This is a genomic window from Prevotella falsenii DSM 22864 = JCM 15124, from assembly GCF_000613945.1.
GTDB lineage: Bacteria > Bacteroidota > Bacteroidia > Bacteroidales > Bacteroidaceae > Prevotella > Prevotella falsenii.
The window spans coordinates 1-57,671 of sequence record NZ_BAJY01000004.1 but is presented as its reverse complement, the minus strand read 5'-3'; the positions used below and the strand labels follow the sequence as shown (position 1 = coordinate 57,671).

Annotated in this window: 53 protein-coding genes, 2 tRNA genes and 2 pseudogenes (1 of these 57 running past the window's edge); 23 read left to right on the top strand and 34 right to left on the bottom strand. The window is 44.8% G+C overall.

Annotated features, from left to right (window positions below):
• A pseudogene (locus JCM15124_RS12945) lies at positions 1-239 on the top strand (S46 family peptidase); it begins 1,884 nt to the left of the window's first position.
• A 720-nt stretch (positions 240-959) separates the two neighbouring features.
• Here JCM15124_RS12945 and JCM15124_RS02685 read toward each other — a convergent pair.
• The 5 genes from JCM15124_RS02685 to JCM15124_RS02665 all read right to left on the bottom strand — a co-directional run bounded on the left by JCM15124_RS02685 (position 960) and on the right by JCM15124_RS02665 (position 4,297).
• Positions 960-1,481, bottom strand: a complete 522-nt coding sequence (locus tag JCM15124_RS02685; RefSeq protein WP_024998189.1) for a hypothetical protein — start codon at positions 1,479-1,481, stop codon at positions 960-962.
• A 122-nt stretch (positions 1,482-1,603) separates the two neighbouring features.
• The gene (ruvC, locus tag JCM15124_RS02680; protein ID WP_024998188.1) at positions 1,604-2,185 is read right to left on the bottom strand and encodes a crossover junction endodeoxyribonuclease RuvC; all 582 of its coding nucleotides are present in this window, start codon (positions 2,183-2,185) and stop codon (positions 1,604-1,606) included.
• A 5-nt stretch (positions 2,186-2,190) separates the two neighbouring features.
• Entirely contained in the window at positions 2,191-2,835 is a 645-nt protein-coding gene (locus tag JCM15124_RS02675) for an MBL fold metallo-hydrolase (RefSeq protein WP_024998187.1), read from the bottom strand.
• Positions 2,836-2,889: 54 nt separating this feature from the next.
• Positions 2,890-3,516 (bottom strand): 16S rRNA (guanine(527)-N(7))-methyltransferase RsmG, encoded by a 627-nt coding sequence (gene rsmG / locus JCM15124_RS02670; protein ID WP_024998186.1) that lies wholly within the window; start codon positions 3,514-3,516, stop codon positions 2,890-2,892.
• Between the two features lie 13 nt (positions 3,517-3,529).
• On the bottom strand, positions 3,530-4,297 hold the full coding sequence (locus JCM15124_RS02665) for an RsiV family protein (RefSeq protein ID WP_024998185.1): 768 nt from the start codon (positions 4,295-4,297) through the stop codon (positions 3,530-3,532).
• 64 nt (positions 4,298-4,361) lie between these two features.
• On the opposite strand from JCM15124_RS02665, the gene JCM15124_RS02660 reads away from it, so the two are divergent.
• Positions 4,362-4,985 (top strand): HAD family hydrolase, encoded by a 624-nt coding sequence (locus JCM15124_RS02660; RefSeq protein ID WP_024998184.1) that lies wholly within the window; start codon positions 4,362-4,364, stop codon positions 4,983-4,985.
• An 18-nt stretch (positions 4,986-5,003) separates the two neighbouring features.
• A complete protein-coding gene (panB, locus tag JCM15124_RS02655) occupies positions 5,004-5,822 on the top strand; it encodes a 3-methyl-2-oxobutanoate hydroxymethyltransferase (RefSeq protein WP_024998183.1) in 819 nt (272 codons plus the stop codon).
• Positions 5,823-6,322: 500 nt separating this feature from the next.
• Here panB and JCM15124_RS02650 read toward each other — a convergent pair whose 3' ends face one another.
• Positions 6,323-7,396, bottom strand: a complete 1,074-nt coding sequence (locus JCM15124_RS02650) for an FMN-binding protein (protein WP_024998182.1) — start codon at positions 7,394-7,396, stop codon at positions 6,323-6,325.
• A gap of 36 nt (positions 7,397-7,432) precedes the next feature.
• Between JCM15124_RS02650 and JCM15124_RS15710 the strand changes: the two genes are divergently transcribed.
• Positions 7,433-7,678, top strand: a complete 246-nt coding sequence (locus JCM15124_RS15710) for a hypothetical protein (protein ID WP_156930617.1) — start codon at positions 7,433-7,435, stop codon at positions 7,676-7,678.
• Here JCM15124_RS15710 and JCM15124_RS02645 read toward each other — a convergent pair.
• The gene (locus JCM15124_RS02645; protein WP_024998181.1) at positions 7,631-9,391 is read right to left on the bottom strand and encodes a 1-deoxy-D-xylulose-5-phosphate synthase; all 1,761 of its coding nucleotides are present in this window, start codon (positions 9,389-9,391) and stop codon (positions 7,631-7,633) included. The two genes, JCM15124_RS15710 and JCM15124_RS02645, sit on opposite strands and share 48 nt — an antisense overlap.
• 335 nt (positions 9,392-9,726) lie before the next feature.
• On the opposite strand from JCM15124_RS02645, the pseudogene lplA reads away from it, so the two are divergent.
• Positions 9,727-11,549, top strand: a pseudogene (gene lplA / locus JCM15124_RS14840) (bifunctional lipoate--protein ligase/lipoyl synthase).
• Between the two features lie 499 nt (positions 11,550-12,048).
• Here the strand turns inward: lplA and JCM15124_RS02630 are convergent.
• From JCM15124_RS02630 to JCM15124_RS02595, 7 genes are all read right to left on the bottom strand, one after another.
• Positions 12,049-12,429 (bottom strand): hypothetical protein, encoded by a 381-nt coding sequence (locus JCM15124_RS02630; RefSeq protein WP_024998180.1) that lies wholly within the window; start codon positions 12,427-12,429, stop codon positions 12,049-12,051.
• Positions 12,430-12,451: 22 nt separating this feature from the next.
• The gene (gene ribH / locus JCM15124_RS02625) at positions 12,452-12,928 is read right to left on the bottom strand and encodes a 6,7-dimethyl-8-ribityllumazine synthase (protein WP_024998179.1); all 477 of its coding nucleotides are present in this window, start codon (positions 12,926-12,928) and stop codon (positions 12,452-12,454) included.
• A 13-nt stretch (positions 12,929-12,941) separates the two neighbouring features.
• Complete coding sequence (locus JCM15124_RS02620; protein WP_024998178.1) at positions 12,942-13,616, bottom strand: tetratricopeptide repeat protein; 675 nt, start codon at positions 13,614-13,616, stop codon at positions 12,942-12,944.
• Positions 13,617-14,149: 533 nt separating this feature from the next.
• Complete coding sequence (gene trxB / locus JCM15124_RS02610; RefSeq protein WP_024998177.1) at positions 14,150-15,091, bottom strand: thioredoxin-disulfide reductase; 942 nt, start codon at positions 15,089-15,091, stop codon at positions 14,150-14,152.
• A 91-nt stretch (positions 15,092-15,182) separates the two neighbouring features.
• Positions 15,183-15,803, bottom strand: a complete 621-nt coding sequence (locus JCM15124_RS02605; protein WP_024998176.1) for a deoxynucleoside kinase — start codon at positions 15,801-15,803, stop codon at positions 15,183-15,185.
• A 39-nt stretch (positions 15,804-15,842) separates the two neighbouring features.
• Positions 15,843-16,457, bottom strand: coding sequence for a deoxynucleoside kinase (locus tag JCM15124_RS02600; RefSeq protein ID WP_024998175.1), 615 nt, complete (start codon positions 16,455-16,457; stop codon positions 15,843-15,845).
• Between the two features lie 14 nt (positions 16,458-16,471).
• Entirely contained in the window at positions 16,472-17,938 is a 1,467-nt protein-coding gene (locus JCM15124_RS02595) for an alkaline phosphatase family protein (RefSeq protein WP_024998174.1), read from the bottom strand.
• 681 nt (positions 17,939-18,619) lie between these two features.
• On the opposite strand from JCM15124_RS02595, the gene JCM15124_RS02590 reads away from it, so the two are divergent.
• Together JCM15124_RS02590 and JCM15124_RS02585 are read left to right on the top strand one after the other, a co-directional pair.
• Positions 18,620-19,114: a pyridoxamine 5'-phosphate oxidase family protein gene (locus JCM15124_RS02590; protein WP_024998173.1), complete on the top strand. Its 495-nt coding sequence runs from the start codon at positions 18,620-18,622 to the stop codon at positions 19,112-19,114.
• A gap of 144 nt (positions 19,115-19,258) precedes the next feature.
• Entirely contained in the window at positions 19,259-21,406 is a 2,148-nt protein-coding gene (locus JCM15124_RS02585; RefSeq protein ID WP_024998172.1) for a M3 family metallopeptidase, read from the top strand.
• Positions 21,407-22,099: 693 nt separating this feature from the next.
• Here JCM15124_RS02585 and JCM15124_RS02580 read toward each other — a convergent pair.
• Both JCM15124_RS02580 and JCM15124_RS02575 read right to left on the bottom strand, forming a co-directional pair.
• A complete protein-coding gene (locus JCM15124_RS02580) occupies positions 22,100-22,684 on the bottom strand; it encodes a hypothetical protein (RefSeq protein ID WP_024998171.1) in 585 nt (194 codons plus the stop codon).
• 51 nt (positions 22,685-22,735) lie between these two features.
• Positions 22,736-23,473, bottom strand: a complete 738-nt coding sequence (locus tag JCM15124_RS02575) for an RNA methyltransferase (protein WP_024998170.1) — start codon at positions 23,471-23,473, stop codon at positions 22,736-22,738.
• A gap of 84 nt (positions 23,474-23,557) precedes the next feature.
• Here JCM15124_RS02575 and tamL point away from each other — a divergent pair, with 84 nt between their 5' ends.
• Positions 23,558-25,831: a translocation and assembly module lipoprotein TamL gene (gene tamL, locus JCM15124_RS02570; protein WP_024998169.1), complete on the top strand. Its 2,274-nt coding sequence runs from the start codon at positions 23,558-23,560 to the stop codon at positions 25,829-25,831.
• A gap of 122 nt (positions 25,832-25,953) precedes the next feature.
• Complete coding sequence (locus JCM15124_RS02565) at positions 25,954-26,757, top strand: MBL fold metallo-hydrolase (protein WP_024998168.1); 804 nt, start codon at positions 25,954-25,956, stop codon at positions 26,755-26,757.
• 267 nt (positions 26,758-27,024) lie between these two features.
• On the opposite strand, the gene JCM15124_RS02560 is transcribed toward JCM15124_RS02565, so the two are convergent.
• The 3 genes from JCM15124_RS02560 to JCM15124_RS16910 form a co-directional block, all read right to left on the bottom strand.
• Positions 27,025-27,753 carry a YebC/PmpR family DNA-binding transcriptional regulator gene (locus JCM15124_RS02560; RefSeq protein WP_024998167.1) on the bottom strand — a complete coding sequence of 243 codons (729 nt, stop codon included), beginning with the start codon at positions 27,751-27,753 and terminating at the stop codon, positions 27,025-27,027.
• Between the two features lie 12 nt (positions 27,754-27,765).
• Complete coding sequence (gene pheT, locus JCM15124_RS02555; RefSeq protein WP_024998166.1) at positions 27,766-30,234, bottom strand: phenylalanine--tRNA ligase subunit beta; 2,469 nt, start codon at positions 30,232-30,234, stop codon at positions 27,766-27,768.
• An 869-nt stretch (positions 30,235-31,103) separates the two neighbouring features.
• Positions 31,104-31,235, bottom strand: coding sequence for a hypothetical protein (locus JCM15124_RS16910; protein WP_262499262.1), 132 nt, complete (start codon positions 31,233-31,235; stop codon positions 31,104-31,106).
• An 86-nt stretch (positions 31,236-31,321) separates the two neighbouring features.
• Between JCM15124_RS16910 and JCM15124_RS02545 the strand changes: the two genes are divergently transcribed.
• From JCM15124_RS02545 to JCM15124_RS02530, 4 genes are all read left to right on the top strand, one after another.
• Positions 31,322-32,482 carry a replication initiation protein gene (locus tag JCM15124_RS02545; RefSeq protein ID WP_024998165.1) on the top strand — a complete coding sequence of 387 codons (1,161 nt, stop codon included), beginning with the start codon at positions 31,322-31,324 and terminating at the stop codon, positions 32,480-32,482.
• A gap of 40 nt (positions 32,483-32,522) precedes the next feature.
• Positions 32,523-33,032 carry a DMP19 family protein gene (locus JCM15124_RS02540; protein ID WP_024998164.1) on the top strand — a complete coding sequence of 170 codons (510 nt, stop codon included), beginning with the start codon at positions 32,523-32,525 and terminating at the stop codon, positions 33,030-33,032.
• Positions 33,025-33,504 carry an SsrA-binding protein SmpB gene (gene smpB, locus JCM15124_RS02535; RefSeq protein WP_024998163.1) on the top strand — a complete coding sequence of 160 codons (480 nt, stop codon included), beginning with the start codon at positions 33,025-33,027 and terminating at the stop codon, positions 33,502-33,504. Before JCM15124_RS02540 ends, smpB begins: the two co-directional genes overlap by 8 nt.
• A 599-nt stretch (positions 33,505-34,103) precedes the next feature.
• A complete protein-coding gene (locus tag JCM15124_RS02530; protein ID WP_024998162.1) occupies positions 34,104-36,890 on the top strand; it encodes an AAA domain-containing protein in 2,787 nt (928 codons plus the stop codon).
• A gap of 396 nt (positions 36,891-37,286) precedes the next feature.
• Here JCM15124_RS02530 and JCM15124_RS14825 read toward each other — a convergent pair whose 3' ends face one another.
• The 4 genes from JCM15124_RS14825 to ispE all read right to left on the bottom strand — a co-directional run bounded on the left by JCM15124_RS14825 (position 37,287) and on the right by ispE (position 39,765).
• Positions 37,287-37,445, bottom strand: a complete 159-nt coding sequence (locus tag JCM15124_RS14825; RefSeq protein ID WP_014708478.1) for a DUF4295 domain-containing protein — start codon at positions 37,443-37,445, stop codon at positions 37,287-37,289.
• A gap of 36 nt (positions 37,446-37,481) precedes the next feature.
• Positions 37,482-37,670, bottom strand: coding sequence for a 50S ribosomal protein L33 (gene rpmG, locus JCM15124_RS02515; protein ID WP_014708479.1), 189 nt, complete (start codon positions 37,668-37,670; stop codon positions 37,482-37,484).
• Positions 37,671-37,674: 4 nt separating this feature from the next.
• Entirely contained in the window at positions 37,675-37,938 is a 264-nt protein-coding gene (gene rpmB / locus JCM15124_RS02510) for a 50S ribosomal protein L28 (RefSeq protein WP_024998161.1), read from the bottom strand.
• A gap of 996 nt (positions 37,939-38,934) precedes the next feature.
• A complete protein-coding gene (gene ispE / locus JCM15124_RS02505; protein ID WP_024998160.1) occupies positions 38,935-39,765 on the bottom strand; it encodes a 4-(cytidine 5'-diphospho)-2-C-methyl-D-erythritol kinase in 831 nt (276 codons plus the stop codon).
• Positions 39,766-39,898: 133 nt separating this feature from the next.
• Between ispE and dnaB the strand changes: the two genes are divergently transcribed.
• From dnaB to JCM15124_RS02480, 6 genes are all read left to right on the top strand, one after another.
• Positions 39,899-41,419, top strand: coding sequence for a replicative DNA helicase (gene dnaB, locus JCM15124_RS02500; protein WP_024998159.1), 1,521 nt, complete (start codon positions 39,899-39,901; stop codon positions 41,417-41,419).
• A gap of 44 nt (positions 41,420-41,463) precedes the next feature.
• The gene (locus JCM15124_RS15705) at positions 41,464-41,703 is read left to right on the top strand and encodes a hypothetical protein (RefSeq protein WP_156930615.1); all 240 of its coding nucleotides are present in this window, start codon (positions 41,464-41,466) and stop codon (positions 41,701-41,703) included.
• A gap of 427 nt (positions 41,704-42,130) precedes the next feature.
• Positions 42,131-42,631 (top strand): low molecular weight protein-tyrosine-phosphatase, encoded by a 501-nt coding sequence (locus JCM15124_RS02495; RefSeq protein WP_024998158.1) that lies wholly within the window; start codon positions 42,131-42,133, stop codon positions 42,629-42,631.
• 12 nt (positions 42,632-42,643) lie between these two features.
• Complete coding sequence (locus JCM15124_RS02490; protein WP_024998157.1) at positions 42,644-43,429, top strand: YaaA family protein; 786 nt, start codon at positions 42,644-42,646, stop codon at positions 43,427-43,429.
• A gap of 109 nt (positions 43,430-43,538) precedes the next feature.
• A tRNA-Ser gene (locus JCM15124_RS02485) sits at positions 43,539-43,627 on the top strand.
• 28 nt (positions 43,628-43,655) lie between these two features.
• Positions 43,656-43,727: transfer RNA gene (locus tag JCM15124_RS02480), tRNA-Glu, on the top strand.
• Positions 43,728-43,842: 115 nt separating this feature from the next.
• Here JCM15124_RS02480 and JCM15124_RS02475 read toward each other — a convergent pair.
• Positions 43,843-44,508, bottom strand: coding sequence for a DUF2436 domain-containing protein (locus JCM15124_RS02475; RefSeq protein ID WP_024998156.1), 666 nt, complete (start codon positions 44,506-44,508; stop codon positions 43,843-43,845).
• A gap of 67 nt (positions 44,509-44,575) precedes the next feature.
• Between JCM15124_RS02475 and JCM15124_RS15700 the strand changes: the two genes are divergently transcribed.
• Positions 44,576-44,716 (top strand): hypothetical protein, encoded by a 141-nt coding sequence (locus tag JCM15124_RS15700; RefSeq protein WP_156930613.1) that lies wholly within the window; start codon positions 44,576-44,578, stop codon positions 44,714-44,716.
• A 70-nt stretch (positions 44,717-44,786) separates the two neighbouring features.
• Here JCM15124_RS15700 and JCM15124_RS02470 read toward each other — a convergent pair whose 3' ends face one another.
• The 9 genes from JCM15124_RS02470 to JCM15124_RS02430 all read right to left on the bottom strand — a co-directional run bounded on the left by JCM15124_RS02470 (position 44,787) and on the right by JCM15124_RS02430 (position 53,913).
• A complete protein-coding gene (locus JCM15124_RS02470) occupies positions 44,787-46,634 on the bottom strand; it encodes a DUF2436 domain-containing protein (RefSeq protein ID WP_036884918.1) in 1,848 nt (615 codons plus the stop codon).
• Between the two features lie 697 nt (positions 46,635-47,331).
• Positions 47,332-47,511 (bottom strand): hypothetical protein, encoded by a 180-nt coding sequence (locus tag JCM15124_RS16385; protein WP_232220058.1) that lies wholly within the window; start codon positions 47,509-47,511, stop codon positions 47,332-47,334.
• Positions 47,508-48,602 carry a S41 family peptidase gene (locus JCM15124_RS12930; protein ID WP_232220057.1) on the bottom strand — a complete coding sequence of 365 codons (1,095 nt, stop codon included), beginning with the start codon at positions 48,600-48,602 and terminating at the stop codon, positions 47,508-47,510. The genes JCM15124_RS16385 and JCM15124_RS12930 overlap by 4 nt, the downstream gene beginning before the upstream one ends.
• Before the next feature lie 64 nt (positions 48,603-48,666).
• Positions 48,667-48,969 carry a winged helix-turn-helix domain-containing protein gene (locus JCM15124_RS02455; RefSeq protein WP_024998154.1) on the bottom strand — a complete coding sequence of 101 codons (303 nt, stop codon included), beginning with the start codon at positions 48,967-48,969 and terminating at the stop codon, positions 48,667-48,669.
• The gene (locus tag JCM15124_RS02450; RefSeq protein WP_232220056.1) at positions 48,959-49,573 is read right to left on the bottom strand and encodes a tellurium resistance protein TerC; all 615 of its coding nucleotides are present in this window, start codon (positions 49,571-49,573) and stop codon (positions 48,959-48,961) included. Before JCM15124_RS02450 ends, JCM15124_RS02455 begins: the two co-directional genes overlap by 11 nt.
• A 2-nt stretch (positions 49,574-49,575) precedes the next feature.
• Positions 49,576-51,687 (bottom strand): outer membrane beta-barrel family protein, encoded by a 2,112-nt coding sequence (locus tag JCM15124_RS02445; RefSeq protein ID WP_024998152.1) that lies wholly within the window; start codon positions 51,685-51,687, stop codon positions 49,576-49,578.
• A gap of 42 nt (positions 51,688-51,729) precedes the next feature.
• Complete coding sequence (locus JCM15124_RS02440; RefSeq protein WP_024998151.1) at positions 51,730-52,107, bottom strand: DUF2141 domain-containing protein; 378 nt, start codon at positions 52,105-52,107, stop codon at positions 51,730-51,732.
• Between the two features lie 221 nt (positions 52,108-52,328).
• Positions 52,329-53,267, bottom strand: a complete 939-nt coding sequence (locus tag JCM15124_RS02435) for a ribose-phosphate pyrophosphokinase (RefSeq protein WP_024998150.1) — start codon at positions 53,265-53,267, stop codon at positions 52,329-52,331.
• A gap of 34 nt (positions 53,268-53,301) precedes the next feature.
• Positions 53,302-53,913 (bottom strand): thiamine phosphate synthase, encoded by a 612-nt coding sequence (locus JCM15124_RS02430; RefSeq protein WP_024998149.1) that lies wholly within the window; start codon positions 53,911-53,913, stop codon positions 53,302-53,304.
• Between the two features lie 68 nt (positions 53,914-53,981).
• Here JCM15124_RS02430 and nspC point away from each other — a divergent pair, with 68 nt between their 5' ends.
• Both nspC and JCM15124_RS02420 read left to right on the top strand, forming a co-directional pair.
• The gene (gene nspC / locus JCM15124_RS02425; protein ID WP_024998148.1) at positions 53,982-55,145 is read left to right on the top strand and encodes a carboxynorspermidine decarboxylase; all 1,164 of its coding nucleotides are present in this window, start codon (positions 53,982-53,984) and stop codon (positions 55,143-55,145) included.
• Positions 55,146-55,262: 117 nt separating this feature from the next.
• The gene (locus tag JCM15124_RS02420; RefSeq protein WP_024998147.1) at positions 55,263-55,916 is read left to right on the top strand and encodes a DnaJ domain-containing protein; all 654 of its coding nucleotides are present in this window, start codon (positions 55,263-55,265) and stop codon (positions 55,914-55,916) included.
• 571 nt (positions 55,917-56,487) lie between these two features.
• On the opposite strand, the gene JCM15124_RS02410 is transcribed toward JCM15124_RS02420, so the two are convergent.
• On the bottom strand, positions 56,488-57,390 hold the full coding sequence (locus JCM15124_RS02410) for an RluA family pseudouridine synthase (RefSeq protein ID WP_024998146.1): 903 nt from the start codon (positions 57,388-57,390) through the stop codon (positions 56,488-56,490).
• An 81-nt stretch (positions 57,391-57,471) separates the two neighbouring features.
• On the opposite strand from JCM15124_RS02410, the gene JCM15124_RS15695 reads away from it, so the two are divergent.
• Positions 57,472-57,671 (top strand): hypothetical protein (locus tag JCM15124_RS15695; protein ID WP_156930611.1); only part of this gene is annotated, 200 nt, incomplete at its 3' end.

Below are 57,671 nucleotides of genomic sequence, written 5' to 3'. Positions count from 1 at the left end.
AGCTCTGCTTCCTTACAAACAACGACATTACCGGCGGTAATTCCGGCTCGCCGATGTTCAACGGGAAGGGCGAACTCATCGGTCTTGCATTCGATGGCAACTGGGACAGCCTCAGTTCAGACATCAACTTCGACCGCAATCTTGCGCGTTGCATCGGTGTAGACATTCGTTTCGTGCTCTATATGATGGACAAATGGGGACATGCCGACCGCTTGATTAAGGAAATCAACGCAAAGTAAGCGAGTCAGAAAAGACATATACATATAATATAAGGTGTGGCAAATAGGTTTTTGCCACACCTTTTTTCATTCTCAAATAAGCAACAGCTTTCTCGCAAAACAGAGTTCCGTACATTCCTCGTTCTCTGCTCTTTCATTTGCATTCGCACACAGTTTGCGCTTTGCTGCACCATTATATCTGCCTCGTAGCATAAGCGTAAATATTTCATAATAGCAGGAAGTGTTATCGCACACGTGTTTAAAATTGTTTAATAAAACAGGAAAACAGATTGAAAAGTTTTGCTAATAAATAAAAAAAGTATAAATTTACACACGTTATCCTGAAACAATCTTATACGCCTTACTAACTAATGCCTAACAAAAAATAGAAACGACGGACTGAGAAGCCCGTCGTTTTCTTTTGTTTAAAAAGTTGTTAGCCAATTGCAGACAAAAGCAAAGTTTTTATAAAGATAATTCTCTTAAAAAGTGATAACTACGCTTTAGTGTTGCGAAAGCGTAGGTTTTGCGTTGTAAAACAACCGCTTTTACCGTGCAAAACCTGCGGTTTTGGAACGCGAAACAATAGGTTTTGATGAGTAAAACAGCCGCTTTTGAAGTGTAAAAGCGCAGTTATCACTTTGTAAGGGAATAATATTTACAGGAGCGAAGTTGTTTTCTGCTATCTTTATTCGATAGCAAAAAGAACATCAACGCCTATGACAGATGGTCGCCGAACCCTTATTTCAGCTGCTTCTTCACTTCTGCAAGTGCGGCAACCCAGTTGGTATCGAGCGAGAATTGGGTAGGGTAGTCCTCGCGATTGTAGTACGCCAAGATTATATCGTCGTCCTTGTCGCCATACAAAGGGTTGTTTATGCTGGCTTCACGAAATATCTTCTTCACGCGGTTCTGCTCTCTTTCTGTTGTTGCCTTTGCATAACTCTTCAAATAAAGGTTCACATAGTCGTACATATAGTAAGCCATTGAGTCCAATCGGCTGTTCAAATGCGCTATTTCTTTAGCCGTTAGCTCTGCTTTGGGAGCAGAAAGTGCCTCCAAGGTTTTGGTTTTCAGATAGGCTATGGCGTCTACCTTGAACGATGCTATCTTACGAACTTCGGTGTCTTCTTTCTTGTCGGCAGCTACTTTATATGAACTTCTGTAAATCTGTTCATATACACGCTGTGGCGTTTGCGCATAAGTAGTGGCTGTGAATGCCAAGGCAGCGAGTGCCAAAGCTGTTTTTTTAAATCTTATCATTATACTTGAGTTTTGTTGTTATCGTATTTCTTTGAATGCAAAAATACATATCTTTTTACGTAAAAACGAACGAAACGTTTAATAGTTGCGAAGTTGTATGTTATTTATTACTAATTAATGACTTACTTATTACTAATCCTCGACTTGTTCTTTATTGCGAAATCTTTCCACGAACCATAGTGTTTGGCATCGGTTTCGGGGCGATTCGATTGCAGGAAATGGCAGTAGGCAGCTCCAAGAGCATCGGTAGCGTCCATAAAATGCGGCATTTCGGATTCCTTTAAATGCAACAAACGCCGGAGCATTCCTGCAACTTGGTCTTTCGACGCTGCACCGTTGCCGGTTATAGCCATCTTTATCTTCAGCGGTGCATACTCGTGAATGGGAATGTCGCGCTGTATAGCCGCTGCAATGGCTACCCCTTGCGCACGTCCTAACTTCAACATCGACTGGATATTCTTGCCGAAGAAAGGGGCTTCTATCGCCATTTCATCGGGCAAATACGCTTCGATGATGCCTGTAACACGCTCGAAAATCTTGCCCAATCGAAGGTAGACGTCTTTCTCCTTGCGCATATCGATAACGCCCATCACCACCATTTCGGCTTTATTACCTTGCGTACGGATAACGCCATAGCCCATAACGTTGGTGCCGGGGTCTATTCCAAGGATTATTTTCGATGGTTGTTGCTGCACCGTTGCCATACTTTTTATCGGTCCATATAAGGGTTGTGTGCCAACTCGTAGCCTATTGTTGTCTGTTCACCGTGCCCCGAATAAACCACTGTATTATCAGGCAGTTGCGACAATTCCCTCAAGCTGCCGATTAATTGAAACATACTGCCACCCTCAAAGTCGGTTCGTCCCACGCCGCCACGGAAGAGTGTATCGCCCGTAAAGGCTATGTTCTCTTCTTTACAGTAGAACGTTACACCGCCGGGAGTGTGCCCGGGAGTGTTGATAATCGTAAGTTCGTGTTGCCCGAACTTTATCGTTTCGCCTGCTTTGAAAGTGTGCCCGACGGGTGGAAAATCATAGTTCAGGTGCATTCCGAACATGTTTTGCGCCTGTTCCTTGAGCGAACGCAAGGCTGCAGCGTCTTTTTCAGACACTTCGGGCAGCAAGCCGAAAACCTCGTTTATGGTGTTTATGCCGAAATTATGGTCGAGATGGGCATGAGTTGCCAACAAGTGTACAGGTTTCAGATAGTTCTCTTTGATGAAGTTTACAATTGTTTGGCGTTCCTCTTCATAGAAAGCACCGCAGTCGATGATAACGCATTCCAAGCTGTCGTCCCATATAATGTAGGTGTTTTCTTCTATCATGTTGAACACAAATCGCTTTATCTGTACCATATTTCTTAATTTATTAAGTCCTCTTATTTACTTTAATGAATACCTGTTAATGTGTTAAATACGAGGAACATATATTAAATTCTTTTCCTCAAACCACGCTTCCGTGAACCATTGCGATAGGTTTTCCACGATGGCAACCTTTCTAAAGGGTTGCAATTCTTCGTCAAGGCTACCTCCTTTCAGTACGATGACACCGTTTTCGAATGCGTTGTGGCTGTCTTTTGCGATGTTCTTGCGCACGATTTTCATCAAATCGGGCAACGGCATCACTGCTCTCGACACGATAAAGTCAAACTTTCCTTTTTCTTCCTCGCCGCGTTTGTGTTGCAGAAGCACGTTTTCCAAGCCGATAGCATTCGCCACTTCCGTTGCCACCTTAATCTTTTTGCCCGTGCCGTCAATCATTTTGAAGTTCGCATTGGGGAACATTATCGCCAAAGGAATGCCCGGAAAGCCGCCGCCGGTGCCGAAATCGAGCACGTTAGTGTCGGTTTTGAAATGTATAAACTTTGCAATGGCAAGCGAATGGAGCACGTGATGTTCGTACAAATTGGTAATATCCTTACGCGAAACAACATTTATCTTCGCATTCCAATCTACATACAAGTCGTACAAAGCTGCGAATTGCTCCCGTTGTCGTGCTGTTATCTCAGGGAAATATTTAGTTATAACGTCTATCATGTCTGTTTATTAATTAGTTATCTATTGTTACACGCACTTCTTTTGGATTGATTTCGCCTGCCGAATACACAAAGGTTACGGAGTCTTCGTGAAGTATGAAGTTGGCAGAAGGATAAGGCTCGATGCCCACAAAGTAGCCTTTGCTTTGCGCTTGTGCCGCATCGTCGTCGTCCCAATCGTGGTTTTTCGCCATCTGTGCGATGATTTTCTTCGTCAGCGTTTCGTTATAATCGTCGCCAAAGGCATCTTTCAGCGTCAAACGCTTGCCTGTTTTGGGGTCGATATTGAAGCATAGCGAATAGCTTGTGGCAGTTTCGCCCGTTTTTATCGTAATATCCGAGATGTAAACCACGTTGTCGCCCTTGCTGGGAAGTATTCGCGTGTCTATGTTCAGTGCCCAGTCGAGCCGGCTCGCCTCATGTTCACGGTCTTTTAACCAGCGTGCCAGCTCTATATACTCCTTGCCGTAACGGCGTGCTAATTCCGGAATGACACGTTGGGGCGTCAGCCGTTCGTAGCTTGCAGCAAAGTAATTGGGCTGCAAAGTGCCCATACGCAACAACGAATCGTTCGTTGCGGCATACTCATTACCTTTCAGAAAGGCATAGCTAATGTGTATCTTGCATGCCGCATCTTTGCTGAAACTGACGGTTGTATCTATTGTTACCTTATCCACAGGCACCGCCAACCGTGGCTTACCTTTCTTGTTTGTGCAGCTTGTAACGACGACAAAACAAACGAAAGCAAGTGCCGAAAGGCATATAAAACTCTTCTTTGCCATATTAATGGGACAAAGTTACAAAAAACTTTCGTAACTTTGCACAACGATTAAAACAAATAAAGAAATGATAAAAGCGTGTCTTTTCGATTTAGACGGAGTGGTATTCAATACCGAACCGCTTTATACCGCGTTTTGGGGCGGTATTTTTAAAGAGTTCTACCCGGCAGAACAAGGTTTGGAACTAAAGATAAAAGGGCAGACGCTCACACAGATTTACGACCGCTACTTTGCGGAACAGCCCGACCGGCAGGCAGAGATAACACGCCGATTGGACGAATATGAACGCCAAATGCCGTACACGTATGTAGACGGTTTTACCGACTTCGTGAAACGGTTGAAGCAAAACGGTGTAAAAACCGCAATAGTAACGAGTTCCAATAAAGCGAAGATGGAAAACGTTTACCGTCGGCACGCATCGTTCAAGCAACTTTTCGATGCTGTTTTTACAGCGGAAGACTTCCACGAAAGCAAGCCTTCGCCCGATGGATACCTTACTGCTGCACGAGCATTGGGTGTACAGCCAACCGACTGTATCGTATTCGAGGATAGCTTTAACGGATTGCGTTCGGGGCTTGCTGCTAAGGCACGAGTGGTCGGACTATCAACTACGAACTTGGAAGAAAGTATCAAGGAGTTTACAAAAGAGGTAATACCAAACTTTGTTGGCTACGAGCTGACAGAGCGATAACAAAACATAGAAACCATAATGGGTTATTTATCGACAGACAAAAAGAAGATAACGGCAAACACACTGCTTGAGATGAAGGCTGCCGGAGAGAAGATTGCGCAGATTACAGCCTACGATTACACGACGGCAAAGATTTTCGATGAAGCCGGTATCGACAGCATTTTGATTGGCGATTCGGCATCGAACGTAATGTGCGGAAACGACAACACTTTGCCCATCACTGTGGACGAGATGATTTACCATGCCAAATCGGTGGCAAAAGCGTGCAGCCATGCCTTTGTAGTATGCGATATGCCGTTTGGCAGTTATCAGGTAAATCGCGACGAAGGTGTGCGCAATGCCATTCGCATAATGAAAGAAAGTGGTGCCGACGCTGTAAAGTTGGAAGGTGGCATCGAGATTATCGACACCGTAAAGGGCATTCTTGCCGCCGGCATTCCGGTGGTGGGACATCTCGGACTGACCCCCCAAAGCGTGCATAAGTTTGGCGGTTACGGTGTTAGAGCAAAGGACGAATCAGAAGCGGATAAACTGTTGATTGACGCAAAGTTATTAGACGAAGCGGGAGTGTGCGCCTTGGTATTGGAGAAAGTGCCTCGCACGTTGGCAGCCGAAGTGTCGAAACAGATAAAAGCCCCCACCATAGGCATCGGAGCAGGCAACGGAACCGACGGACAAGTGCTGGTTTATGCCGATGCAATGGGCATGACAGCCGGGTTTAAACCCAAGTTTCTGCGCGTTTTTGCTGATGTAAGGAAGTGTATGACCGACGGAATTGCCGACTATATGAGGTGTGTGAAGGAGCAGACGTTCCCTAACGAGGGGGAATCGTATTAAGGAAAAGCAGGTGATTATAGATTTTTTTAGAAATCATAGGGACTCCTATGATGAATAGACCTTATGGCTGTTTATACTGTTTGCAAGTATTAGCTGAAGCATAGAAAATCACTGTTATTTTGTAAAGATAATTCTGTTAAAAAGTGATATAATCGGTTTGGCGTTGCGAAACCGTAGGTTTTACAACGCAAAACCTACGCTTTTACCGTGCAAAACCTACGGTTTTGGAATGCGAAACAATAGGTTTTGCAATGCGTTGATAGCGAGATAGTTACACAATAGTTATTCTTGTGAAAAATATTTACACTTTTATACCCTTCTTTCCACATCTATTAAAGGGTGCAAAGGAGCAGTAGACATAAAACAAAAGGTAGGGCGAAACGATGTTTCGCCCTACCTTTATGGTTTGTTTTCTATTTATTTTCTACTGTCGTTCATCGACCTTCGGCTATCTTGGGCAGTGCCATCTATCGTCGTGGCATGCTTGTGCCAGCTGTCGTTCATCGACGTTCGGCTATCTTGAACAGTGTGCCCGTCGGACAAACAAAGCGACAATAGGGGCGCGGCACAAAGAACGAGAGGGCTGCCACCACACCGCCGAGCACCAAAACGAACACGGAGGCGGTTTGGAAAATAAATGCCGAGAATACTTCGTAGTCTATCCATTCAAGCCAAATCCCGGTAAGCGTCAGCACCAACAGTACTGCAAACAAGACTTTTCGGAAGGCATTAAGACGCTTCACCGTATTTGCACTCATGCGCCACTTGCGGTTTTTCGTTTTTGCCGCTAAGTCTTGGAAAGCTCCACACGGACAGATATTTGTGCAATAGTAGTTCTTTTTGCCGAAAAGCGGATAGACAAAAGCCGTTATGAGCATAATAATCGGTACGAGCGAAGCCCAGAAATTGATGCCGCTCGACATGAAATTGACAAACAACGACCACGAAAGAAAGGTGCCACAAAGGAATCCCAACACTACCACATTGAGTAAAAGCTGCACTGTGCGATAGTGTTTGTTGCGATAAAACAACGGAACGATGGCAGCCAAGAGCACCACCAAGAGTCCTGCAACAGCCTTTGCATCGAGGTTCATCTTCTCCCAGATGGTGGGTTCTACGGCTTTTTGCGCTGCATAAGCCAATCCGCGATGCATGTTACCTATGACACCACGCGACGAAAAGGTTGCACCGCTTATGCCGTCTACCTTCAGTGCCTGCGCCTGTTCGATGGTTTTGCCGTTCCATTTTGTAAGCAACGGCTTCACTTCCTCGAAAAATTCGGGGGTTTCGCTGTTCTTCAAGGCTTTTACCTGAACGATTTTGCCATCTTTTATATATATATCCAATGGCACAGCACCGCCATATCCCACAATGTCTTTGCCCAGTAAGGTGGTGTTTATCACCTTCGTACCGTCGTCGAGCGTGCGCATTGTTTCTGTTTTTGCAGTTTGCACGCTATCGGAAAACATCGTTTTCAGGCTATGTCCCCATACTTTTCCATCACGCTGAATAGCTGCCACCATAAGTATGAGCATACATGTGGCAAGCATTAAAACCTGTTGTAGTTTCTTCATTGTCGATGTTCTATAATGTTCTTGTGTGTTAAGTAGGTGTTCAAAATTAAACGTATCTATATTGCTTTTATCTTTTATGCTTTCACTTTGCCATCGTCTTCACGTCTCTTTTCCGTCATTCTGTCGCCTTTCATCAGTCGTGTAGCCCGCTACACTCCTTCTTCAAGACGGCAGACTGACCGGAAAATAGCCATAAATACAATGTCAATTAATTATGAACACCTACTTATAATACTATTGTGCGATGATGTTTTTAATGTCTTCCACTATCTGTTCGTCTAACAAACGGTTCTCTCGCAGCAACTCGTTCACGTCGTAACGGTCGTAGAGTTGCTTCTTTACACCGAAACAAAGCGTACGCATTGCCGACGGACCGTAGAAGCGTGCTACGCGTTCGCCAAAGCCTCCGTCGAGCGAACCGTCCTCAATCGTTACCACAAGTTGATGGTTGGGCGTGAGCGAATCGAGCAGTTCCTCGTCAATTCCCGATAAATAGCGTGGGTTTATCAGCGTTGCGTCGATGCCTTCAGCCTGCAATGCCTTTGCCACATTCTCGCCTTTGGCATAGAAATCGCCCGCTGCGATAATGGCAACAGTATTGCCTTGGTGCATCACCTTGTACTTGTTGAGTTCCGAATAGTCGGTATCAACAGGCTCTGTTGCGTGGTATGCACCGTATTCCGGCACACGAATGGCTACCGAATGGCGGTTTTGATAGATTGCCCAACGCTCCATGGCAATCATTTCTTCGTAGTTGGTAGGAGCAAGATAAACCAAATTGGGAATGTGCGAAAGCATCGGAATATCGAAAAAGCAGATGTGCGTGAAGTCGTTCATGCCGAAAACAGAAGCTCCCGTAACATTGATGACGGCAGGATTGCCGTTTACAGCCAAGTCCTGACAAAGCTGGTCGTAGGTGCGTTGCATAAAGGTGGCGTGGGTAGTGAATACCGCGTGTGCGCCACGTTTAGCCATTGCCGATGCCATTGCTACGGCTGCTTCTTCCGCAATGCCTACATCAAAGTGCTGCGCACCCACCTTTTTGCGTGTCTCGGCATCGAAACCGAGAATGACGGGCACACCCGCAGAGAGACAAACCAACTTAGGATTGGACTTCATTTCTTCGCGCAGCCATTGTCCGAGCATTGCCGGCATGTATTCGCCTCGTTGGTGCGGATTGCGTGGCGAGCCGTCTTCGTTGAACGGAAAGTTCCAATGCCAACGTTCTTTGTCGTCGATTGCCGGCTGGAAACCATGCCCCTTTTCGGTGTGAATGTGCACCACGATGGGGTGGTCGATGCCTTTTACACGTTGGAAAGTTTCGACAAGCCTTGCCACATTGTTGCCTTCGTCAAGGTAGATGTAGTCAAGCCCGAGCGCACGAAAATAGTTTTGTGGGCTTTTTCCGTTACTTTCGCGTAGTTCGCGCAGGTGTTTGTAAAGACCGCCGTGGTTTTCGGCAATGCTCATTTCGTTGTCGTTTACCACGACAATGGCATTTGTGCCGAGTTCTCCCAATATATCCAACCCTTCAAAAGCCTCGCCGCCAGACAGCGAACCGTCGCCAATGACGGCAATAACGTTCTCTGTTCCGCCCAGAATATCGCGCCCTTTCACGAGCCCGGCTGCCAAAGCAACCGATGTAGAGGTATGTCCAATCTCGAAGTTATCGTATTCAGGACTCTCCAATGGCGATGAATAACCCGAAATTGCGTCCATTTTGCTCTTATCGAAGAAACCGTCTTTGCGCCCTGTTAGTATCTTGTGGGGATAGCTCTGATGCGATACATCGTAAACAATCTTGTCGGTTGGCGCATCGAAAACGTAATGCAAAGCCACTGTTGCTTCCGTGAAACCAAGGTTTGGACCTACATGTCCGCCGTGCAGCATTACACGGTTCAACACGCCTTTGCGCACTTCTGTTGCCAATGCAGTAAGTTCTTCCAACGTGAGTTCTTTCATGTCGGCAGGCGAATTAATCTTTTCAATAATCATTGTTGTCCTGTTTAAATTCATCTTTTATTGTGTTTGTGGTTGTAACCTTTGCTCGGTGCCAACTACAAACCGTTCAACAAAGGTAGCAAAAATATTTCTTTTATTGAAACTTTTTTAGTTTTTTAATAGGGAGGAACGCCCTCGTTGGCAATAAAAATACAGCCTTTCTCGCCCGAACCAATATTTTTTCGTAAATTTGCAAGCCCTCGATTATGGTGCAGGGCATCGGCTTTCGCCGCTAAGAGAGTGGATACAGATATATAATCGAGTGGGTACATATATATAATAAGGTGGGGAAAGCCCGCCGCCAAATATTAAAAATACAGGTCTAAACAATGAAATATATCATCATTCCTGAACGAGAAACAAGCAAACAATTGCCTTTCTACTTTGCAGTGGAGGAATACGTGGCACGCACTTACACCGACGACGACTACTTTATGGCGTGGCGCGTAGAACCTACGGTGATGCTCGGACGCAACCAGCTTATCGAAAACGAGGTAAACACAGACTACTGCAAGCGCAACGGCATACACATTTTCCGCCGCAAGAGTGGGGGAGGCTGCATCTATGCCGATAAGGGGTGTATGCAGTTTTCTTATATTTCGTTTGCCGAGAACGTGAACCGCGCCTTTTTGGAATACATGCAAGGCATTGCCGACATGATAAAAAGTCTGGGCATAAACACCGAACTATCGGGCAGAAACGATATTCTCGTGGAGGGGAAAAAAGTGGCAGGCAGTGCCTTCTACCGCCTGAAAGGGCGCAGCGTGTTGCACAATTCGCTTTTGTTCAGCACACAATTGGAACATCTTTCGCAAGCACTGACACCCTCAAAAGAGAAGTTGCAGAGCAAAGGGGTGGCTTCGGTGCGCCAGCGTGTAGGCAATGTGGGCAACCACACCGACCTCAGCATCGAGGCGTTTATGGACTATGTGCGCAAGTATATGTGCGGCGACGAGGTGCTGGAACTTACTGCCGACGACATGAAACATATTGAAGAGTTGGAAAAGGAACTGGCTTCTGACGACTTTACATACGGCAAAAACCCTAAATACAGCGAGGTTCGCAAGAAGCGTTTTGCCGATGTGGGCACCATTCAGGCGCACATAGAGTTGAAGAACCGGAAGATAGCGAACATCAATTTGATGGGTGATTACTTCCTTTCGGGCGACCTTGACCGTGAGTTGCTCGACCTTTTGCACGGTGTGGACTTCACTCGCGAAGCCGTATCAGCGGCAATAGAAGACGTGGAAATGGGCAACGTAATTCGCAATTTCACAACGGAACAGTTCTTGCGCCTGCTCTTTGGGCGTCCGCCCCATGTGATGAAGCCCGACTGGTTGAAGATAAACCTTACATCAAAAAAGTCGTCCGGAGAAACGGCGGGCATTCTCGCACGCCACCACATGAACACTATCTGCACCAGCGGACTGTGTCCCAACCGCACCGAATGTTGGGCGGCACGCACCGCAACGCTCATGATAGGGGGCGAAATATGCACCCGCAAGTGTCGGTTCTGCAACACATTGAGCGGTCGCCCCAACGCTTTGAACCCGAACGAACCGCAGCACGTGGCAGAGTCGATAAAGGCTTTGAACTTGCGTTATGCCGTGATAACATCGGTAGACCGCGACGACCTGCCCGACTATGGTGCCGACCACTGGGTGAAAACCGTGGAAGCCGTGCAACAACTGAACCCCGACACAAAGATAGAACTGCTTATTCCCGACTTCATGGGCAAGAAAGAGCTGATACAAAAGGTGTTGGCAACAAAGCCGCACGTGTGTGGGCACAACATGGAGACTGTTCGCCGGCTTACTCCTTCGGTGCGTAGTGTGGCACAATACGACCGCAGTTTAGAGGTGTTGGCAGAGATTGCGCGCAACGGTGTGCAGGCAAAAACAGGCTTTATGTTGGGTTTGGGCGAAACGCACGAGGAGATTTTGGAAACGATGGACGATATTCTCGCCACGGGTTGCAAGCGTCTGACACTTGGGCAATACCTTCAACCGACATCGAAACACCTGCCGTAGCTGCCTACATCACCCCACAGCAGTTTGCAGAATACAAGAAAATAGGATTGGAAAAAGGCTTTAAGCACGTGGTGAGTGGTCCGTTGGTGCGCAGTTCGTACCATGCGGCAGAAACGGTGTAAGCGGAAAGAAAGCCGTTTTTTGTATGTATAGGGGCGTGGCTTATCCACGTTTCCGGCATCGAAGAAAAAGCAAGAGCATCTAAAAGCTCTAGGGAAACTAGAACTCTCTAGGAAAACTAGAACTCCCTAGAAACCCTAACACAGAGCTTAAAAAACACTTTGCTTTTGTAAAGATACTTCTAACGAAAAGCCATAATTTCGATTTGGCGTTGCGAAAAGTGGCGGTTTTGCTTTCCAAAACCGCCGCTTTTACCGTACAAAACCTACGCTTTCGCAACGCCAAACAATAGGTTTTGCAATGCGTTGATACCGAACGAGTTACACAACAGATACTCTTATGATAAATATTTACACTTTTATTGTCTGTTTTTCGCTTATACTGCACGGTGCGCAAGCCTTAGTGTTTTGGTGCAGAACAGAAATCAGGGCAACGAAAAAAGGCATTCCGATGGGTGTTGGAATGCCTTTTTTACATATACTATTCTTTTGTTTCGTTTGCTTATCGGCGTATAAAGTTGTAGTCAGACTCGAACTGCTTGGGCGGCCGCCCTATAAGAATGGTGTTCAATAAGCAGTTGGCTACAATCTCTTCTTTCGATAAATCGACTTTCGGGTCGATGCGTACATCTTTCCCCAGTAGCACCTCCCAAGGACCGTTGAAGTTGCTGTCGTCAGCACCGAAGAACATTTCGTCCGTATCGGGGTCTTCCATAAGTTGGTAGTGAATATACTTTTTCGATGCCACAGGTTTGATTTCCAACAGCAAATCGTAAGCATGCCGGAAGGCATTGCGTTGGTGGCGTGCCTTCGGATACATCAGTCCGATGTGCGGAAAGATTTCTTCAAATTCGTATGCTTGGAAGTATTCTTTTAGTTTCATTGTGTCGTTGCTGACTTTTACTTTAGAATTTAGCCATCTTTATGGCTACTATTGCGCATTCGTCACCTTTGTTTCCGTGCTTACCGCCACTTCTGTCCTTTGCCTGTTGCAGGTCGTTGGTGGTAAGAAGTCCGTATATTACAGGTATTTCGCAGCTTGCATTGAGACGCGAAATACCATAAGTTACGCCTTGACAGATATAGTCGAAGTGGGGAGTTTCGCCACGAATGACACTTCCGAGCACGATAATGGCATCGTATCCGCCGTTGAGCGTCATTTGATGCGCACCGTAAACGAGTTCAAAACTGCCCGGCACGGTTTTCACGTGAATGTTTTCGGGAATAGCTCCGTGCTTCTCAAGCGTCTTCACTGCACCGTCGAGGAGTGCGCCGGTTATCTCCGGATTCCATTCAGATACCACGATGCCGAAGCACATGTTGCTGGCATCGGGTACGGAAGTGAGGTCGTAATCTGATAAATTGTGTAATGCTGTGGACATTTCTTATATCAGATTAGTTGCTTGCGCGCTCGATATATTTATCGATGTCTTGGTTCATAGGAGAATTAACATACTTAGACTTAATCTCCTGATAAATCTTCAGTGCGTCAGCCTTCTTGCCTTGGCTTTCAAGAATGATACCTGCTTTTCTCAATGCCAATGGTGCAATGCTGAGGTTTACGCCCTCGAAGCCTTTTGCATTTGCCATATCGGCAGCCTTTTTAAAACTTTCCACCGCCTTGTCGTTTTGGTTGTTGTTGGCATAGATGTCGCCAAGAGCCATTTGCGACGCAGGACTGATGATTTGGTCGTTTGAAGTAGAGAACTTCTGAACGTTTTCCAATGCCTTTGTCCAGTCCGGTTTTTCTTGGTGTGCATAGCAAAGACCAACATAAAGGTTAGCGAGGTTGCCCGCATCGGTGCTGCTGTAATCGCTTTGAACTTTTTGGAAACCCTTGAGAGCTTGGTCGAACTGCTGTGTTTGGAACAGCTTTTGTGCTTTTGCCAACTCTGTGCTTGCTTCTGCTTCGCGAGGTTCAGAGATGTAGGTTCTGTAAAGGAAGAAAGCTGCAACTACTACAAGTACTGCTACGATAGCAATGATTGCGGTCTTTCCGTGCTTCACGAAGAAGGCTTCCGATTTGTTGAGGGTTTCTTCGTAAGTACCCTCTGCTTTTTTGTTTACCATTTTTGTTTATCTTTTTTATTATTTTCGCTTTTGTTCTGCTATGCTGCTGTTTGCGGCAAGTTTATATAACGTGGCAAAATTACTGAATTTCTCGCATATATTGAAATATATTGTGCTTTTTTTTAACATAGATATAAAAAAGGTCGCTCAATGTGTTCACCTTGTAAGTATAAACTTCTGTATTTCTTATTGAATAGGTTGGTTTGGCAATGAGATTTTATTTGGTATTGGATAAGTGTTTAAAATCAGACAGTAGAGAATTAATGAAATAACTTGCTTTAGGGACGAAAAGATGGAGATAAAGCTGTAAAGATGTTTCGCAAGCGCAGTTATTGTGCAACCTGTTCGTTATCAATGCTTTGCAAAATCTATTGTTTGGCGTTGCAGAAGTGTAGGTTTTGCATGGTAAAAGCGGCTGTTTTGGAATGCAAAACAGCCGCTTTCGCAATGCTAAATCGAAATTATAGTTTTCGTTAGAAGTATTTTAACAAAACCATTCTGCAATTATGGGACAGCCTGCCCATAACGACGGTTTACTTTTCGCCCTTGTCTTGCAAGAAGCGTTCAGCCTCTATGGCTGCCTTTGCACCGCTACCTGCTGCCACAACGCCCTGACGGTAGGTTGGGTCGGCAACGTCGCCGGCGGCATAAACGCCTTCTACGCTTGTGGCAGTAGACGTGCCTTTGGTAACGATGAAGCCTTGTGGGTCGAGTTCCAACTGACCTTTAAAGAGACCGGTGTTGGGGAGATGCCCGATGGCGAGGAAGAAACCGTCAATCTGAATGTCGTATTTCTCTTCGTTTTCTTCGCCCATGAAGCGTACCAAATGTGCGCCTTCTACGCCGTTTTCGCCATAAAGTCCGAGCGTATTGGTATTGTAAAGGATTTCAATATTTTCTTTTTCCTCTACTCGCTTGCGCATTATTTCGGCTGCGCGGAGGTAGGGTTTGCGCACTATCATGTAGACCTTCTTTGCCAAACTTGAAAGATACATGGCTTCTTCGCAGGCTGTGTCGCCACCGCCTACTACGGCTACGGTGCGTTTGCGATAGAAGAAACCGTCGCAAGTGGCACATGCGCTGACACCTTGTCCGCGATATTTCTCTTCGTCTGCCAAGCCAAGATATTTTGCACTCGCACCTGTTGCGATGATAAGCGTATTGGCTTCGATTACGTTTCCACGCTCGTCTTCGACGATGAATGGGCGTTTACTGAGGTCAGCCTTGACGATTGAGCCGTCGCGCACGTCGGCACCGACATTTATGGCTTGCGATTTCATCTCCAGCATCAGCTGATTGGCGTCGATGCCGTCCTTAAAACCGGGGAAGTTCTCTATGATGGTGGTTGTTGTAAGTTGTCCACCGGGTTGCAAACCTGCATATAACACAGGCTTCAAGTTTGAGCGGCTTGCGTAGATAGCTGCAGTGTAGCCTGCGGGACCGCTACCTATGATTAATGTTTTTACTTTTTCCATAGTTTCTATTTTACAAATTTTATGCCATTTTTTAGTTGTTCCTATTTGTCAATACCGTAAAGCATTGTTTCTGAAAGGGTAGGGCGTGTGCCTATTTCGGTGGGAAAAGACCGAACAAGCGGGCATCTATCATGTCCTCGATGCGCTTGAAATCTTGCGGATTTCCGGCAAAATCGGTGCTGTCGCCGTCCACTATCATGAGTTCGCCCTCGTAGTTTTTAATCCAATTCTCGTAGCGTTCGTTCAGTCCTTTCAGGTAATCGATGCGCATTGTCTGCTCGTAGTCGCGCCCACGTTGCTGAATGTGGTCGATAAGATGCGGCACGCTGCTCCTTATATATATAAGAAGGTCGGGCAGTTTCACCAAACTCAACATAAGGTCGAACAGGTGTGTGTAGTTGTCGAAGTCGCGGTCGCTCATCAAACCCATATCGTGGAGGTTGGGAGCAAATATGCGTGCGTCTTCAAAGATGGTGCGGTCTTGGATAACGGTGTCGCTTGAACGCGATATTTCCACCACGTCGCGAAAGCGTTTGTTCAAGAAATATATCTGAAGATTGAACGCCCAGCGGTTCATGTCCTCATAATAATCGGCGAGATAAGGGTTGTTGTCTACGGGTTCGAATTGCGCTTTCCAGCCGTATCTTTTGGCAAGCATGGTTGTCAGTGTAGTTTTGCCTGCTCCAATGTTTCCTGCAATTGCTATGTGCATAGTATTTTGTTCTGATGTGTGTGTAAGTTTAAATCAAAATTAAAATAGCCCAAAGAGTTCGCGATCTATCTTATCGGTAATGAAACCGAAGTCTTTGGGATTGTGCTGATAGTCGAGTTCATCGACATCGATGGTCAGCACACGTCCTTTGTATTGCGTTTGTATAAACTCGTCGTAGCGTTTGTTGATGTTTTCGAGGTAGTCTAACGGCATGCGCTGCTCGTAATCGCGACCTCGTTTCTCTATGTTCTCCACCAAATGGCTTACAGATGCCCGCAGATAGAGCATGAGGTCGGGATAGCGAACTGCGTCGGTCATATCCTCAAAAAGCTCCATATAGGTTTCGTAGTCGCGGTCGTCAAGGTTGCCCATGGCGTAGTTGTTCGCCGTGAACACGTAGACTCCCTCGTAAATGCTGCGGTCTTGAATGACGTCGGCGTCCGACTGACTGATTTCCAACAAGTCTTTGAAGCGTTCTTTCAGGAAGAACACCTCCATGGCGAACGACCAACGCTTTATGTTTTTGTAGTAATCGTCAAGGTACGGATTATATTCCACCGACTCGTAGCGTGGCTGCCAGCCGTAACGCTTTGCAAGCATGGAGGTCAGTGTCGTCTTTCCGCTGCCAATGTTTCCTGCTATTGCTATGTGCATGGGTTGTTTTAGTTTTATCGTAACACAGCCTTGCCGATGCAACCGTTAGGCATTTGTATTTTCAGCATTGCACAAACGGTGGCTGCAATATCGTTTATTGTAACTTCTTGGGTGGTTTCTCCGTGGTTCACATGCCAGCCGAACATCACCCAAGGTATATGGCTGTCGTAGGGATAAGGCTGTCCGTGCTGTGTGCCGATGTAGTCGGGAGAGTTCTTTGCACCGAAGTATTGCGCACGAGTAACTACTCCTATCTCGCCCGAACGGTGGCGCATGTAGCCGTTCATCATACGTGTCTTAATAAAATCGGGCATCGTTTCGGTGGCAATACGTTCTTCATCGAACACGAAAATGTATTGCGGGTCTTTCTTCAAGAACTCAACAGCCTCTTCTATAACGTCTTCCTTATCCTTTCCGGCTTGCGCTATCATCTTGTCGTTGAATGCGAATTGGTAGTTGTCTTCGCCCATAACGGGTTTTATACCAAACTTCTTTTGCAAGTGATTGTTAAGGTCTTCCACTGCTTTCTTGTATTCGAAAGCTCCACCGGGTATGCGATGCTTCTTCAAGAAGTTATAGTTGTGGGCTGCTCCGTGGTCGGCTGTGAGGAAAAGCAGATAGTTTCCGCGTCCTACTTTCGCGTCCAAGGCATTGAGGAACAGGGTTAAATCCTTGTCCAACTGCATATACACATCGTGGTTTTCCTTGCCTCTTGTGCCGTATTTGTGCCCGATAGCATCGGTAGAAGAAATGCTGACAGCGAGCATATCCGTTTCGTTGCCCTGTCCCAAACGCTCGTTCTCCAACGCAGCAATAGCCATCTTGAAGGTCATTGTTACACCTTCGTTCGATGTCTTAATGTTGTAATTCGGTGCTGTACGGTTGGCTTTATTGAACTTTTCCACCCATTCCGGCAACTTGTCCATATAATAAGTGGAGGTAACGAAGTGCCCTGCAGAGGTGTCCCACCAATATGCTGCGTCGGCAGAGTGCCCCGCAGGCAGAATGGCAGCGCGGTCTTTCAGAGACACGCCTATTACTTTTGAGCGGAAATCGGTAGCCAGTTTCAGTTGGTCGCCAATGGTTGTGGTGAGCAAGCGGTGCGGACTCATCTGCCCTTCCTTGCTGTTTGAACCTACGCTGCGCACGGTTGTGTCGGTGCAACAGTACACATATTCGTCGTTTTGCCAGAAGTTGTTGCCACAAATACCGTGAATGGCAGGCACCGAACCTGTGTAAACAGACGAGTGTCCTATGGCTGTAACCGTAGGAGCATAGTTTATTTGTGTGTTTTCAAAGGAAAATCCCTCGTCAAGAAGGCGGCGCAAACCACCTTTTCCGTATTCGTTTTGATAGAAATAGAGGTAATCCCAACGCATCTGGTCTACCACAAGACCAACGATAAGTTTAGGTCTTGCCACCTGAGCTTGCACTGTTATCGCCATAAACAGCGTTAGCGCAACGACTGATAGTTTCTTCATTTTCAGCTATTTGAACAGTTTTAATTGAACTTTTGCTCTACCATTGTAAGGGCAAACTGTAGTTATTTTACTCTTGCAAAGATACAATTTAATTATGAAACAAGGGTAACAAACCTGCAAGTATTTTCCGTTGCCCTGCATTTTCATTATTTTAAGGTGAGTTCGATAATAAGAATTGTGCCGGCATATTATTCATAAAATACTTCAAGAAATAACCGGTTATGATTTAATGTGCTTATAATCAGAAAAGCGGTGCAGCATCTTTTTCCTTAAATTCTTACACCGAACTCACGTCATTCGTGAGCGAAAAAAAATCGATAAAAACGTAAACATTTTTCGCAAACGTATCTATCGCATAACTATCTGCCCATCAGCGCATTACAAAACCTATTGTTTTGCGTTCCAAAAGCGGCTGTTTTGCACGGTAAAACCGTAGGTTTTGCGTTGTAAAACCTACGGTTTCGCAACGTCAAAGCGATTATATCACTTTTTAACGGAATTATCTTTACAAGATGAAACAGAAAATACCTCACTGTTTCATTAACCGGCTTGCTTAAAAACATCTGCCATATTGCCTGTTTAAACTGCTTTCTTATGCTGCACTCATCTTATTTTATAATGTGTAATCTTGGTAATACCAAACTTTTATTTTATATTTGCCGAAAAATAAAAATTACACAAATGAAATATGTAAACGAAACCGTGCGCCGACAAGACCGCCTTATGGACGAGGAAAAGGCATTGAAACTGCTGGAAAACGGAGAGTACGGCGTGCTCTCAATGGTATCTGACGGAGGGGGCTATGGCATTCCTGTGAACTACGTCTGGGACGGTAAAAACAGCGTTTATATACATTGCGCACCTGCAGGACGTAAGTTGGAAGCACTGAAAGATAATAATAAGGTGTCGCTCTGCATCGTCGGTGAAGTGAATTTGCTGCCAAGCAAGTTTACCACCGAATATGAAAGTGCCCTCTTTTTCGGTACGGCGCATATCCAACTTAGCGACGACGAGAAGATGAAAGCCCTGCATCTGCTCATCGACAAGCTATCTGCCGATTTCAAGGACATAGGCGACAAGTATGCCCAAAAGAGCTTCCACCGTGTCGAAATCATACGCATCGACTTTACGGAGTTCAGCGGAAAGCAGAAGAAAGTGCCGCAATCAGCACGATAAATCCTTATATGAGATAGGCTGATAAAGTATTAAAAAATCGGAAAACAGCTGCTGTTCCGAAGATATTGCTTATTTTTGCTGCCGTCAAAGCATCGACATTACAAAACAACAAGCATACTAATAGAAAAGAAAAAATATAAATTTATGAAGAACAACTTAAAGAAAACTTTCCTCGTTGCAGGACTTGCTTGCGCCGCACTCGTAGCAACGCCGGCTTCAGGACAAAAGATTAAGAGGGGACAATCTATGTACACGAACCCATTAATGCAGAAAAGTCCGTTGCCGTTTGGTGCGCCCGACTTCAGTAAAATAAAGAGCGAACACTATCTTCCTGCCATTCAAGCAGGTATAGAGGAACAGCGTGCAGAGATAAAACAGATTGTAGCGAACAAGCAAAAGCCTACATTCCAGAACACAATCTTGGCATTTGAAAAGAGTGGAGAACTGCTCGACAGGGTTAAAAACATCTTCTACGCCATTTTACAAGCTGACAAGACACCCGAATTAGAGGCTGTTGAAAAAACAGTATCACCGATGTTCTCGAACTTTGAAAACGAAATCAACTTCAATCAGGACTTCTTTGAGCGTGTGAAATACGTGTACGACCACGAGCGAAACAGCCTGAAGGGCGAAGACAAGGTACTGCTCGAGGAAATATACAAGAACTTTGTGCGTTCCGGGGCATTGCTGCCGGAGGACAAAATGGAACGTATGGAGGAGATAAACAACCGTCTTGCGCAGTTGCAACAAGACTTCGGCAATATGCTGCCAAAGGCTTCTGCGGCATCAACCGTATGGGTGGACGACGTGAAAGAACTTGCCGGACTTAGCGAAAGTGCCATCGCACAGTGCAAGAAAGACGCCGAAAGCCGTGGTGGAAAGGCTCCTTACTGCATCGTCATCACCAATACCACACAGCAACCCATACTTGCCACTCTCGACAACCGCCAACTTCGCGAACGTGTTTACAATGCTTCTATCCACCGCATCGACGGCACAGGCGAGTTCAACGCCTTCCCGCTGATTGTGGAAATTGCAAAGCTGCGTGCCGAAAAGGCGGAACTGATGGGCTATAATAACTTTGCGTCTTACGGTTTAGCCAATGTTATGGCAAAGAACCCCGACAATGTATATGCCTTCTTGAAGCAACTTATCAAGGAATACCAACCCAAGGCAGAGGCAGAAACGAAAGCTATCGAGAAGTATGCACGCAAAACACAGGGCGCAAACTTCAACTTGCAGCCTTACGACCGCTTCTACTACTCTGCTAAAATGAAGAAAGAGCAGTTCAACTTCTCTGACGACGAGGTGAAACCTTACTTCAACATCGACTCTGTACTCATCAACGGCATCTTCTATGCAGCCAACAAGGTGTATGGCTTAACCTTCAAAGAGCGTAAAGACCTGCCCACCTATCACCCCGACATGAAGGTCTTCGACGTGATAGACAACAACGGAAAGCAGCTCGCCCTCTTCTATTGCGACTATTTCCGCCGCCCTTCAAAGCGTGGAGGTGCATGGATGAGCGCATTTGCAAAGCAAAGCGGCTTGCGACAGCAAATACCTATTATATATAATGTGTGCAATTATGCCAAAGCACCCGAAGGTCAGCCGACGCTTGTAACGTGGGACGAAGTTACAACAATGTTCCACGAGTTTGGTCATGCACTGCACGGAATGCTCTCAAACTGCTACTACAACACGTTGAGTGGTACAGCCGTAGCGCGCGATTTCGTGGAAATGCCGTCGCAATTCAACGAAAGCTTTGCCGGCATACCCGAAGTTTTCAACAACTACGCAAAGCATTATAAAACCAATAAGCCAATGCCTGCCAAGCTGCGCGATAAGATGCTGTCGTCTATCAACTTCCAAGCAGCCTACGCAATGGGCGAAAACCTTGCTGCAACCTGCGTGGACATGGCTTGGCACATGCTCAATTCAAACACCATTCCTACTGCCGAAGCAGCAAAAGACTTTGAAACAACAGCACTGAAGGAGGTCGGTTTGCTGAACAACCAAATACCTCCACGCTACTCAACCTCTTATTTCAACCATGTTTGGGGCGGTGGCTACGCAGCAGGATATTACAGTTATCTGTGGTCGGAAGTGCTCGCAGTGAACATTGCCGACTATTTCGCAAAGAACGGAGCATTGACACGCAAGGTTGGAACCGATTTCCGCAACAAGATTCTTAGCCGTGGCAACACGAAAGACTTATTGGAAATATTCTCCGACTTCACAGGTTTGAAAGCTCCTGACGCTTCAGGACTATTGAAAGCAAGGGGTTTGTAATCTCCTTATAATAATTGATTGTTAATTTTCCGCCATTGCATTTGCTTGCAATGGCGGTTCTTTTTTATAACCTGCACACCGGTTATAGCCCATTTATCGCACGCCCGACACCAACCTCCCCATCATACTCAGCACCCACGAAAGGGTAGTTTGAACAGCGGAACGTGATAAATCACACCCCTGCAATTCAATTATCGAAAGCACATACAACATCCTTTATTTTGTAAATATAATTCTGTTAAAAAGTGATATAATCGCTTTGACGTTGCGAAACCGTAGGTTTTGCGTTGTAAAACCTACGCTTTTACCGTGCAAAACCTACGGTTTTACAATGCAAAACAATAGGTTTTGCAAAGCGTTGATAGCGAGTGAGTTATGCGAGACAATCTCTTGCGAAAAATATTTACGTTTTTAAGGCTTTATTTCCATGCATAAAACAAGTTTTCGGCAATAAATATTGGCTGTGCCGAACGATAGGTGAGCAATGATAAAAAGAAGGCTGCAATCTTGTTCTGCAAATAAGAATAAGGTTGCAGCAGAGTTGTTCAAGCGCGGAAATAAAACTTTTCAAGGCTAATCTAAGGGCGGAGTGGCTGACAAGAAGCGGTTTCTGTTTAGGATTTCAAAGCTATATGTATAATCCGCACTTGTTCATTACGTTTCTCATCTCCACCTCAATACCTTGTCTGACCGTTAAATGCGCTTGGTTCTGCCTTGCCTTTTCGCACGGTTTCGGGCTATTATTGTGCCGAAAATATAAAGTTCGGCGTAGTCTTCCCACGTGTTTATGAACCTTACGGCAATGGTAGTGGCAAAGGCTGTAAGCCCTGTCAGCACCCAAAAAGTGGTGGAAAGGGTAGAGAAATCGCCCATTTTCACCGTTTTACAGTCAAGCCAATACATATAAAGGAGCAGCAACAGCGGTGCGCCCACCACAAGCATGGTGCACAATTCTACTATCGACGACAGACAAAAGAAATAGACGTAGTAGCCTATATTTTTCTTAATCAGCTTCTTTCCTTTTAGTGCTGTTTCCATTTCGCCCATTAAGCTGCGCACCTTTACGGCTACACTGTTCAACGAAAAAGCTAAAAGCAAGATGCAAAGCCATTTAGGAGTACCCATTAAAGCAGAAATGAGAAATGCTGTAAACATAACCGCACTAAGAAGAATGCGCCAACGTGTGCGACTGAAAGTTTCGCCCAAATGTTGTTGCCAATCTTTATAACCCAAGGCAATGCAGCTTTTTATGCTGCGTTCTTTTATCAAATCGTCCATTTCTTATATTGTTTTAAAACCCTTATACTTCGGTTGTTACACTCTTTTCTGCTATCTTCGCTTGAACTCCGAGCATACTACGGCTGTCGCAATGGCAACGTTCAGCGATTCGGCATGTGTTGTTCCGACCGAGAAATTCGGTATCAGCAACTTTCTGTTTACCCGTTGTCGTATGTCTGCCGATATTCCGTTGCCCTCGTTTCCCATCACGATGAGCCCGTTTGCAGAGAGTTTCTCTTCGTAAATATCCTCACCATCGAGCAGTGTTCCGTAGACAGGGTAGTCTGTTGGCAACGAGTCGATTAACTCGTTTAGTTTCAAGTAATACATCTTTACCCTTGCAATGCTGCCCATCGTGGCTTGCACCACCTTCGGATTCCAGCAGTCTGCCGTGTCTGTCGAGCAGAAAATGCGCTTAATTCCAAACCAGTCAGCCACACGGATAATCGTTCCGAGGTTGCCGGGGTCTTGTACGCCATCGAGCGCAAGTGCCAGTTCGTGCTCGCCAAGGAGCACTTTCTGTCCTCCACCGACTGTCGTTTCGCACTCGCCACTCTCCGTTTTCGTCTGCTCGGGCAGTTTGAATATGCCCAGCTTTCCTTGTGGGTGTTGCAGGAACGACACCTTTTTAATGTCTTCTTCCTCCTCGAAAAGCTCCACCAATTCGAACCCGGCAGCAAGCAAATCGCCCACCACCTTAGGTCCTTCAGCCACGAAGAGACCCTGTTTCGCTCTCCCTTTCTTCGTTTCGAGTGCCCGAACGAGTTTTATTTTATTCTTTGAAATCACCCTACAAAAATACAAAAAAACTATCTGTCTGCGCTCTTTTACTGCCAACTTTTTAGTATCTTTGCCGCCAAATTAGTGGTATTAATGTTTAGGATAAAAGGTTTCCATACATATTTTCTACTGTTTTTTGCCATTTTAGCGTTGCTTTTATCGTCGTGTTCGACCGATAAGTTTGTGGCAGACGGTAGTTATTTGCTCGACAAAGTGGAGCTGCGCTCCGATGCTGCCGACTTTAATGCGTCGCAGCTGGCACAGTATGTCCGGCAGAAAGAAAATTCACGGTGGTTCTCGTTCTTTAAAATACCGCTCGGAACTTATTCTTTGGCAGGGCGAGACACCACAAAATGGATTAACCGAACGCTGCAACGCATTGGCGAAAAGCCCGTTTACTACGATACGTTGCAGGCTCGTCTGTCGTGCGAAGACCTTCGTGTGGCGATGAACAATATGGGTTACATGAACGCACGTGTAGTTTTCAACACGAAAGTGAGGGGCAAAAAGCTGAAAGCCATATATACACTCATTCCCGGAGAGCCGTTTATGATAGACCGTTTCAGCTACGACATTCAGGATTCGATAATTGCCGACATTCTAAAACCCAATCTTCTGCAAGGCTTCGATGCCGCCCACCCACGCCAATTCACTGTTCCGGCACTCGATAACGAGCGCAAACGCATCACGAAAATACTGAACGACCAAGGCTATTACCGTTTCAACAAAGACTATATATACTATACTGCCGACACGGTGCGCGGTTCGCGGGCGATAGACATTACGCTCCACCTTACGAAATATCAACCATCGTCTGCGTCAGAGCCTACTTTGCACCCTCGATACATTATCGGGAGGGTAAATATTCTGCCCGGCGACTCGACAGGATTGCATGTCCGACGTGAGATTATCGTCGATAACACGCTTATAGAGCCCGGTAAATACTTCTCGGCAACCAATCTTCAGAATACCTACAACAACTTGGCTCGCTTGGGAGCAATACGCTATACCGACATCGAATTTAAGGAAATGCAGCGCATCGACTCTATTATTGTGGGCAAAACGCTGGGCTACCAGCAGTCGGAGAAGCGATATTTGGAGGCGAATATTAAACTGTCGAGCAACAAGCCCAACACCATTTCGTTCCAACCCGAGGGCACTAACACCGCAGGCGACCTTGGTGCGGCTGCTGTTCTCACCTATCAGAACCGCAATTTCTTCCACGGAAGCGAGTTGTTCAGTATAGAATTGCGTGCCGCCTTCGAAGCCATAAAGGGACTGGAAGGCTACAATAACCACAATTACGAGGAGTATGGAGTGCAGGCTCGCCTACAATTCCCACGCTTTCTTTCACCTTTCTCTACACGAGAGTTTCGCCGTCGCAGCAACGCAATGTCCGAATTGTCGGTCAGTTGGGACTTGCAAGACCGCCCGGAGTTTCACCGCCGTGTCTTCTCGGCAGCGTGGAAATACAATTGGAGCAACGCCCGCCGCCACATACGCTACGAGTTGGAAGTACCCGACCTAAGCTACGTCTATATGCCGTGGATTAGCGAACGCTTCAAGAAAGACTATCTCGACAACGTAAATAACCGAAACGCCATACTGCGATACAACTATGAAGACCTTTTCATAATGCGCGCAGGTTTCAGTTTAAGCTATAATCGCAACGACGATGTAGCCATCAGGGCGAAGATAGAATCGGCAGGAAACCTCCTTTCGCTTGCCGATAACGTGTCGAACTTTAAGAAAAACGAACAGGGACAGTCGAAAATATTCAACATTGCCTATGCGCAGTATCTTAAATTCGACTTCGCTTTCACCCGTGTATTGCGTTTCGACCCCCGCAACTCGCTTGCGCTGCACGCCGATTTCGGCATTGCCTATCCCTACGGCAACAGCAAAGTGCTGCCTTTCGAGAAGCGTTACATTGCAGGAGGACCCAATTCGGTGCGCGGTTGGAGCGTCAGGGAATTGGGACCGGGCAGCTTTCGCGGAACCGATGGGCGCATCGACTTCATCAATCAGACCGGTGATTTGAAGCTGAACCTGAATGCCGAGTATCGCACGCGTTTGTTTTGGAAGTTCGACGGAGCGGCTTTCATCGATGCAGGCAACATCTGGACACTGCGCGAATATGCCGAACAGCCCGGCGGACAATTTCGTTTCGATAAGTTCTGGCGGCAGATTGCTGCAGCCTACGGATTGGGGTTGCGCCTTAACTTCGACTATTTCATACTGCGTTTCGATGCCGGTATGAAGGCGATAGACCCGGCTTACACATCGTCGAGAGAGCATTATCCCATCTTGCACCCTAAGTTCGGTCGTGATTTCACCTTCCATTTTGCCGTCGGATTGCCTTTCTGAAAACGCCAAAGCACACTTGAGAGTTTAACGAAACTAAAAAACAACATTGTCAAAGAAAGTCGAAGCCACAACACTTTGTGTTGTTAAATAGTTTTATTACTTTTGCAACAAATTACAATATAATGCTTAAATTCATATCTTTTGGCAGTGGCAGCAGTGGCAATGCCTACTTTCTTTACACCGAAACCGATGGAATTTTTATCGATTGCGGTATCAGTCTTCGGACGATAAAGAAGTATATGCACAGCTATGGGCTGAATCTGTCGATGGTACACAATATACTTATTACGCACGACCACGCCGACCACGTGAAAGCGGTAGGCTCTATGAGCGACAACCACGCCATTCCTGTGTATGCAACGAAAAAGGTGCACGAGGGCATAGTAAACAACTGGTGTGTCAGAAAGAAGATTGTTGCCGAGCAAGTGCGATACGTGGAGAAGGGGAGAACCGAGCAAATAGGCGAGTTTACTGTAACTCCGTTCGATGTTCCGCACGACAGTACCGACTGCGTAGGCTACTGTATAGAATGCCAAGGGCTGATTTTTACACTCGTAACCGACTGCGGACACATTACAGACGAAATCCGCTCGTTCGTGTCGCGGGCGAATTATCTGGTCATTGAGGCGAACCACGAACCCGAAAAGCTCGCTGCAGGACCTTATCCGCAGTATCTGAAGATCCGCATAACGAGCAAAACAGGGCACTTGAGCAATGCCGAGTGTGCCCAAACCATCGTCGAGAATGCCACATTGGGGTTGCGCCACGTTTGGCTTTGCCACCTAAGCGACGAAAACAACCACCCCGAATTGGCGCGAAAGGCTGTAGCGAGCGAGATGGCAAGCCACGGATTAGTGGCTGACGTGGACTTTATGGTAGAGGTGTTGCGGCGGAAAACGCCCAGCGGAATATATGAATTGAAATAAGAAGCATATTTGATAGAAAAGAAGAAGTGGGGGCTTTTCCTATAATTTCCAGAACTCCTATAGATTCCTGCAGCGTGATACTTCTTCTTAAAATATAGATTGTTCTGCTCCATCTGTATTTGTTTGATGGCGTTCAACAGTAATACGTTGTTTCTAAAGTTACTTTATTGAGCCTAAGAAGGAGGGCAGCGGAGTAGCGTAAAGAAAAAGCCAACCCCATTATCAGTGAGGTTGGCTTTTGCATTTTCTATGATGTTGCGGAGCGTTTTACTCTGCCGGCTTCATGTTTGTATAAACATTCTGTACGTCGTCGAAGTCTTCGAGCTTCTCAATCATCTTGTCGATGGTTTCCCGTTCTTCGTCGGTAACGTCCTTCAAGTCGTTCGGAATGCGGGTAAATTCGGCAGAAGTGATTTCAAAACCGTTATCTTCCAAGTGCTTTTGTATTTCTCCAAAGCCGGTAGGCTCGCCGTAAATGGTGATTTCGCCTTCTTCATCGTCTTGGTCGAACTCGTCTTCTACGCCGTAGTCGATGAGGTCGAGAATGAGTTCTTCCATATCTACGCCTTCCTTAATCTTGAAGGTGAACACGGCTTTGTGGTCGAAAAGGAATGCCAACGAGCCTTGTGTGCCGAGTGTTCCGTTGAATTTGTTGAAGACGGAACGAACATCGCCCACGGTGCGGGTGGTATTGTCGGTCAGTGTATCCACGAAGATGGCTATTCCGTGAGGGCCGTATCCTTCGTATGGCACTTCTTTATAGTCGCTCGTATCCTTGCCCATTGCGTTCTTTATGGCGCGCTGGATATTGTCTTTTGGCATATTTTCGCGTTTGCAGGTTGCGATGATAGCACGCAAGCGCGGGTTGGTTTCAGGTTCGGGACCGCCTGCCTTTACGGCAATGGCAATTTCTTTACCTAATTTTGTAAACGTGCGAGCCATGTGGCCCCATCTCTTTAGCTTTGCAGCCTTGCGATATTCAAATGCTCTTCCCATTGGAATTGTGTTTTATCGGAGTTCTGCTCCGAGTTTTGTTGTTATGTTTTTAATTAATTTCTGCATAATGGCGTCAATCGCTTTGTCGTTCAAAGTTTTCGTTTCATCTTGGAGTATGAAGTTCACAGCGTAGCTTTTCTTGCCTTCGGGGAGGTTCTTTCCCTCGTAAACATCGAAGAGTTCGACTTTCTTCAGAAGTTTCTTTTCGGTTTGACGGGCAATCTCTTCTATCTCTGCAAACTCGATGTTGGAGTCCAACAAGAGTGCCAAGTCGCGGCTGACGCTTGGGTATTTTGATATTTCTTCGAACTGCAGCTTGTTCTTGCGAATAGCTTTCATTAAGTCTGTCCAGTTCACATCGGCATAGAAAACTGCCTGTGCAATGTCCATTTTCTTCAGTAGCTTATGGCTCAAGATACCCATTTCTACGATGGTTTTACCGCCGCGGGTCTTCAGTTCCATACCTTTGTCGAAGATGTTGTTCTGCGATGTTTCGGCAACAAGGGCGTTTTGTGCCATTCCGACACGTCGGAGAATGTTCTCAACATTGGCTTTCAGTTCGTAGAAAGTGCTTTCCTCGTCGGCATGTGCCCACGACCCCTGCACGCGTTTGCCCGTTATCCAAAGTGCTAAATGGTATTCTTGGCGATATGCCTTGATAGGACTCTCCTCGCTCCACTTGTCTTTTTCGTATCTGTAAGTGTTGCCTACTTCAAAGAATTTCAGGTTTTGCGCCTTTCGGTTCACGTTGCGGCGAATGCTTTCCAAGCCGCCAAAGAGCAATGTTTGGCGCATTACGCCCAAGTCGCTCGATAGCGGATTCATTATCTTAACGGTCTGTTCCCACGGATAGGCATTCAGTTCTGCACCCTCGTAATACGCCTGTGCGGTAAGCGAATTGTTCAAAATCTCGTTGAAACCGGCACCGACAAGCTGCTCGCTCACGATGTCTTCCCTATGAAAGTTCTTGTCCGCCTCTTCGGCAATGGTGAGAGAAGACTTCAGTTCGGTTGGAATTTCAACGTTGTTGTAGCCGTAAATACGAAGAATATCCTCGATAACGTCGCACGGCCGCTTTACGTCTACACGGTAGGGAGGCACGATGAGGTCGAGCCCTTGGGCATCTTCCTTCACGATTTCCATTTCCAGACTTGTCGCAATGCTCTTAATGGTGTCTGCACCGAGTTGTTTTCCGATAAGACGGTCGGCATATTCGTAGTTCAAACGAACAGGGAAGCCCTCCATTTTCGTAGGATATACGTCGCAAATCTCCATACTTACCTTGCCGCCTGCAAGCTCTTTGCAGAGAATAGCAGCTTGCTTGAGGGCATAAATCGTTCCATTGGGGTCGATTCCACGCTCGAAACGGAAGCTCGAATCGGTAGAAAGACCGTGTCGGCGTGCGCTCTTGCGAATCCAAGTAGGGTGGAAATAAGCACTCTCCAATACAACGTTGCGTGTGTTTTCGTATGTTCCGCTGCCCTTTCCACCAAACACTCCGGCTATGCACATCGGCTCTTCGGCGTTGCAAATAGCAAGGTCGTGCTCGCCAAGCGTGTGTTCCTCTCCGTCGAGTGTGATGAACTTCTTGCCTTCGTTCTTGTCTTTCACTATGATTTGCCTACCCGTTACCATGTCTGCATCGAAGCAGTGCATAGGTTGTCCGTAAGCCATCATAATGTAATTGGTAATGTCTACAATATTGTTGATTGGGCGAACGCCAATTACATTCAGCTTGTCTTTCAGCCATTGTGGGCTTTCTTTTACTTCGCAATCGGTGATGCTAAGGCACGCATAGCGGCGGCATGCGTCCGGGTTCTCTATCTTTACTTCGATAGGGAGGTCGTTGTTGTCTACCGTAAACTTGTCGCAGCCGGGGCGGTGCAACGATGTTTCGTAACCGTTTTGCTTCAACCATGCGTAAAGGTCGCGTGCCACGCCGTAGTGGCTCAACGCATCGGCACGGTTGGCAGTAATGTCTATTTCAATCAGCCAGTCGCTGTCGAGCCGGTAGTATTCTGCTGCAGGCATACCCACTTGTGCATCTTCGGGCAGCACAATAATGCCGTCGTGGCTTGTTCCTACGCCTATTTCGTCTTCGGCACAAATCATTCCCAAGCTCTCAACGCCTCTCAGCTTACTCTTTTTGATGGTGAAAGAGTCGTCGCCATCGTACAATACACAGCCTAAATCTGCTACAATAACCTTCTGTCCTGCTGCTACATTGGCAGCACCGCATACTATTTGCTGTGGTTCGCCTTTGCCAAGGTCTACCGTTGTAACGTGTAAGTGGTCGGAATTGGGGTGTTCTTCGCAGGTAAGCACCTTGCCTACAAAGAGTCCTTTCAGTCCGCCGCGGATAGTTTCAACCTCTTCTACGCTTCCAACCTCCAGTCCTGTTGAAGTCAGCGCAGCCGCTAAATCCTGTGGTTCAAGGTCGAAATCAACGTATTCCTTTAGCCATTTGTATGAAATATTCATTTATTTTGTTGTTTTTTATTTATCTATGTAATTCCAATGCTGTATTAAGTTAAGTGCAAAAGTACTAATTTTCATCTATATACACAAATCCTATAACAAGCATTTTCGTTATAAGTACGTGGGCTTGCTATAAGAACTACGCCAATATACTATTTATAAGGTACTTAAAGAAAGAACCGGTTGCAGTTTAATATGCTTATAATCAGAAAGAGGCGAAGTATCTTCGCTCTCAAATTCCTACACCGAAATCACGCTGTTTATCTGCAAAAAGAAGGCTATAAAAACGTAAATATTTTTCGCAAGCGCAGCTGTTGCGTAACTATTTATTTATCAGTGCATTACAAAACCTATTGTTTTGCGTTCCAAAACCGTAGGTTTTGCACGGTAAAACCGTATGTTTTACATCGCAAAACCTACGGTTTCGCAATGCCAAAGCGATTATATCACTTTTTAACAGAATTATCTTTACAAAGTACTGTCAGGATTTGCTGCACTGCAAAGTGCTGTGCAGACTTGTGCAAGGCGTATGTTTTTCGGGTTGAGCATAAAATTTTTGCAGATTTTTGAGGTATGTAGAATATCTTTGCTATATTTGTATCGGTTGTGTGCAGCGGAGAGATTGTATGTGCAAAAATATGTGTGCCGGCAATAAATCTTTTATAACTCCCTCTGAAAACAGCACGAAAGAGATGGAGAAAGCATAAAAAAAAGATTGACTGTCTCACGACAACCAATCTTCAAAACCTTAATAATCTAATACCATGAAAAACACATTGCAAAATTATTCAATCATTCTTAATATTGCAAATATATAGATATAAATAATGTTAATACGTTCGTAATGCTATAATTATGTAGGCTAATCGCATTTATTCTGTCATAATGTGCCCGATTGCCCATCGCTTCTGCTTGCTTTTCGTGGATTTGCCGATTTGCTTTCCTTGTTTTCCGTAAGTGCGAAAGTTTTTGTAGATTTTGTCGCCAATAGTCTTTTGTATCAAAAACTTTTGTTATCTTTGCATCTAAATATTAGTTGCACACTTGGCAAATGTGCTGTTGAAATTCCCCCACATATTATATATAATGTATGGTAACGACCAAGAAGACTGTAACGAAAAAGACGATGACTGCGACTTCAAAGCCTAAAAAGGGGGCTAAAGCGCAGAAAGCACCCGTTAAGCGCGGTATATCGGACGAACTCATTCCCATCGAAGAGGAAACGTGGCTGCTGCAACCCATTGCGGTAACGATGATGCGACACGACTATTCGCTCATTCAGGTGCGCATTCTTGTGTCAATCGTGGAAAGCCTGCAATCTATTTTGCACGGCATTCTGAACAATAAGCGCAGTCCGCAGTTAGACCTTTTCAAGACCAACGAGCTGGACGAGGACGGCAGAATGCCTATAAAGCTGCCTTTCAAGGAGCTTGGCGTAGACCCGAACCACTATCCGCAGTTGCGCACATCGCTGAAAATGCTGGCTGCTATCCCCGTCGAGATACCCTACAAAACGAGCGAAGGGCGCAAATACACGAAGGCAACGAATCTCTGCGACGTTTATATCCCGGAAGACCGCTCGTACAATAAGTATGCTATATTGAAGCTCGACAGGAGCGTTGCCGAACGCCTTGTGTCGTTAGACTTTGGCTATCACCGGCTTGGCAAGCAGATAGTGTTTGCCTGCAAGAACCGTTACACGCAACGCATTTATATGTTTATCGAGTCGTGGGTGGACAAAGGGCGCACTGTCATCAAGACTTTGGAGTTCAGAAAGATGCTCCGTTTGGAGAGCAACTATAAGAAATTCTCCGACTTCTGCCGTCGTGTGCTCGACCCGGCGAAGCAGGAATTGCAAGAATTGGCGGACAAAGGGTTCTGCGATTGCTACTTCGACTACGAGAAAAAGTACGACCACGGACAGCGAGGGGGCGAACCCGACGAACTCATCTTCCAGATTTACCGTGCCAAGAACAAGATGGACGCCCAGTTGGAACAGATGAACGAGATGCAGCGCAGGCAGTTCCAACAAATGCTTATACAGTATTTCGACTTTACACAGCCCAACGCCAAGGAGATGGCAGAGCGCATAACGGCAGAGCTTTATCCGCTTGCGATGCAGAAACTTATGGATTTGCGCCAGCGTTTCAACACCACTTACGTGAAAGACAAGGCTGCCTACACGTTCAAGAGCCTCGACCAGATGATAAAGGAACACGAAGTTCCCAACACCGTGGTGGAGGAAGTGTAAGGGCGTTGAAGCGGAAATGTAACAGGAAAAAGAAAGAACAATGATAGAAGTAAAGATAAAAGACGCAGCACTCCGTGCGGCAGCGGCTGAAGGCGAAGACGCTTTCGTGCAGGCATTCATCGATGCCATAAGCACCGCCATAGGAGGAAGGCTTACACAAGATAATATGCAAGAACTTACACCCGACCAGATTACGCTGTTGGGGTGGGGCTATTTGCACGAAGAAGTGATGGACGGAGGTTACGTACAGCTCATTCACAACGGCTACGGTGCGTTCATTTTCAAGAATCCCTTTAAGGTTGCGATGCGCAATTGGGGGCTTACCGAACTGTATTCGCACCTCCGCCGCACCCAAAAGGCATACGATAAGTATCGTGAGCAGATAGAAAAAGACCTGTCGGACGACGACTTTATGGCACTCTACGAGCAGATGCCGGAGTTCGACGATGCCGACGACGACTTCATAGTGAACGAAGAAGAGTGGACGAAGATGGTGGCTGCATACATCGACGACCACATCAACGATTTTGTTGTGATAGAAAATGAATAAGGAAGAACAAGAAATACGCAAGAAGTCGCCGGTGCAGATACGCAACAAGAAGGCTTCTTTCGAATATTATTTTATAGACACCTACACGGCAGGCATCGTGCTTACGGGCACCGAAATAAAGTCAATCCGTGCAGGCAAAGCTTCGTTGGTAGATTCGTTCTGCTTCATCAACAAGGGCGAAATGTGGTTGGAAGGTATGAATATATCGCCTTACTTCTACGGTTCGTTTGCCAATCACGAAGCACGCCGCAAGCGCAAGCTGCTGCTGAATAAGCGCGAGATACGCCGATTGGAAGAAGACGCGAACTCGCCGGGCTACACCATCGTGCCCACACTTGTGTTTATCGACCAACATGGCAGGGCAAAGGTAGACATTGCGCTGTGCCGCGGTAAGAAGGAATACGACAAACGACAGACATTGAAGGAGAAGGAAGACCGTCGCGAAATGGACAGAGCACTGAAGCGGTATTGATTTCCCAAGGCAAAATACATTGTATTTGGGGCTTTCAGTGCACTGAAAGTCCTGTAAAACATAAAGCGATAACCCGAAGATATGCGTCTTCGGGTTATCGTTTTATTGTATCTTTACTTCTTTTATCCTTGTTGTTTTTCTTTTGGAATAACTCATTTCTTACACAAAAAGAGCGTGAGTCCGGCATAAGAAAGCAGTTAAGCAAGTAATCTCGCAGATGTTTTTTGAAGCAAATTCCCTGATAGAGCAGTGAGAAACTTTCTGTTCAATCTTGTAAAGATAATTCTCTTAAAAAGCGGCAATTGCGTTTTGACGTTGCGAAAACGGCTGTTTTGCAACGTAAAACCTACGCTTTTACCGTGCAAAACCTACGGTTTTGGAATGTAAAACAATAGGTTTTGTAATGCGCTGACGAATAGATGGTTAAGCAATAGCTACACTTGCGAAAAATATTTACGCCTTTATCAGTATCTTAATAAATAATGTACCTGCGTAATTCTTATATCGAATTCACGTTAAAAAGACGGTTCTTTATTAAATATTGATTATTTTTGTAGTGTCAAATCGATGCGAATAATTTATAATAACACGTATAAGCCATGGACGGAAAGAAGTATATGATAGTAGACTTGAGTGAGAAAGAATATAAAGACAAGTTTAAAACCGAGCAAGTTACATCTATTGAAAAGAATCGTAAAGGCTATTGGTTGGTGTCTTTCCAATCTTCTCCTCGCCCCTATAAATACAATCTTGCCCGTTTGCTTTATCTTACAAATCCGGAAACGATTGAGATTGAAGAGAAAGGACTCTATATTGATAATCAGCATATCACTAATATCGAAGAGCTACTTCGTTTCTCTGATGGCCGATACACCTTTTATAGAGTTACTTATACAAATGAAAGCTCGCGGTGTTTTGAAGGAAAAAACGTGTATATCACCCGCACGCCGATAGACAAAACCGGAGGTTCGACATGGGATTATCTACGAAAACTTGCCGACGAAACGGGATTGGTAGAAAAGAATACAGGAGAAAACATTCTTTCCAAACGTTATGACTTAATAGATTTAAATAGAGATAATGTACCTTTGGCACAATATCTTGGTGATGAAACAAAACTGCGAACCTATCGCCAACCTAACTATATATATTATCCTTTTGGCTGTAATGCCAGTCAGAAAGCAGCAGTAGAGGCAGCCTTAACGCATCAGGTAAGCATTATACAAGGTCCTCCGGGAACAGGAAAGACACAGACTATTCTTAATATCATAGCCAATTTGTTGATGTCGAATAAAACTGTGCTTGTTGTTTCCAACAATAATTCTGCCGTGGAAAATGTAGCAGAGAAACTTGAACGTGAAGACTTGGGATTTCTTGTTGCCAAGTTGGGCAATTCGGAAAATAAAGCGGCATTCGTCGAACAGCAGAATATACATTATCCCGATGGTATGGCGGATTGGGTAATAGAGGAAAACAGTGCAAGGGAACAAGTTGAGAAATCGCTCAATGCTGTATCTATGGGGTTTGAAGGACAAACAAATTCGGCAGAACTAAAAGCGGAACAAGATGCCTTAATAACGGAGAAACAGCACATAGATATGCTTGAAGGAGCAACCCAAAAGGACTGTGAATGGTTGAAAAACAAGCACTCTGACAAGCTGATGATGCTATTAAATCTATGTCAGATAATGGCAGAACGCGGGCAAAAGCCCAACTTATGGTTTCGTTTAAAGTGGTCGTTTACTCTTGGATTGCCTACCTTTTCTTTCCTTAAAGGTAACCTTTCGCAGGTTATTGAATGTTTGGAAAGTGTTTTTTACAATGTGCGTTTGTCGGAAATAGAGCAGAAGCTGGAAGACATTAGCACGCATTTGGAGACAACAGACATGAAACAAAGCACCAAGGAACTTACGGAAACGTCTCTCCAAATATTGAAGAGTAAGATTGCTCGAAAATATTTAAACACTGCAAGAGAAACCTTTGATGCTATGGATATTAAAACAAGAACAAAATCATTTTTGGCAGAATATCCTGTTGTTCTAAGCACAGCGTATTCAGCAAACAACTGCATAGACAAGAATATGGTCTTTGATTATGTCATTATGGACGAGGCATCGCAAGTAGACATCAAGACCGGAGTGCTGGCATTGTCGTGTGCTATGAATATTGTTATTGTGGGCGATGACAAGCAATTGCCCAATGTGGTATCTCAAGAAGAGGAGAAAGCACTTAATGTTATTCAATCGTTATACGCTGTAGACGATTGTTATAATGGCATAACGCATAATTTCTTGCAGTCGTGTACGGAAGTTTTCAAAGATGCTCCTACCACGCTCTTGCGGGAACACTACCGCTGCCACCCCAAGATTATAGAGTTTTGCAATCGGAAATTCTATGATGGCGAACTTATAGCAATGACCAAAGACTCGGGCGAAGAGAAGGTTTTGCAAGTGATGCAAACGGTAGAAGGAAATCATGGCAAGGAAGAAGTAGAGCGAGATAATACCGGAAAACTTGCCAAAAAGCATTTCAACCAGCGAGAGATAGATGTTATTGTTAAAGAGATAATGCCTGAATATGCACATAAAGGCAGTGTAGGTATCATCACACCGTACAAGGAACAGGCGGAAAGAATAAACAAAGCTTTGAATAAAGATATTGCCAGCACGGTTCATAAATACCAAGGGCGAGAGTGCGACACCATTATCATGAGTACGGTGGATAACACGCCGACGCCTTTCTCTGATGATGCGCATCTCCTCAACGTTGCAATTTCGCGCGCCAAGAGCCATCTTTGCATCGTAACAACCGGTAACGAGATAGCACAGGACACAAATTTGGCACAGCTGATAGCCTACGTTCGGCATAACAACTTTGAAGTAGAGAAGAGCAGTTTGCGTTCTGTTTTCGACTTGCTCTATAAGCAATACACGGCAGAACGTTTAGAATATCAGAGAAACAACCCGCCTGTTTCGGAGTATTTATCCGAAAATCTTGTCTATGATATTATAATCGAAGCACTTAAAGAATTGGAACAGAGCAACCTGTCTGTTCTATGTCATTATCCATTGTCTAAACTGATAGCAGACCGGACGCCTTTGAATGAACAGCAACGTGCATTTGCCGAAAGTCCATTGGCGCATGTAGACCTTCTTATTTATAATTCACTTACGAAGCGTCCGATACTTCCAATCGAGGTAGACGGTTGGCATTTCCATAGGAATAACGAGGTACAGGCGTTTCGAGATAACCTCAAAGACGAAATTCTTGCTAAGTATGAACTTACTCCGCATCGCATTCTTACAACCGACATCGTTACCTTGGAAACAATGAAAGCCATGTTGGAATGTAAACTTCATATAGAAAAGCAGATAATAAATACGTAAATATTTTTCGCAAGCGTAACTATCGCTTAACCATCTATCCGTCAGAGCATTACAAAACCTATTGTTTGGCGTTCCAAAAGCGTAGGTTTTGCACGGTAAAAGCGGCTGTTTTGCATCGCAAAACCTATGCTTTCGCAATGTCAAAATGCAGTTGCCGCTTTTTAACGGAATTATCTTTACAAGGTTAAACAGAGAAGCTCTCACTATTTCATCAGGGAGCAATCAATATTTTTGTGGGATTTTGATTTTTCTCTTGGCTGTTTGTGGAGGTGTGAAAGGGCAACAATAAAACTGATAAGGCATAATCAGGAAAAAACAGAATTGCAGTTAAGTGCATACGAAAAAGGGAATGCAAGTAGTTTGCATTCCCCCGTTAAACCTTTAAAATTTGAGAAATTAGTTCTTGAAGAAGTCTTTAACGGCTTCGTTAGGAACCATTTTTTCGTCGAAGATGTAAGCACCGGTCTTGGGGCTCTTTACCATCTTGATAACTTTTGTGTATGCGCGACCATCCGTTGAACCTTCGTGGAGGGTAGCGACCGCTTTCTTTGCCATAGTCTAATGTACTTTAACTATTTAATAAACGTGTGCTTACTTAATCTCCTTGTGAAGAGTCATCTTCTTCAGAATCGGGTTGTACTTCTTGAGTTCCATACGTTCAGGAGTGTTCTTACGATTCTTTGTAGTGATATAACGGCTTGTTCCGGGCATACCACTGCTCTTCATTTCAGTGCATTCGAGAATGACCTGTACTCTGTTTCCTTTAGCTTTCTTTGCCACGATATTAGTCTCCTATAACTTTAATATCCTTCCAGTCTACATAACCTTTGGATACGGCTTGCTTCAACGCACGGTCTAAGCCTAATTTATTAATTGTACGAAGACCGGCCGCGCTAATCTTCAATGAAATCCAGCAAGCTTCTTCTACATAGTAGAACTTCTTGCTGAAGAGGTTTACGTCAAAACTGCGCTTTGTGCGATGCTTTGAGTGAGACACATTGCAACCTATCTGTGCCTTCTTTCCTGTGATTTGACAAATCTTAGACATCTCTATCTGTAGTTTTGTAATTCGTTAATTGATACCTATTCCAAACAGGGTGCAAAATTACAAAAAATATTCTAAACTGACAAACAAAACGCAAAGATAATCAGCGGAATTAAGTTTTTTTTCGAGTTATTGCCGAGAATATCGTGTATTTTGCCCGAAACTGCGATACAATAAAAAAGCACGACCGAAGTCGTGCCAAACTATTTAAAATCAAAATCTATTTAAGTTGAGCTTGATTAAGGTTGCCGCCTCACGGCGTCGAACCAAAATCTTGCATCAAATCTGTTATCCTTATTCAACTAATCTTTAACCTTAAAAATCCTATTGATACCTAAATACTTTTCTTTAACTTAAACAACTATTTTTATAACCTAAACAATCTATTCTATTTTTATTTTGTATTGCAAAGTTAGATAACATTTATGAAACCTCCAAATAATTGTTTGTAAAATTTTCAAATAACGCAATTAAATGATATAAATCAAGTACTTTAGAGCTATTTATGTACTTATTATGTAAATTCGGAATAAGAATTATGTCAGTATATTACTTTTTGAGATACTGAAAGAAAGAATTTATTATGATTTAATGTGCCTATAATCAAAAATAAGTAAAGCATCTTCGCCCTTAAAATCTTACCCCAATCCCACGTTATTTATAAGCGAAAAGGAGGCTATAAAAGTGTAAACATTTTTCACAAGCATAGCTGTTGCATAACTATCTCTGCATCAATGCCTTATAAAACCTATTGTTTTGCGTTCCAAAAGCGGCTGTTTTGCACGGTAAAACCGTAGGTTTTGCGTTGTAAAACCTACGGTTTCGCAACGCCAAAGCGATTATATCATTTTTTAAGAGAATTATCTTTACAAAGCTAAACAGAAAAGCCCTCACTATTGCATCAGTGAACTTGCTAAAAAATACCTGCGAGATTGCTTGCTTAAACCTGTTTTCTTATGCCGAATTTACGTACTTATCGGTTACAAAAACAAACCCTTTCTACAATTGGCAGAGGTAGGTGAACATTCCTTTAAAGGCTGCGGGCAGCAGGGTAGGGGCTTCGTTGAAGATGCCGAAAAAGGCACTGCCGCTGCCGGACATCTGTGCATAGGTTGCCCCCATACCGTAAAGCTGCTGTTTTACGTTGCGTATCTCGGGGTGAATGTTGAAGATTGACACTTCAAAATCGTTGCCAAGACGACTGAGCCACTCATCAACGGGTTGCGCTACCACCTCCTTACATCTTATAATAGGGGGCTGTGGTTTCACGAACGAGAAGGCTTGTGCGGTGGAAATGGCTACCGACGGCTTCACAATTAATAAGTATAAGCCTTTCAGATGAGCACATTCGTCTGTCATTGGCGTGAGCACGTCGCCTATTCCCGTAGCAAACGATGGCTCGGCAGTAACGAAAAAGGCACAGTCGGCACCCAATCGGGCGGCATAACGTTGCAGGGTAGGGGTGTCGAGGTGCAACCGACACAATTCGTTGAGCAGTCGGAGCGTGTAAGTAGCGTCCGACGAGCCGCCTCCAAGTCCTGCCTGCGATGGTATATGCTTCTCCAAATCGAAGTCTACGTGCGGCAAACGATGGTCGGCAGCCAACAGATTGTACGCCTTCACTATCAGATTGTCGGCAGCGTTCCCCTCTATGGGGTTGCCACTGAGCGAAAGCGAGCACGTGCCGTCGGCTCCGTTGCCAACGGTAGCTTCGAGTTTGTCGGTGAGCGGTACGGGGTAGAACACCGTTTCAAGGTCGTGATAACCGTCAGTACGCTTGCGCACCACATTCAAACCTAAGTTTATTTTACAGTTCGGATATACTATCATTTTTCTTGCATTTATGTTTTATGGCAGAAGGCTAATAGACGGGGGCATTCAACCATAACCTTTTGCAAAGATAAAAAATCATTATGGATAAGTTGCGAGAGTTTGCAGATTTTTCATTAATTTTGTAGCTGTTATGCCAGAAAAGAAAACTAACAGCACCAAAAGTACCCATAGACGCCCTGCCGCGCCTATCGATACTTCGTTTGGGCACTTGCAGCCCCAAGCATTGGATATAGAAAAAGTTGTGCTCGGTGCATTGATGATAGACAGCGATGCCTTCACGGTAGTGTCGGAAATGATACGTCCGGAAACGTTTTACGACCCTCGACACCAGAAAATATATGGTGCGATACAGGCGTTGAACCTTCACGAGAAGCCGGTTGATATTATGACGGTGGCAGAAGAGCTGAAACGTAGTGGCGAATTGGAAGAAGTGGGCGGTCCTGCCTACATCGTTGAGCTGAGTTCGCACGTGGCATCGTCGGCGCATATCGAATATCATGGGCGCATATTGGCGCAGAAATCCTTGGCACGCCAGCTGATACAGTTTGCTTCGATGATAGAAACGGCGGCATTCGACGAGACTGTTGATGTGGACGAACTGATGCAACGAGCCGAAGGAAACCTGTTCGAGCTTTCGCAAAAGAACATGGCGCAGGAGTACACGCAGATAGACCCCATCGTGAAACAAGCGCACGAACTGTTGCTGAAAGCCGCCAACAACCAAGAAAGTGGCGGCTTGACGGGTATCTCAACGGGCTTTACACAGCTGGATAAGATAACAGCGGGCTGGCAACCGTCCGACCTTGTCATCATTGCGGGGCGTCCTGCGATGGGTAAAACTTCGTTTGCGCTCAGCCTTGCCAAGAACATTGCCATCGACAACCGTGTGCCTGTGGCTTTCTTCTCGCTCGAAATGAACAACGTACAGTTGGTAAACCGCTTGCTTTCGAACGTTTGTTCCATCTCGGGCAGCAAGATTTTGAGCGGTCAGTTAGACCCTTCTGATTGGGAACGGTTCGACAACAACCTTCGCAAAATGGAGGGTGCACCCATCTATGTAGACGATACGCCGGGACTGTCGGTGTTCGAACTCCGCACAAAAGCCCGCCGCTTGGTGCGCGAACACGATATAAAGGTGCTCATGGTGGACTACCTTCAGCTGATGAATGCCAACGGTATGCGCTTCAGCAGCCGCCAAGAAGAGGTGTCTACCATCAGCCGTTCGCTCAAAGGATTGGCAAAAGAGCTCAACATACCTGTATTGGCACTCTCTCAGCTCAACCGTACCGTGGAACAGCGCGACGGCATCGAGGGTAAGCGACCGCAGCTGAGCGACTTGCGCGAGTCGGGTGCCATCGAGCAAGATGCCGACTTGGTGCTCTTCGTACACCGCCCGGAATACTACCGTATCTTCCAAGACGAGAAGGGAAACGACCTCCACGGCAAGGCACAAATCATTATTGCCAAGCACCGTAAAGGCGCAACCGACGACGTTCTGCTATCGTTCCGCGGCGAATACACACGTTTTGCCAATCCCGACGAGGATAGTTTTATGCCCGCAGGCATACCAAGCGATTTCGGCGGCGAAATTATTGGCAGCAAAATGAACGACGACCCGCTGCCACCGCCCGACGACAGACCGCCATTTTAGCTTTGTTGTAAAAACGCAACTTCTATATTGATAATGGTAAGTAGGTGTTCAAAATTAAACGTATCTATATTGCTTTTATCTTTTATGCTTTCACTTTGCCATCGTCTTCACGTCTCTTTTCCGTCATTCTGTCGCCTTTCATCAGTCGTGTAGCCCGCTACACTCCTTCTTCAAGACGGCAGACTGACCGGGAAATAGCCGTAAATACAATGTCAATTAATTATGAACACCTACTTATAATAAATAAAATACAAGACAAAAGGTTTAAAAAATCCATATCGTGATAAGGTTTTATCATAATGTGGATTTTTGTTTTTACTTCGACTTCTGCAATATTCCGATAGGACAGAAATAGATTTTATTATTTATCATAATCGCCATTAGTTAGTAAAAGCATAGGTTTTAAGACACAGGAAATATGTAAAGATTTATCGCAAGGATAGCTATTGCATAACCATCTCGTTATCAACGTTTTGAAAAACCTATTGTTTCGCATTCCAAAACCGTAGGTTTTGCACGGTAAAAGCGTAGGTTTTGCGTTGTAAAACCTACGCTTTCGCAACGTCGAAACGAAGTTATCACTTTTTAAGGGAATTATCTTTACAATATCAGATAATAACGAATGCGAAGATGAAATATAAATAATATGCTGTCATAAAACCATAATTTTTCAGTAAATTTGTAGGCTCATTATAAAAAAGATATTGGAATATGGATACATTTACAAATAAAGAACGTCATTACAACCTGCTTTTTATATGTTTAGGAAATATCTGTCGTTCTCCTGCCGCAGATGCCGTAATGCACCATTTAACCGCCGGCAAAGGACTTTCGCATAATTTCACCATCGATTCTGCAGGAATCGGAAACTGGCATGTGGGCGATTTGCCCGACCGGAGAATGCGTGAACACGGTGCAAAGCGAGGCTACAAGATAAACCATATAGCACGACAATTCGACAGAAATAAAGACTTTGATGCGTTTGACTACATTGTTGTGATGGACGATGACAATTATTTTGAGATTTGCAATCAAGCCGAAAGTGCAGAGCAAAGGGCGAAAGTGGTTAAGATGAAGGACTTTTTCGTCCGGTACAATGGAGAAACATCTGTGCCGGACCCATATTACGGCGGTGCAAAAGATTTTGAATATGCCTTAGACTTAATAGAAGATGGGTGTAAAGGGTTATTGGAAACAATTATAAAAATTTAAACGATACGCAGTATGCAGATAATACTCTCCTCGGCAAAACTAATGAATGCGGCAACAGATGTGCACCTTGACGGGCTTACAGAACCGCTGTTCCGCAATGAAGCCGATAAATTTGCACTCGAATTGGGGCAACATTCTGTTGAAGAACTTAAATCGGAACTAAAGTGCAGCATAAGTTTGGCACAAGCGGCTAAACGGCATTACCTTGATTTCTTTAACGATGAAAATAAGCTACCTGCTATTTTGGCTTATAACGGACAAGCCTATAAGTGTTTAAAAGCACACACGCTTACGCCAGACGATGTGGAATTTGGCAATAATCATCTATGGATACTAAGTTTCTTGTATGGTTTGTTGCGTCCAAACAATATAATACACCCCTATCGTCTTGAAGGAAAAATAACACTGGAAGCAAGTAATGGAGAACGTATTTTTGATTTTTGGAAGCCTTTGCTGACCGATGTTCTTATAAAATCGGTCAAGGCTGACGATGGTATCTTGCTGCATTTGGCTACCGAAGAATACCAACACATATTCGATTGGAAGAAGATTCTTAGTGAGGTTACTGTTGTTCAACCGTATTTTAAGGTTTTTGATGGCGACAAACTTAAAAATATAATCGTGTATGCAAAAAGCTGTCGGGGAGCTATGACGAGGTACGTTCTCCGGAATAGAATAACAAATCCGGAGGAACTACCGAACTTTGAGTATGAAGGCTTTAAGTTCTACCCTACTACCCCATCGCTAAAACCTCTTCCGAAAGGGCTTACAGAACTGCTTTGGCGATTAGATATTTAAACAATATACGAAAAAAGCTACCAAAAAATTTGTAAGAATAGAAAATATATAGTACCTTTGCACAGCATTTGAAAAAAGACTTGGCAACTTGGTTACCAAGCTTTGAATAGGAAGGATGGGTGAGTGGCTGAAACCACCAGTTTGCTAAACTGACGTGCGGGTTACCGTACCGGGGGTTCGAATCCCCTCCTTCCGCCACCCTTCGGGGGAAAATCAACGATAACAGGGTCGGTTCATCTAACGGTTAGGATACAAGATTCTCAATCTTGGCATACGAGTTCGATTCTCGTACCGACTACATCAAAAGTCCGCAAGCATGTGCTTGCGGACTTTTGGTGTTTATACCCTACTCCTATAGAGCTTAGAAAAACTAGAATCCCTAGTATTCCTAGGAATTCCAGATACCTGTTCGGCTACAACACAACTTTCTTCCCGTTTACGATATATATACCTTTGGGTAGGTCTTGCAGCTTGCCTGAAAGGCGCGTGCCGTTAAGGTTGTAGATGCGGTGGTCGGTTTTGGCAGTGCGGTCGATAAGCGTGTCGATGCCTGCAGAGGTTTCTGTAACCGTTATTCTTACCGCATCTTCTACAGAAGTGCCTACAATCTCTATCGAAAAACGGTAGGTTTTGCCTGCTTCAAAGTGGTAGTCGTCGCCTGCCGAAGGGTCTAATTTCTTGCCGACAATCCATATTTTATAGCCTTTCTGTGGGGCTGCGACGCAGTAGTCGTAGATGCCTGCGGGAATATCCAAAGCCATTTCGCCGTCTACAAGAATGTTCTTGGTATCCAGAACAGGGTCGGCATTTTCCGGAATCTTAAATTCAAAGTCGTCGTAGAGGTCGGCCGGCGGGTTCTCATCGTTCCATAGAGGACCGTTAATTGGAATTTTACTGCCATATAAGTTGTGGTCGGCATCGAGCAAAAGCTGAAATCCGCTACCGTCCTGCCACGGATTGTGTGCTTCGAGAATGACTTTTGCCTTGTCTTGTGCGCATGCCGTGGTGGGTAATGCAAGCATGGCGACGAAGAGCGCAGCTATTGCTGCGTTGAAAAAAGTAAGTAATGGTTTCTTCATAATATTTGTCCTCCCTGTTGAAACTCCTTGCGGAGTAACGCCGTATCGGAGGTTTGGGCGTTAAAAAATGATAGGTTTTAAATGTAATGTAACTTCTGTAAGTGATGAATGCCTGCAAACAAGCCGGGTACGAAAGATGCTGCAACTTTATCCGACCGAGGCACAGAGCGGCTCAATGTATTTCAATGCCGGTTGTCTACGCATTTAACGGAAGACCAAAATAAAGCTACGAAAGAGCGTAAGGAGCGCAAACGTGCCGCGCTCCTTCAAAATAGGTTTTACTTTTTCACTACTTTCTTACCGTCTACGATATAGATTCCCTTTGGCAAACTGTTCAAATCGTCAGACAAGCGGACGCCGCTGAGGGTGTAAGTGCCACGCTTTACGGTAACGGTCTTTGCTGTTGGGGTGGCAATACCCGATGCGCCCTTGGTTATTTCTACCCTTTCCTTGACCAGCATGCCGCCCAATACCACGCCGTGGAGTGCCGGATTGAAGGTTGCTCCCTCCGGTTTTGTAATGGCACAGCCCTCCATGATGAGCGAAGTAAACTTGCCGATGGAAGCCTCGTCGGTGCCTTTTGCGGTCAGCGTAGCATTACGAACGGTCAGCGTTTCGTTGCTTTCGCCGTCGAGACCCGTAACGCCGTAGCCCGGAGATGTGGCATTTACGGTACATTCTTCGATGGTAAGGTTGGTGCGAGTTGCGAAAATGGCATTGTCGAGCGCACTCTCCACATCGAGCACACCACCGCCTGTAATGGTGATAGGCTTGAGGAAGGTGAGCGTTGTGGTATTTGACGTGAGTTGGTTCTTGCCGATAACCTTGATTGTCAAGCCATCAATCCACGAGTAGATGGCTTTTGCACCGGACGCAGCCTTGATGGTGGCGTCCTCCAACGTAAGTGTCTTCGTCTTGTGGTCGTAGCTAACCTTTCCTTTAACGCCTTGAATTACGGTGAGGTCGTCGCAGTTGTCCTTTGTTACCATTCTGCCGGCGACAGACAAATCGTATTCTGATGTCTCGATAACGATGTCGCTTTTCACCATTGCGCCATTGAGCGCAACTGCCTTCAGGTTCTTGTCGTACTTCGCACCTGCAGGTTCTATGATTCTGCAACCTTCGATAACGAAATTCTTAATACCGCTGATAGTTCCGAAGTCGCGCCCCTTTATGGTTGCATCGCATCGCTTGATGGCCATTTCGGCATTCTTGCTGTCGCTGCCGAAAGCTCCGTCAGACTCTATCATACACCCGTCTACGGTTACCGACGCATCGCCCTTGGCGTACATGCCATAGTCTTTTGCGCTCAGTTTAAGGCTTCCGCCACCCTTGACAAAGCATTTTGCATTTTCTATCGAGATAGCTGCAACACCGCCGGAAGTGATTGTGTTGTTGCCTTTCACGTCTATCTTCATTCCGTCTATCTTTGATTCGATAGGCAGCGTGGTGCCCGTTGTGGTGATGGTAGCGTTTTCGAGGAAGAGCGTTTTCGAGGTTTTATCGTAACTAACCTTGCCTTTTACGCCGGGAATGGTAGCAAGATTGGTGCAGTTTACAGCGTTTACGGTAGTGCCCGCAATAGATAGGTCGTACTTTTCGTTCGAGTCTATGATGGTAAGTTTCGCACCGTCCTTGTTATTTCCGCCCACGAAGACGATGGTGAAGCGGTATATCTTGCCTGCCTCGAAAGTGTAGTCGTCGGCTCTTGTCGGGTCAAGTTCGTTGTTTGCAATCCATATTTTCTTGCCTTTCTGTGGCGAAACGATGCAGAAATCGTACACTCCGGCAGGAATTTCCACGAAGTCTTCGCCATCAACCACCATGTGCTTGGGCTCGGTAGAAGGGTCGGCGTCTGCCGGAATTTTGTATTCGAAACCATCGTACAGGTCGGCAGGCGGATTGGCGTCGTTCCACAACGGACCGGTTTTAGGAATTTTGCTGCCGTAAAGGTTGTGGTCGGCATCGAGCAACATCTGATAGCCGCTGCCATCGCCCCATAGATTGTGTGCTTCGAGAATGATTTTTGCCTTGCCTTGCGACTGCGCCGTGGCAGGCAAAGCGAACATTGCCACGAACATTGCTGCAATTACTGCATACATGTTCTTTAGTAATTGATAGACCATAATAGTAAAGCCTCCCTGTTAAAACTCTTTTCAGAGCTACGCCGTACGGAGGTTTGGGCGTTCTGTGATGAATTAGGTTTTTACGTTTATATCTTTTTTCGTCGTAGCTGTTTTAGGTTTCATGGGCTGCTGCGCATGGGGCGACGCTTGCACAGACGCAATTATGCCGTTCGCCGGTACTACTTTGTGCAAAAATAATATATTTTTTTTAAACATTAAAATATTCCTAATATTTTTTAATTTTACCATTACAGAATAATATAAGGTATCAGTTTAAATAACTTTGACCGAACGGTGGTTTTATGGGAAAAACACCATGAAAAACGTGAGATGCCGCTTTTTCATAACCATTACCCCATCGGTTCTTCTTCCTGAAACATATTTAACTTTCTGTTTTTATTTGTTTTGTGTTCTTTTAGTAAGCCTAATTTAATTTCTTTACATGTAAATAAATATTTACTTACACGTAAAGAAATATTTATTTACGTGTAAAAAAGAAATTATTTACACGTAAATAATTCTTTCGAGTAGTGCAAACGCAGTATAAAGCCTTAGCACGGGCAAAGAGGAAATATAAGAAAAACGCTCTCAAACCCATATAACGGAAAGGTTTGAGAGCGTAAAAGAAATATGTATCTAAGCACTAAAAGCAAGTGCCAACAATTTTGAAACGAAGAAAAAACAATGCGTGTTAATGCTAAATTCTTTCCAATACCGTTTCCAAAGCCTTGCTACTTTCCACTTTTATATCAGGCAGTGCACCATGTATATTGTTCTCATCGGCACCGAAAAGCCAAAAACGCTTGAACGATATAGCAACTTGCAATTTGGATTGAGGCAACGCATACATAACAACATCGCCGTAGGCAACATTCATTCCGCCGGCTTCTTCACCACAAGTGTGCCGATTTTGAAAGCCTTAACCGTCCATACGAAACTTGCTGCCGCCGAAAAAGAATGATGGTTCATAAGCACCCATACCTTTCCATTATAGCGTTGTGCAGCATTGGACTTCGGTTGCATCATCTTGTCATTTACATAAAAGTTCACGCCTTGGGCGTATTGGCGGCGCATCAACTTTTGTGTAATCGGTGTAACCTTTGTCCATACTTTTTCAAACTGTATGTATGGTGTCTTTGCAATATACGAAAGTAAGCTGTCTACCGCTTTTGAAGAACCCCCACCATTATCGCGGACATCTATTATAAGGTTCTTTATGTGGCGCGTATTCAAATCTGCTACCATCTTGCAGCACGTGTCTGCCAATTCCTGCACATTCATAAAATGAGGCACGGTCAGCAAAGCTGCTTTCTTATTGATGATGCGGTAACTCGCAGATTTGTTCTGTGGCACTTCTTTCATGCCACGTTTCATCTCCTTTTGCTTTTCTTCCAACGAAACGCCACGCATTTTTCGACTTATAATTTTGCCGTTTTTGATGTATTGTATGTCGTATTCATCAGCATTATACAGCATATAGAAATAAGCAAGAAACCCGTTGCTCACATTTGTTAGCTTGAAGAAGGTACGCTCGCCCGACGCATAAGGTAACATCTTTTCTATCATTTCCTTGCTGCTTACACCATTAATCGAAACTATTTTCGCTCCTTCAGGAACACCAAACAAAGTTCCGCGCGTGGTAATCGTAGAGTCGTTGGCATCAACTGAAACCATTAAAGGAAAGCGTGGCATTTCCTTTCCGAAAGTATCTTCATAAGGAAAGGAAAGTGCTGTATGCCCATCGCCAACGGCAACCACCAAGGGTGCAACGCTCCGATAGAAGTCGAGCGTGGTCAAGCTGTCCGGAAATGCCTGCTTAATGGCATTCGCTTGAGAAAGGAAAGTGGTGGGTGTACACACCGAAAATATATTGGGGTGCACCTCGCACAACATATAAACCAAGCTGTCCAAATCGTTAATGGCTTGCTGTCTGCTCAACTTTCCATCATTGAAATTGCCAGCAGACATTGTGCAGATAATTGTTTGAAGTAACAATACGGATACAAATATTAATCGCTTCATATTATTAATATTATATATTTAAATTCAAGTACGACTTTAAAGCCTGTACATGGTCTGCCAACGCCTGTATTCCTTGTGGCGTTATGCGGCAAACCGTCTGCGGAACTTTGCCCTTGTAGCCTTTCTTCACCTTTATATACTTCGCCTTTTCCAGCTTGTCTATCTGCACGCTTATGTTGCCCGATGTAGCCTTCGTGGTGTTTTTTATGTAGTTGAAGTCGGCACTGTCGCTACTCATCAGTATCGACATAATTGCCAAACGCAGCTCGTTGTTCAGCAAAGGGTCGAGGGGGAGGAAATCGTTATCTGCCATTGCTGAACTTTAAATATAAACCCGGAACTATCAATGTGAACACGGCTGTAACGGCTATGCACAGCAATTCGTCCACACCATGATAGACAAGCGCAAGGTAAGCGCATACCGCACACGCCACCGCACCAATGATGGAGATGAACAAGCGTTTCATCATCAATCCTGTAACGGCGACCGACAAGCCCATGAGCAGAATGATGGTTGGCGTCATCGGTATGATTTGCCTTACGGAGATGCCGCCAAAGGTTATCGCACATATATTGATAGCCCACAAAACAAACACCGATATTCCGAATACACCCCACATATAGCCAATGGTACGGCTGACGATGGTGTCGGGAACAGACCAAGAACGGTTAAAATAGTACTGGTATATGCCACCTATCAGCGACATCAATATCCAAAGCAAATACCAACTGCCGCCGCCTTCGCCCTTTGGTGTGTTCGTTATGAGCAACCAAATGATGAGCGCAGTAGCTAAAACCAATCCGCCCCAGACAAGCAACGGCTGTGCCGAAGCCTTGGCAACGTCTCTCCTACTCTGCTCTATCGTACTCTCGATGAGTTTCAAACTCTCTGCTGCTGTTAATTCTTTTTCTTTCATAATCATAGTTTTATATTGTTGTTTTTATTGAAATCGTTCAATCGTTCCGCCTCGCCGTGGTCGTCGCGCTTCAGCTTTTTGCCGCCTTTTCCTTTGCCGAAGTTGTAAGTAAGCGTAAGTTGAATGTTCCTACTGTTGGCTCCTTGTATCGTATCGTAGAAACCGGAGTAACGGCTGTGCGTTTCAATGAAATCGTACTGCTTGTTGAATACATTCTTCACAGCCAACGAAAGGTTTACTCTTGGTTTGAAACTCTTCGACAACAGCAGGTCTACACGCTGATAAGACCTAATCATGGAGTTGCCGGAATGCAGTCGGGAAATGGCATCTAATGATACTTCCACATTGAAATCGTGCGGCAACCGGAAAGTAGCCTTGGTGTTATTCATATAAAGGAAATGCCCTTTTGTATTCCCGTCTGCGGCTATTTGAATAGTTTGATGGCAGAGAAGCGTATTCAAACTTATATTGAACCAATAGCAAGGTTGGAGCGGCAGGCTAAGATAAGCGTACCAATGGTTTTCCTGATGGTGGTTGATGAAAGTAACATAACTGCCCAAAGGGTTGTCGGTTGTTTCAAGAGAAAACTCTCTAATCAGGTCGCTGTGCATATCAACGCCCAACGTCAGCGAGTATATATAATTGTAAACAAACGTCGAACGAATGCTGTTCACATATTCCGGACGCAACGCAACATTGCCCATCGTATAAGTAAACAACGATGTCTGCGTTTTCGTAGGGTTCTGCTGACTGAACAACGGGCGGGCTATCTTTCGAGAATACGATGCGATAACTTTCCATTTGCCGTACTCGTCTATGTCGTAGCTTGCCGAAACGTAGGGGAACAAGTCGCTGTAATGTCTCTTTATGTTCGTCGGAAACTCTTTGGTGGCTACATATTCGTACCGCAATCCCACTTCGTAATTCAGCTTCTTGTAAGCAGCCGCAAACTGTGCATACCCTGCAAAGATGCGTTCTTTCTGTTCAAAAGCGGCAGTGCTGTTGCCGTTTTGGTCTGACGAAACACCGCTATACAACGTATTGTTGTCTGCCGATATGGCACTGTGCTTCGCTCCAAACAATAGATTGCTGTTCTTTGTAAACTGCTTGAGTACCGATAAATCCATTGCCAGCACCTTATATAATGATGCCGTGTTGCTCGAATCGCACCTGTTTTCAAACAGATTAACATTATCGCCACGCAACCGTCTGACATCGTACGAAGTAGAAAACTTTACCCTTGACCCTTCGTTATCTACCTTATATAGTACGTCTGCCTGAAGCGAATGCAGATGATTTCGTAGCTTTTGCGTGTAAGTACTTAATACATCGTGCATATTAATGTCCGGTGTGTGAATTGATGTACGGTCGTTGGTTGTTCGTTTCAAACGGTTCAGCGTGAAAGCATACTCTGCTCCGACATTCCAACGAGTACTTAAATCGGCAAATCCGCCTATTCGCCAATAATAGTCTCTTGCCGGAATGCGGTTGCTACTCGCAGAATTATAATCGTATAAAGGCACATTGAAAACTCGTTTTAGGCGTCCTTCCCCATCATTCTTGGCAGTAATGGGATTGGAAAACGAAGCATACAGATTTATTTTATTCCATCTTGAGAATACAGAAGCGGCTGCCGTGTTGCGGAAGTATGTGTCGGCAGCATTCAAACGGTTGTCTATCGAGCCACTCGTTCCGTTGTCTTTCTTCTTCCGAAGAACAATATTAATCACTCCGCCCTGCACGTCGGCATCTTGCGAAGCATCGGGAACAGTCTGAACTTCCACCTTGCTAATATCGGACGAACGCAGACTTTGCAAGTAGTTTACCAATGCCGCACCTTCCATTCGCACCTCGTGCCCATTGAAAAGCACCTTTACTTTCCCTCTGCCATCTATGCTAATGCCACTCTCGGTAACTGCCACGTGAGGCACAGATGCCAACACTTCGTCCATCGTTTTGTTCTCGTCTTCACGCATTTGCACAATTATTTTGTTGCCTTTGTTCATCGTTCTGTTTGCAACAACGGTAACCTCTTGCAGCAAATGTTCTTTCGATACATTGACAGTATCGGAAAACGACACGAACGTTGAGAGCAGAATATTCAAAAATAGCATAACTTTTTCTTCTTTTCGTTCTTTTCTCGTTCCTCAAAAGTTTTATTGAAGATAAACAACCTTTGCGGTAAGCAAGCCTTTCGTCAAATCTTTTCCGGTGAAAACCTGCTGTATAAAGCCTTCTGTCGGGCGACCGTATTCGTCCATATCCAACTGTTTGTTGTCGTTGGTATCAATAAAAGCACTTACTTTAAACTTGCTCCATTCGGGTATTTCAAACGCTATTTCCATTTTATGCCCACTCACCTCTCGCATCAACATTACGGGCTTGGCGGTTTTATCGGTTGCATCTAAAGTCTCCACCATTATTAAAAGCGTCCCTTTTGTTTCCCTTATTCCGTTAATGGATAGCGTTACGGATTTACCGCTACACAATGCGCATACGGCAAAAGTAATAATAGATAATAGTAATCGTTTCATAATCAGTCTCCTTTAATTTATTAATCACACTGCAAAAATAATGTAGTTTATAATATAAACCAAATATTCAAACTAACAATGAGAGTGTTATAACTTTATTTAACATACAGAAAGAAAAAGAGGATATGCCGTTAAAACGGCATATCCTCTTATATTTTATGTTATATCCGGCTACTTACGAAAAGGTTGCAGCCGGCTTTTTGTTTGCTAAATACTATCTGTTAAACAAGGTATTGGTTTGATATACTTTCGTTGTTCACAACACGACGGATAGTTTCTGCAAACATATCGGCAACCGAAATCTGCTTAACCTTTGAGCATCTGTCGGTGTATGGGATAGAATCGGTAAATACAATTTCTTCTATTGCTGATGCTTCTACACGTTCATTGGCAGGTCCGCTCATTACGCAATGCGATGCACAGGCACGCACGCTCTTCGCTCCGGCTTCCTTCATAATATCGGCAGCCTTTGTCATAGTGCCCGCTGTGTCTACCATATCGTCTACAATAATAACGTTCTTGTCCTTTACATCACCGATAATCTGCATTGTTGCAACCTCGTTGGCGCGTGCACGCGTTTTGTTGCAAAGCACTAACGGACAGCCAAGGTACTTCGCGTATGTGTTTGCACGCTTGGAACCACCCACGTCAGGACTGGCTATGACCATGTCTTTCAAGCGCAGGCTCTGCAAATACGGCAGCAATACACCGCTTGCATAGAGGTGATCGACAGGCACATCGAAGAAACCTTGTATCTGATCTGCGTGTAAATCCATCGTAATAAGACGGTCGATACCTGCTACACTGAGCAAATCGGCAACCAATTTCGCGCCAATGCTCACGCGTGGTCTGTCTTTTCTGTCCTGACGCGCCCAACCAAAATAAGGAATAACCGCAATGATGTTGCGGGCAGATGCACGTTTTGCAGCATCAATCATCAAGAGCAGCTCCATTAGATTGTCCGAGTTGGGGAAGGTACTTTGTACCAAATAAATGTCCTTTCCACGGATACTTTGCTCGTAAGAAACCACAAACTCTCCATCAGAGAAGCGTGTCATTAACGAATTGCCTAAAGGACAGCCTAAACTTGCACAAATTTTTTCTGCCAAGTATCTCGTCTTTGTTCCCGAGAATACTAAAAAAGAGTTTTCTTCACTCATTTCTATTAGTTGTTAAATGTAGGTGTTATGTTGATTATTCTGTTGCTTGTTGAAGTTTCCGAAAGTACTTTATGATACCTTTAAAATCGGTGTCGGCATGCAAATCGAACTGATTCCAAAATTCCTCGCCTACAACGACGCCTCCAAATCCATATTGTTTTATGTCTGAAATCCGTTCCAAAGTTATTCCTCCCATGGCATAAACACGTTTCCCAAGCAGTCCTTGGTCGTTCAGTTCGTTCAGTTCAAAATCGGAAAACGTATGTTCTTCGTCGAAATTATCGTGCTCGCTGCCATACACATTGCCTAAAAATACGTAGTCGGAACTCTTTCGCATTTCTTTCAGCAGCATGGAATTTCTGCACGTTCTTCCTATCTGTCCTTTGTATCCGATAGGCGGAACGGCGTTTTCGGTATCAAGATGAATACCTGCCAACGACTTTTCGGCTTTCAGGTAATAATGCTGATGAACAGTGATATACCTATGATAGGTGTTCGGAATGAGCGACAGCAGCCGCTCTAAATAGAGGGCAGACTTTTCGGTCTTCGAGATATGGAGATTGTCAAGTCCTTCCTCGAAGAGTGCAGTCAATATCTTGTCTTCTTCCACAAAATATGTGGATTTAGTCATAACGACTAATTTCATACCCTATAATTTGTTGCAAAGGTAGATATTATTTCTGAGTTTTACAAACTTTTCTGTATATTTGCAAAATGAAAATAAACACTGTAACATTTGAAGAGTTGCACCGTCCCGCCTATGTATTAGAGGAAACGAAGTTGCGCAACAACCTGTCGCTTATTTCGTCGATAGCGAAAGAGGCTGACATCGAAATAATCTTGGCATTCAAAGCCTACGCGCTCTGGAAGACATTCCCTATTTTTCGCGAATATATTAATGCCACAACAGCATCTTCGCTTTATGAAGCCAAGTTGGGGTACTGTGAATTTGGCGCACCCACACATACTTTTTCGCCTGCTTATACCGATTACGAAATAGACGAAATAGCACAATGTTCATCGCATTTGGTGTTCAATTCGCTCTCCCAATTCAATCGGTTTCACTTGCGCGCAAAGCAAGCCAACGGCAACATAAGTATCGGATTGCGTGTCAATCCGGAATATTCTGAGATAGAAACATTACTTTATAACCCCTGCGCAGCAGGCACTCGCTTCGGTGTATCAGCCGACAAACTGCCCCGGCAGCTACCCGACGACATTGAAGGTTTCCATGTTCACTGCCATTGCGAAAACGGTAGCGATGTCTTCGAACGTACCTTGCAACACATCGAAGACAAATTCTCGCCGTGGTTCAAGCAAGTTAAATGGATTAATTTTGGTGGCGGACACCTTATGACGCGTAAGGATTACGACATAAAACGATTAATCAGCATACTGCAAAAGTTCAAGGCAAGGTATCCGTGGCTTAAAATAATATTAGAGCCGGGAAGTGCATTTGCTTGGCAAACAGGTCCTCTGGTATCGCAAGTTGTAGATGTTGTGGAAGACAAGGGCATAAGTACTGCCATCTTGAACGTCAGCTTTACTTGCCACATGCCCGACTGTTTGGAAATGCCCTACTGCCCCGATGTTCGTACAGCCAAGCACGTTGAAGACAGCAAACAGCACGAACAGCACGTTTACCGTTTGGGAGGGAACAGCTGTCTGAGCGGCGATTGGCTGGGATATTGGAAGTTTGACCATGAATTACAAATAGGAGAAAACATCATTTTCGAAGATATGCTGCACTACACAACCGTTAAAACCAATATGTTTAACGGCATCAGCCACCCCGACTTTGCTCTACTCAAACAAAACGGAACGTTGGAAACATTGCGCAGATTTACTTACGACGACTATAAACAACGCATGGATTAAGACGAAATAAATGCTATTTTCTTATAAAATATCTGCCAAAATGATGAATTTTAAACGCTATGGCATATATTTTGCCTATATAAAGTTAAGAAAACATAAAGCAGAAGGAACTTAAAAATGGCATTTATAGATTATTATAAAATATTAGGTGTAAAGAAAGACATACCGCAAAAAGATGTCCGGGCTGCTTATCGGAAACGGGCAAAGCAATTTCACCCCGACCTTCACCCCAACGATGCAAAGGCAAAAGCAAAGTTTCAGGCATTGTCGGAGGCTTACGAAGTAATCGGCGACCCCGAAAAGCGTGCCAAATACGATAAATACGGCGAACAATGGCGCAATGCGGAAGCCTATGAAGGCTTTGGTGGGGGGCGGCAAAGTAGCGGCAACTACAATACAGCCTTCGAGGGTTTCGACTTTAGCGGAATGGGCAGTGGCTTCAGCAGCTTCTTCCAAGACTTGTTCGGAGGTGGTGTGAGAGGTGGTTTCAGAAAGCAGACAACCTATGAAAGGACAGCACCACAATCGCAAGAAGCGGAAGTCAGCATCGACTTATACACAGCCTTATTGGGCGGTGAAATTGTCGTTATGCTTCCACAAGGCAGAAAAGTGAAACTGAAAGTAAAGCCTTACACGCAGAACGGTACAAAGGTCAGAATAAAAAGTAAGGACAATTCGGGCGATACAATACTGAAATACAACGTAAAACTTCCTACTGTCCTGACCGAAAAGCAAAAGGAACATCTTCGTCAAATGCGCTACGATACATAAAAAAACTTATTTATGCTGTCAGTATAAATAAAGGCTCGGCAGGCATTTATTGAAGAACGATTTTCTTTTTGCTGCGGAAGACAGGTGCCGGGAAACAGCTTTACTATTGTAAAGAATATTCGGACAAAATATAACAACTGCGGTTTGACATTCCAAAAGCGTAGGTTTTGCTCAGCGAAACCTACGCTTTTACCTTTCAAAACCTATTGTTTTGAAATGCCAGACAATAGGTTTTATAAAACGTTGATAAAGAGTTAGTTAATCAAAAGACACCCTTCTAAAAAATATTCACACTTCTTTTGTCTGCTTTCTATCGATAAAACGATGAACGCAGAGACTAAAGTCGCATTGAGACCGCATAATCATTGCACGGAAGTGCAACCATAATGACACGCAGCAAGCAGGCTCTCAAAACAGTTTATATACCAAAAACATTTAAAAGCCAAAGTGCTATGAGCACTATCAAGATACCGAATATCAACTTCAGAATACAGCTCGTAACTTTCTTTACAACGATTACGCCAATTATAAAAAGAAGAATTACGCCTAAATAGTTACCTATATTTTCCATTTACTTGTCCTTTTCAAAAATACGTTTAAAGCCTGTTGGGATTTGTGTACTAAACTCCAAAGGCTGATGTGTTACGGGGTGATAAAAGCAAAGAATATAAGCGTGCAGGCACAAACGCTTTAAAGGGTTGTCGCCATTGCCATATTTCGAGTCGCCACATACAGGGTGATTAATGTCAGCAGCATGAACACGTATCTGATTTTTGCGTCCTGTTTCCAGTTTAAACTCTACCAACGAATGCGAATCGGTTGTTTTTAGAACGTGGAAATGCGTAACAGCATACTTGCCACCATTGTCTACGGGAGAGCTGTACGTAACATACAATTTGTTTTCCTTCAACCAATTGGCTACCGTTCCGCCCTCCTCTTCTATTCGTCCGCTAAGTACGGCGATGTAACGCCTGTCGTAAACGATACGATGCCATTCGTGTTCGAGCTGTTGGCGGGTCTCCATATCTTTGGCATAAATCAGCAAACCCGACGTTTCGCGGTCGAGACGGTGAACCACATGTGCGGTACACTTTTGTCGCGACTGCTTGAAATAGTCGTCAAGTATCTTCTTTACATTCAAAGAAGACTGTCCGACGCCCATCGAAAGAATGCCGTGGCTCTTCTCTACCACCACTAAATACCTGTCTTCGTAAACCAATTTTACGTACTTACTTTGGAATTGGTCGTTCTTTTTGCTCGTACTGACAGATACTTTATCGCCTTTATGCAAAGCAAAATCGAATTGTGTTACGGTTTTGTTATTCACTTTAATGCCACGATTTTGAAGCGTAGCCTTCGTTTTCGACTTACTTTGCTTTACGTTTTCCAGCAACCACTCCAACAATGGAGCATCGTCTTGCACGTTCATCTGAACGTACTTTTCCTTTTTCTTATATGAATTATCTTTCCTCATTCTGCCGTAAAGGTATTATGTTTCCAATCTTAAACCATCAATAGTAGCCTGTTTAAGGTATCAATTACTATTAATAAGTAGGTGTTCAAAATTAAACGTATCTATATTGCTTTTATCTTTTATGCTTTCACTTTGCTATCGTCTTCACGTCTCTTTTCCGTCAGTCTGTCGCCTTTCATCAGTCGTGTAGCCCGCTACACTCCTTCTTCAAGACGGCAGACTGACTGGAAAATAGCCGTAAATACAATGTCAATTAATTATGAACACCTACTTATAAGAGA

Excerpts from the sequence above, each read along its gene's own strand:
- JCM15124_RS02685 (WP_024998189.1), bottom strand. The coding sequence starts at position 1,481 with ATGATAAGATTTAAAAAAACAGCTTTGGCACTCGCTGCCTTGGCATTC.
- ruvC (WP_024998188.1), bottom strand. The coding sequence starts at position 2,185 with ATGGCAACGGTGCAGCAACAACCATCGAAAATAATCCTTGGAATAGAC.
- JCM15124_RS02675 (WP_024998187.1), bottom strand. The coding sequence starts at position 2,835 with ATGGTACAGATAAAGCGATTTGTGTTCAACATGATAGAAGAAAACACC.
- rsmG (WP_024998186.1), bottom strand. The coding sequence starts at position 3,516 with ATGATAGACGTTATAACTAAATATTTCCCTGAGATAACAGCACGACAA.
- JCM15124_RS02665 (WP_024998185.1), bottom strand. The coding sequence starts at position 4,297 with ATGGCAAAGAAGAGTTTTATATGCCTTTCGGCACTTGCTTTCGTTTGT.
- JCM15124_RS02660 (WP_024998184.1), top strand. The coding sequence starts at position 4,362 with ATGATAAAAGCGTGTCTTTTCGATTTAGACGGAGTGGTATTCAATACC.
- panB (WP_024998183.1), top strand. The coding sequence starts at position 5,004 with ATGGGTTATTTATCGACAGACAAAAAGAAGATAACGGCAAACACACTG.
- JCM15124_RS02650 (WP_024998182.1), bottom strand. The coding sequence starts at position 7,396 with ATGAAGAAACTACAACAGGTTTTAATGCTTGCCACATGTATGCTCATA.
- JCM15124_RS02645 (WP_024998181.1), bottom strand. The coding sequence starts at position 9,391 with ATGATTATTGAAAAGATTAATTCGCCTGCCGACATGAAAGAACTCACG.
- JCM15124_RS02630 (WP_024998180.1), bottom strand. The coding sequence starts at position 12,429 with ATGAAACTAAAAGAATACTTCCAAGCATACGAATTTGAAGAAATCTTT.
- ribH (WP_024998179.1), bottom strand. The coding sequence starts at position 12,928 with ATGTCCACAGCATTACACAATTTATCAGATTACGACCTCACTTCCGTA.
- JCM15124_RS02620 (WP_024998178.1), bottom strand. The coding sequence starts at position 13,616 with ATGGTAAACAAAAAAGCAGAGGGTACTTACGAAGAAACCCTCAACAAA.
- trxB (WP_024998177.1), bottom strand. The coding sequence starts at position 15,091 with ATGGAAAAAGTAAAAACATTAATCATAGGTAGCGGTCCCGCAGGCTAC.
- JCM15124_RS02605 (WP_024998176.1), bottom strand. The coding sequence starts at position 15,803 with ATGCACATAGCAATTGCAGGAAACATTGGAGCAGGCAAAACTACACTG.
- JCM15124_RS02600 (WP_024998175.1), bottom strand. The coding sequence starts at position 16,457 with ATGCACATAGCAATAGCAGGAAACATTGGCAGCGGAAAGACGACACTG.
- JCM15124_RS02595 (WP_024998174.1), bottom strand. The coding sequence starts at position 17,938 with ATGAAGAAACTATCAGTCGTTGCGCTAACGCTGTTTATGGCGATAACA.
- JCM15124_RS02590 (WP_024998173.1), top strand. The coding sequence starts at position 18,620 with ATGAAATATGTAAACGAAACCGTGCGCCGACAAGACCGCCTTATGGAC.
- JCM15124_RS02585 (WP_024998172.1), top strand. The coding sequence starts at position 19,259 with ATGAAGAACAACTTAAAGAAAACTTTCCTCGTTGCAGGACTTGCTTGC.
- JCM15124_RS02580 (WP_024998171.1), bottom strand. The coding sequence starts at position 22,684 with ATGGACGATTTGATAAAAGAACGCAGCATAAAAAGCTGCATTGCCTTG.
- tamL (WP_024998169.1), top strand. The coding sequence starts at position 23,558 with ATGTTTAGGATAAAAGGTTTCCATACATATTTTCTACTGTTTTTTGCC.
- JCM15124_RS02565 (WP_024998168.1), top strand. The coding sequence starts at position 25,954 with ATGCTTAAATTCATATCTTTTGGCAGTGGCAGCAGTGGCAATGCCTAC.
- JCM15124_RS02560 (WP_024998167.1), bottom strand. The coding sequence starts at position 27,753 with ATGGGAAGAGCATTTGAATATCGCAAGGCTGCAAAGCTAAAGAGATGG.
- pheT (WP_024998166.1), bottom strand. The coding sequence starts at position 30,234 with ATGAATATTTCATACAAATGGCTAAAGGAATACGTTGATTTCGACCTT.
- JCM15124_RS02545 (WP_024998165.1), top strand. The coding sequence starts at position 31,322 with ATGGTAACGACCAAGAAGACTGTAACGAAAAAGACGATGACTGCGACT.
- JCM15124_RS02540 (WP_024998164.1), top strand. The coding sequence starts at position 32,523 with ATGATAGAAGTAAAGATAAAAGACGCAGCACTCCGTGCGGCAGCGGCT.
- smpB (WP_024998163.1), top strand. The coding sequence starts at position 33,025 with ATGAATAAGGAAGAACAAGAAATACGCAAGAAGTCGCCGGTGCAGATA.
- JCM15124_RS02530 (WP_024998162.1), top strand. The coding sequence starts at position 34,104 with ATGGACGGAAAGAAGTATATGATAGTAGACTTGAGTGAGAAAGAATAT.
- JCM15124_RS14825 (WP_014708478.1), bottom strand. The coding sequence starts at position 37,445 with ATGGCAAAGAAAGCGGTCGCTACCCTCCACGAAGGTTCAACGGATGGT.
- rpmB (WP_024998161.1), bottom strand. The coding sequence starts at position 37,938 with ATGTCTAAGATTTGTCAAATCACAGGAAAGAAGGCACAGATAGGTTGC.
- ispE (WP_024998160.1), bottom strand. The coding sequence starts at position 39,765 with ATGATAGTATATCCGAACTGTAAAATAAACTTAGGTTTGAATGTGGTG.
- dnaB (WP_024998159.1), top strand. The coding sequence starts at position 39,899 with ATGCCAGAAAAGAAAACTAACAGCACCAAAAGTACCCATAGACGCCCT.
- JCM15124_RS02495 (WP_024998158.1), top strand. The coding sequence starts at position 42,131 with ATGGATACATTTACAAATAAAGAACGTCATTACAACCTGCTTTTTATA.
- JCM15124_RS02490 (WP_024998157.1), top strand. The coding sequence starts at position 42,644 with ATGCAGATAATACTCTCCTCGGCAAAACTAATGAATGCGGCAACAGAT.
- JCM15124_RS02475 (WP_024998156.1), bottom strand. The coding sequence starts at position 44,508 with ATGAAGAAACCATTACTTACTTTTTTCAACGCAGCAATAGCTGCGCTC.
- JCM15124_RS15700 (WP_156930613.1), top strand. The coding sequence starts at position 44,576 with ATGATAGGTTTTAAATGTAATGTAACTTCTGTAAGTGATGAATGCCTG.
- JCM15124_RS02470 (WP_036884918.1), bottom strand. The coding sequence starts at position 46,634 with ATGGTCTATCAATTACTAAAGAACATGTATGCAGTAATTGCAGCAATG.
- JCM15124_RS16385 (WP_232220058.1), bottom strand. The coding sequence starts at position 47,511 with ATGAATGTTGCCTACGGCGATGTTGTTATGTATGCGTTGCCTCAATCC.
- JCM15124_RS12930 (WP_232220057.1), bottom strand. The coding sequence starts at position 48,602 with ATGTCTGCTGGCAATTTCAATGATGGAAAGTTGAGCAGACAGCAAGCC.
- JCM15124_RS02455 (WP_024998154.1), bottom strand. The coding sequence starts at position 48,969 with ATGGCAGATAACGATTTCCTCCCCCTCGACCCTTTGCTGAACAACGAG.
- JCM15124_RS02450 (WP_232220056.1), bottom strand. The coding sequence starts at position 49,573 with ATGAAAGAAAAAGAATTAACAGCAGCAGAGAGTTTGAAACTCATCGAG.
- JCM15124_RS02445 (WP_024998152.1), bottom strand. The coding sequence starts at position 51,687 with ATGCTATTTTTGAATATTCTGCTCTCAACGTTCGTGTCGTTTTCCGAT.
- JCM15124_RS02440 (WP_024998151.1), bottom strand. The coding sequence starts at position 52,107 with ATGAAACGATTACTATTATCTATTATTACTTTTGCCGTATGCGCATTG.
- JCM15124_RS02435 (WP_024998150.1), bottom strand. The coding sequence starts at position 53,267 with ATGAGTGAAGAAAACTCTTTTTTAGTATTCTCGGGAACAAAGACGAGA.
- JCM15124_RS02430 (WP_024998149.1), bottom strand. The coding sequence starts at position 53,913 with ATGAAATTAGTCGTTATGACTAAATCCACATATTTTGTGGAAGAAGAC.
- nspC (WP_024998148.1), top strand. The coding sequence starts at position 53,982 with ATGAAAATAAACACTGTAACATTTGAAGAGTTGCACCGTCCCGCCTAT.
- JCM15124_RS02420 (WP_024998147.1), top strand. The coding sequence starts at position 55,263 with ATGGCATTTATAGATTATTATAAAATATTAGGTGTAAAGAAAGACATA.
- JCM15124_RS02410 (WP_024998146.1), bottom strand. The coding sequence starts at position 57,390 with ATGAGGAAAGATAATTCATATAAGAAAAAGGAAAAGTACGTTCAGATG.